At 40.5% G+C, this 57671-nt stretch carries 47 protein-coding genes (2 of these 47 cut by a window edge); 20 read left to right on the top strand and 27 right to left on the bottom strand.

The window, feature by feature from the left end; genetic code table 11:
- On the bottom strand, window positions 1–2991 hold the 5' portion of the coding sequence (locus I6J02_RS05410; protein WP_201680781.1) for a LamG-like jellyroll fold domain-containing protein. It extends 2145 nt beyond the left edge of the window; 2991 of the gene's 5136 nt are visible here — the first part of the coding sequence; the start codon lies at window positions 2989–2991; the stop codon falls past the left edge of the window.
- A gap of 339 nt (window positions 2992–3330) precedes the next feature.
- Here I6J02_RS05410 and I6J02_RS05405 point away from each other — a divergent pair, with 339 nt between their 5' ends.
- From I6J02_RS05405 to I6J02_RS05395, 3 genes are all read left to right on the top strand, one after another.
- The gene (locus I6J02_RS05405) at window positions 3331–4584 is read left to right on the top strand and encodes a YeiH family protein (RefSeq protein ID WP_201680780.1); all 1254 of its coding nucleotides are present in this window, start codon (window positions 3331–3333) and stop codon (window positions 4582–4584) included.
- Window positions 4585–4672: 88 nt separating this feature from the next.
- On the top strand, window positions 4673–5209 hold the full coding sequence (locus I6J02_RS05400; RefSeq protein WP_201680779.1) for an RNA polymerase sigma factor: 537 nt from the start codon (window positions 4673–4675) through the stop codon (window positions 5207–5209).
- Window positions 5169–5849 (top strand): hypothetical protein, encoded by a 681-nt coding sequence (locus I6J02_RS05395; RefSeq protein WP_236582305.1) that lies wholly within the window; start codon window positions 5169–5171, stop codon window positions 5847–5849. The genes I6J02_RS05400 and I6J02_RS05395 overlap by 41 nt, the downstream gene beginning before the upstream one ends.
- 249 nt (window positions 5850–6098) lie before the next feature.
- Here I6J02_RS05395 and I6J02_RS05390 read toward each other — a convergent pair whose 3' ends face one another.
- Both I6J02_RS05390 and pepT read right to left on the bottom strand, forming a co-directional pair.
- The gene (locus tag I6J02_RS05390; protein ID WP_201680778.1) at window positions 6099–6668 is read right to left on the bottom strand and encodes a nitroreductase; all 570 of its coding nucleotides are present in this window, start codon (window positions 6666–6668) and stop codon (window positions 6099–6101) included.
- A 32-nt stretch (window positions 6669–6700) separates the two neighbouring features.
- The gene (pepT, locus tag I6J02_RS05385; RefSeq protein WP_201680777.1) at window positions 6701–7963 is read right to left on the bottom strand and encodes a peptidase T; all 1263 of its coding nucleotides are present in this window, start codon (window positions 7961–7963) and stop codon (window positions 6701–6703) included.
- A gap of 137 nt (window positions 7964–8100) precedes the next feature.
- Between pepT and I6J02_RS05380 the strand changes: the two genes are divergently transcribed.
- On the top strand, window positions 8101–8502 hold the full coding sequence (locus tag I6J02_RS05380) for a hypothetical protein (protein ID WP_201680776.1): 402 nt from the start codon (window positions 8101–8103) through the stop codon (window positions 8500–8502).
- Between the two features lie 47 nt (window positions 8503–8549).
- Here the strand turns inward: I6J02_RS05380 and I6J02_RS05375 are convergent, their stop codons facing one another.
- The 6 genes from I6J02_RS05375 to I6J02_RS05350 form a co-directional block, all read right to left on the bottom strand.
- Window positions 8550–9320: a DUF4197 domain-containing protein gene (locus tag I6J02_RS05375; protein WP_201680775.1), complete on the bottom strand. Its 771-nt coding sequence runs from the start codon at window positions 9318–9320 to the stop codon at window positions 8550–8552.
- A 200-nt stretch (window positions 9321–9520) separates the two neighbouring features.
- The gene (locus tag I6J02_RS05370; RefSeq protein WP_201680774.1) at window positions 9521–10360 is read right to left on the bottom strand and encodes an endonuclease/exonuclease/phosphatase family protein; all 840 of its coding nucleotides are present in this window, start codon (window positions 10358–10360) and stop codon (window positions 9521–9523) included.
- The gene (locus tag I6J02_RS05365; RefSeq protein ID WP_201680773.1) at window positions 10357–11127 is read right to left on the bottom strand and encodes a glycerophosphodiester phosphodiesterase; all 771 of its coding nucleotides are present in this window, start codon (window positions 11125–11127) and stop codon (window positions 10357–10359) included. The genes I6J02_RS05370 and I6J02_RS05365 overlap by 4 nt, the downstream gene beginning before the upstream one ends.
- 26 nt (window positions 11128–11153) lie before the next feature.
- The gene (locus tag I6J02_RS05360; RefSeq protein WP_201680772.1) at window positions 11154–12020 is read right to left on the bottom strand and encodes a phosphodiester glycosidase family protein; all 867 of its coding nucleotides are present in this window, start codon (window positions 12018–12020) and stop codon (window positions 11154–11156) included.
- 61 nt (window positions 12021–12081) lie between these two features.
- A complete protein-coding gene (locus I6J02_RS05355) occupies window positions 12082–12729 on the bottom strand; it encodes an HD domain-containing protein (protein ID WP_201680771.1) in 648 nt (215 codons plus the stop codon).
- Window positions 12722–13900, bottom strand: a complete 1179-nt coding sequence (locus I6J02_RS05350) for a class I SAM-dependent RNA methyltransferase (protein WP_201681655.1) — start codon at window positions 13898–13900, stop codon at window positions 12722–12724. The genes I6J02_RS05355 and I6J02_RS05350 overlap by 8 nt, the downstream gene beginning before the upstream one ends.
- Before the next feature lie 71 nt (window positions 13901–13971).
- Between I6J02_RS05350 and I6J02_RS05345 the strand changes: the two genes are divergently transcribed.
- The gene (locus I6J02_RS05345; RefSeq protein ID WP_002999697.1) at window positions 13972–14349 is read left to right on the top strand and encodes a DUF3127 domain-containing protein; all 378 of its coding nucleotides are present in this window, start codon (window positions 13972–13974) and stop codon (window positions 14347–14349) included.
- A 59-nt stretch (window positions 14350–14408) separates the two neighbouring features.
- On the opposite strand, the gene I6J02_RS05340 is transcribed toward I6J02_RS05345, so the two are convergent.
- The 4 genes from I6J02_RS05340 to I6J02_RS05325 all read right to left on the bottom strand — a co-directional run bounded on the left by I6J02_RS05340 (window position 14409) and on the right by I6J02_RS05325 (window position 18103).
- The gene (locus I6J02_RS05340) at window positions 14409–15413 is read right to left on the bottom strand and encodes an acyltransferase (protein ID WP_201680770.1); all 1005 of its coding nucleotides are present in this window, start codon (window positions 15411–15413) and stop codon (window positions 14409–14411) included.
- A gap of 27 nt (window positions 15414–15440) precedes the next feature.
- Window positions 15441–15977, bottom strand: coding sequence for a fumarate hydratase (locus tag I6J02_RS05335; RefSeq protein WP_201680769.1), 537 nt, complete (start codon window positions 15975–15977; stop codon window positions 15441–15443).
- Window position 15978: 1 nt separating this feature from the next.
- Window positions 15979–17376: a class II fumarate hydratase gene (gene fumC, locus I6J02_RS05330; protein ID WP_201680768.1), complete on the bottom strand. Its 1398-nt coding sequence runs from the start codon at window positions 17374–17376 to the stop codon at window positions 15979–15981.
- 157 nt (window positions 17377–17533) lie between these two features.
- Entirely contained in the window at window positions 17534–18103 is a 570-nt protein-coding gene (locus I6J02_RS05325; RefSeq protein ID WP_201680767.1) for a hypothetical protein, read from the bottom strand.
- 159 nt (window positions 18104–18262) lie between these two features.
- Between I6J02_RS05325 and I6J02_RS05320 the strand changes: the two genes are divergently transcribed.
- The gene (locus tag I6J02_RS05320; RefSeq protein WP_201680766.1) at window positions 18263–19855 is read left to right on the top strand and encodes a S41 family peptidase; all 1593 of its coding nucleotides are present in this window, start codon (window positions 18263–18265) and stop codon (window positions 19853–19855) included.
- Here I6J02_RS05320 and I6J02_RS05315 read toward each other — a convergent pair.
- The 5 genes from I6J02_RS05315 to uvrA form a co-directional block, all read right to left on the bottom strand.
- On the bottom strand, window positions 19852–20928 hold the full coding sequence (locus I6J02_RS05315) for an endonuclease/exonuclease/phosphatase family protein (protein WP_236582304.1): 1077 nt from the start codon (window positions 20926–20928) through the stop codon (window positions 19852–19854). The genes I6J02_RS05320 and I6J02_RS05315 overlap by 4 nt on opposite strands.
- Before the next feature lie 44 nt (window positions 20929–20972).
- Window positions 20973–21848, bottom strand: coding sequence for a rhomboid family intramembrane serine protease (locus I6J02_RS05310; protein WP_201680764.1), 876 nt, complete (start codon window positions 21846–21848; stop codon window positions 20973–20975).
- Window positions 21849–21862: 14 nt separating this feature from the next.
- Window positions 21863–22540, bottom strand: a complete 678-nt coding sequence (locus tag I6J02_RS05305; protein WP_201680763.1) for a rhomboid family intramembrane serine protease — start codon at window positions 22538–22540, stop codon at window positions 21863–21865.
- 19 nt (window positions 22541–22559) lie between these two features.
- The gene (mutL, locus tag I6J02_RS05300) at window positions 22560–24446 is read right to left on the bottom strand and encodes a DNA mismatch repair endonuclease MutL (RefSeq protein ID WP_201680762.1); all 1887 of its coding nucleotides are present in this window, start codon (window positions 24444–24446) and stop codon (window positions 22560–22562) included.
- A 191-nt stretch (window positions 24447–24637) separates the two neighbouring features.
- Window positions 24638–27478, bottom strand: a complete 2841-nt coding sequence (gene uvrA, locus I6J02_RS05295) for an excinuclease ABC subunit UvrA (RefSeq protein WP_201680761.1) — start codon at window positions 27476–27478, stop codon at window positions 24638–24640.
- A 175-nt stretch (window positions 27479–27653) separates the two neighbouring features.
- On the opposite strand from uvrA, the gene I6J02_RS05290 reads away from it, so the two are divergent.
- Window positions 27654–28703 (top strand): DUF2157 domain-containing protein, encoded by a 1050-nt coding sequence (locus I6J02_RS05290; protein WP_201680760.1) that lies wholly within the window; start codon window positions 27654–27656, stop codon window positions 28701–28703.
- Between the two features lie 21 nt (window positions 28704–28724).
- Complete coding sequence (locus tag I6J02_RS05285; protein WP_201680759.1) at window positions 28725–29222, top strand: hypothetical protein; 498 nt, start codon at window positions 28725–28727, stop codon at window positions 29220–29222.
- A gap of 151 nt (window positions 29223–29373) precedes the next feature.
- On the opposite strand, the gene I6J02_RS05280 is transcribed toward I6J02_RS05285, so the two are convergent.
- The 3 genes from I6J02_RS05280 to I6J02_RS05270 all read right to left on the bottom strand — a co-directional run bounded on the left by I6J02_RS05280 (window position 29374) and on the right by I6J02_RS05270 (window position 32456).
- Entirely contained in the window at window positions 29374–29790 is a 417-nt protein-coding gene (locus tag I6J02_RS05280) for an OsmC family protein (protein ID WP_201680758.1), read from the bottom strand.
- Between the two features lie 97 nt (window positions 29791–29887).
- The gene (locus tag I6J02_RS05275; protein WP_201680757.1) at window positions 29888–31204 is read right to left on the bottom strand and encodes a G-D-S-L family lipolytic protein; all 1317 of its coding nucleotides are present in this window, start codon (window positions 31202–31204) and stop codon (window positions 29888–29890) included.
- A 28-nt stretch (window positions 31205–31232) separates the two neighbouring features.
- Window positions 31233–32456 (bottom strand): OmpP1/FadL family transporter, encoded by a 1224-nt coding sequence (locus I6J02_RS05270; RefSeq protein WP_201680756.1) that lies wholly within the window; start codon window positions 32454–32456, stop codon window positions 31233–31235.
- A gap of 163 nt (window positions 32457–32619) precedes the next feature.
- On the opposite strand from I6J02_RS05270, the gene tpx reads away from it, so the two are divergent.
- Window positions 32620–33120, top strand: a complete 501-nt coding sequence (gene tpx / locus I6J02_RS05265; RefSeq protein ID WP_201680755.1) for a thiol peroxidase — start codon at window positions 32620–32622, stop codon at window positions 33118–33120.
- 49 nt (window positions 33121–33169) lie between these two features.
- Here tpx and I6J02_RS05260 read toward each other — a convergent pair whose 3' ends face one another.
- Window positions 33170–34342, bottom strand: coding sequence for a trans-sulfuration enzyme family protein (locus I6J02_RS05260; RefSeq protein ID WP_201680754.1), 1173 nt, complete (start codon window positions 34340–34342; stop codon window positions 33170–33172).
- A gap of 213 nt (window positions 34343–34555) precedes the next feature.
- Between I6J02_RS05260 and I6J02_RS05255 the strand changes: the two genes are divergently transcribed.
- Window positions 34556–35389, top strand: a complete 834-nt coding sequence (locus I6J02_RS05255) for a siderophore-interacting protein (RefSeq protein WP_201680753.1) — start codon at window positions 34556–34558, stop codon at window positions 35387–35389.
- A 90-nt stretch (window positions 35390–35479) separates the two neighbouring features.
- On the opposite strand, the gene I6J02_RS05250 is transcribed toward I6J02_RS05255, so the two are convergent.
- On the bottom strand, window positions 35480–36976 hold the full coding sequence (locus I6J02_RS05250; RefSeq protein ID WP_201680752.1) for a catalase: 1497 nt from the start codon (window positions 36974–36976) through the stop codon (window positions 35480–35482).
- Between the two features lie 192 nt (window positions 36977–37168).
- On the opposite strand from I6J02_RS05250, the gene I6J02_RS05245 reads away from it, so the two are divergent.
- The 5 genes from I6J02_RS05245 to I6J02_RS05225 all read left to right on the top strand — a co-directional run bounded on the left by I6J02_RS05245 (window position 37169) and on the right by I6J02_RS05225 (window position 45592).
- A complete protein-coding gene (locus tag I6J02_RS05245; protein WP_201680751.1) occupies window positions 37169–39049 on the top strand; it encodes an alpha-L-fucosidase in 1881 nt (626 codons plus the stop codon).
- 93 nt (window positions 39050–39142) lie between these two features.
- A complete protein-coding gene (locus I6J02_RS05240; protein ID WP_236582303.1) occupies window positions 39143–41473 on the top strand; it encodes a glycosyl hydrolase family 95 catalytic domain-containing protein in 2331 nt (776 codons plus the stop codon).
- Window positions 41474–41648: 175 nt separating this feature from the next.
- Entirely contained in the window at window positions 41649–42899 is a 1251-nt protein-coding gene (locus tag I6J02_RS05235; protein WP_201680749.1) for a DUF4369 domain-containing protein, read from the top strand.
- A gap of 82 nt (window positions 42900–42981) precedes the next feature.
- Complete coding sequence (locus tag I6J02_RS05230) at window positions 42982–43860, top strand: helix-turn-helix domain-containing protein (RefSeq protein WP_201680748.1); 879 nt, start codon at window positions 42982–42984, stop codon at window positions 43858–43860.
- A gap of 13 nt (window positions 43861–43873) precedes the next feature.
- Window positions 43874–45592 carry a M64 family metallopeptidase gene (locus I6J02_RS05225; RefSeq protein ID WP_201680747.1) on the top strand — a complete coding sequence of 573 codons (1719 nt, stop codon included), beginning with the start codon at window positions 43874–43876 and terminating at the stop codon, window positions 45590–45592.
- A gap of 370 nt (window positions 45593–45962) precedes the next feature.
- On the opposite strand, the gene I6J02_RS05220 is transcribed toward I6J02_RS05225, so the two are convergent.
- The 4 genes from I6J02_RS05220 to I6J02_RS05205 form a co-directional block, all read right to left on the bottom strand.
- Window positions 45963–47432 carry a glycine--tRNA ligase gene (locus I6J02_RS05220; RefSeq protein WP_201680746.1) on the bottom strand — a complete coding sequence of 490 codons (1470 nt, stop codon included), beginning with the start codon at window positions 47430–47432 and terminating at the stop codon, window positions 45963–45965.
- Window positions 47433–47541: 109 nt separating this feature from the next.
- The gene (bcp, locus tag I6J02_RS05215; RefSeq protein ID WP_201680745.1) at window positions 47542–48003 is read right to left on the bottom strand and encodes a thioredoxin-dependent thiol peroxidase; all 462 of its coding nucleotides are present in this window, start codon (window positions 48001–48003) and stop codon (window positions 47542–47544) included.
- Between the two features lie 137 nt (window positions 48004–48140).
- On the bottom strand, window positions 48141–49862 hold the full coding sequence (locus I6J02_RS05210; RefSeq protein WP_201680744.1) for a M23 family metallopeptidase: 1722 nt from the start codon (window positions 49860–49862) through the stop codon (window positions 48141–48143).
- Between the two features lie 5 nt (window positions 49863–49867).
- Window positions 49868–50479, bottom strand: a complete 612-nt coding sequence (locus I6J02_RS05205) for a fumarylacetoacetate hydrolase family protein (RefSeq protein ID WP_201680743.1) — start codon at window positions 50477–50479, stop codon at window positions 49868–49870.
- A 175-nt stretch (window positions 50480–50654) separates the two neighbouring features.
- Between I6J02_RS05205 and I6J02_RS05200 the strand changes: the two genes are divergently transcribed.
- The 5 genes from I6J02_RS05200 to I6J02_RS05180 form a co-directional block, all read left to right on the top strand.
- Window positions 50655–51317, top strand: a complete 663-nt coding sequence (locus I6J02_RS05200; protein ID WP_201680742.1) for an HAD family hydrolase — start codon at window positions 50655–50657, stop codon at window positions 51315–51317.
- Between the two features lie 101 nt (window positions 51318–51418).
- A complete protein-coding gene (locus I6J02_RS05195) occupies window positions 51419–51910 on the top strand; it encodes a gluconate 2-dehydrogenase subunit 3 family protein (protein WP_201680741.1) in 492 nt (163 codons plus the stop codon).
- Between the two features lie 15 nt (window positions 51911–51925).
- Window positions 51926–53641: a GMC oxidoreductase gene (locus I6J02_RS05190; protein WP_201680740.1), complete on the top strand. Its 1716-nt coding sequence runs from the start codon at window positions 51926–51928 to the stop codon at window positions 53639–53641.
- A 488-nt stretch (window positions 53642–54129) separates the two neighbouring features.
- A complete protein-coding gene (locus I6J02_RS05185) occupies window positions 54130–57192 on the top strand; it encodes a SusC/RagA family TonB-linked outer membrane protein (protein WP_201680739.1) in 3063 nt (1020 codons plus the stop codon).
- A 12-nt stretch (window positions 57193–57204) separates the two neighbouring features.
- Window positions 57205–57671 carry the beginning of a RagB/SusD family nutrient uptake outer membrane protein gene (locus I6J02_RS05180; RefSeq protein ID WP_201680738.1) on the top strand. 1168 nt of this gene lie beyond the right edge of the window, so 467 of the gene's 1635 nt are visible here — the first part of the coding sequence; the start codon lies at window positions 57205–57207; the stop codon falls past the right edge of the window.

Raw genomic sequence — 57671 nt, 5'->3', positions numbered from 1 at the left:
AGGGCTTTCCTTGCTGACTCCATTGTTCTGAACAATGACTTTCCAGTAATAGACAGTGCCCGGATCAAGTAATCTGAAGGTAAAGTGCTTTTCTGTTGCTGGTAAGGATGCAGCTTTATGAAGCTGATCTGCAGATGTACCAAAGTAAATATCAAAAGAAGTTGTATTTTCCCCTCCTGACCAACTGACAGCTGTCTGATCTCCCCTTGAAGAAATACCTTTATCTGCCGGAAAAGGAGTATGTGCAGCTAACAGTCCGACATGCTCCAGATAGTCCCTTTGAATCGCTGAGTCTGCTAATGCATAATTGTAGATTTTCAACTCATCCAGTTTGCCGAAATAAGGTGCAGAATTGAGATTGTTCTGTTTTAAAAATTCCAGTTCACCTATATTTCCGATAATCAGATCTGATAATTCACCTATACCGTTAGTCGCTTTACTGATCGTGGCCTCCACACTCAGTTTTCCATTGCGGAACAGCTTGATTTTTTTGTTTTCTGTATCGCGGATTACGGTTACATGTGTCCATTGTCCGGTGTAGAAATCTGAAGTTTTTGCAGTGATTTCATCCTTTCCGAGGTTGTCATTATCAATGGCAAACCTAAAATTTTCGTCTTTTACTTCTATATTAAAACGATTTCCGGTAGCGCCAGTAGTCGTATTTTTGGTAATTGATCCTTTGCATAATATATAGGAGCTATTCGTACCAGTCGGACGATCCTCTTGAGCAGCTTTCATCCAGAAGGTAATGGTGAAGGAAGAGTTATTAAGGTATAAATGATCCTTGTGAGGTATACTGGCAGAATAGGTAGAGGGGTCGGCTTTCTTCAGATCAAGGGCTCCATTGTGTACGCCTTCTGTACGTAGTGAGATTCCTAAGTCTGAAGTGCGAGACAGCTCACCATGATTAGCAAATGATGACTGATCAAGTAAGGTTGTTTCCAGATCTTCTGTTGTCTCGTCAAAATTCCAGTGTCCGACAAGCATTTTTGGAAAGAGCTGTTCCGTCTTGAATGTCCAGACTTCGCCGGTTGTAATTCCTTTGTCATTAATGGCATCTATCCGCCAGTAATAGGAAGTGTTATTTTCCAAATCGGATATAACAATGACAGGTGTTGAGCTGTAAGCTATTTCCTGTTTTAAGACAAGATTACCGGCATCTTTTCCGAAATACACTGCGTAAGTTTTAGTATTGCTACTTCCTGCCCAGGAAAGAGTTATAGCACTTTCATTCAGAATAACATGGTTATATAAATGAGCCGGAGAAGGTTGCGCAGCAGGAACAGGAGCAGTAGGTATGGCTGTTGTACGGTGAGATAAAGCCGTGCTGAATACTGATTCTTCCTGATCGTGAATTGATTTTAACCGATAGTAGTAAAGGGTGTTAGGCTTGAGGTTATCCTCGGTAAAAGTTGTTTTATTGATGTCTGTGGTAGTCACCAGAGTCCATTGTGTCGCATCAGCAGATCTTTCAATCCGGGTTTTTACGTCAGTCGAATTATTCTCCCAGGATAGAGTAACGACACTTCGTGCGGGTGTTTCATCGTAAGAGAGACTTGTTGCTTTTATGTTTTTTGGAGGCTTTACGAAATCAGTGGGCTGCTCATCTGTGAGCATATTGATATATACCTCAATATTAAGATAGGGAGCATGAGCATTGCTTTCCTTTAAAGCATCTGAGGGATCATTCTTATTGAGCCCCAGCCTTTCTTCCCATTCGTCCGGAATCCCGTCATTATCCGTGTCTGCAGAAAGCTGGGAAGGGTAAAAGTCTCCCAAACCTCCGTTGCTTAATCCGTTATCTGTTTCACGGTACATGTATTGTCCTGATTTTCCGATACTCATCAGGTCTGCGATCATACCTGCATCTACCTGATCCCGATTGGGGAAGGTGGCACCCACGTTTGAGATGATCCATTGATAAGCTTCGGAGGCAGACATCCCGGGTGCTATGGTTGGGTAGCTGGAATAATCCGCTGCATTTTTAAAATTTTCAGGTTCAATTCCAGGATACCAGGTGCTGTTGGCTTGTATCTCCGTGCCATTCAGTACACCATCATAATTGCGGTCATAGTAGTTGCCACGTTGATACAGGTTGAAATTACCGTTTCCTCTGGAAAATGGGGTTGATTTAGATTGTGGAGTTGCCGGACCGGCAATAAAGTAATTGTTTAACAGGGTTACATTGGATTCTCCGGAAGATTCTCCCCCAAGGATATAAGCATCTGCCGAGATACTGTGATCGGCATAAGTTGTGTTCGCATTACCAAAATTGTAAACAACATTGTTGACAAACTCATTTATGCCTTTTACTTTAGGATTTCTGGTTTTGTTACTCATATAGAGCGATTTCAGAATACTGATTTTTCCACCTGTCTGAATCAGTCCGCCTGCAGAATGATTGTGCCGGTGCAGTCCCTGTCCGATAATAGAGTTTTGTATGGTAATGTTATCCGGTTCACTGCCTTTATTATCCCAGTTGATCGAAAACACTTCATCCAGCCCCCAGGAAAAGGACATATGATCAAGTATAATATTCGTTCCGTTTGCAATACCGGAGGCGTCATCATTTTTTCCGGCTCCTCCATTCACCCCCAATCGTATACGAAGATGACGGCTAATCGTATTGGATGCTCCGCTAAATGAAACGCCACGGCCGTACAATACTACTCCATCACCGGGAGCGGTCTGGCCTGCAATGGTGGTGTTGGCTGCAACCTGAATTTTGCTGCTGAGGGTGATGATGCCGCTAACTTTGAAGATGATAAATCTGCCGGGTTGACTTACGGCATCTCTGAAGGAGCCGGGACCACTGTCATTAAGATTGGTTACAAAATATACCGATCGGGAACTGTATCCCCGTGCTCCAGTAGCATATCGGCCGAAACCTTCTGCTCCGGGAAATGCTAATGTTTGTGCTAAACTGTTCTGTATGTTTTCGAGCGAAAATAGCAGACAGAACAACATGCAAAGAATATACTTTCTTTTCATATCAGATGTTTGAGTTTTACAATTGGTTAATTTTCAGAGATATCCCGGTAGAAAGGAGACTCTTTTACAAATCTTACCATTAATTGTGAGATGACTGACCTGAACTATCCTGCTTCGTTAAAGGCTGTTGAGTTTTGATTTGATTATCCTTCCAAAGGAATGGTAACATAAGTTTAAATGAATTGTAACTTCCTGTTTACATACTTTAATAAATGCGAAAGAGCATACAGGTAACTTTGCGTCTACTGTAAAAAAGATTACTTTTGTGATTCGTTATTTTTAGATTCGGCAGTATCTATTCATCAATCTGCCGGTCACAAATTAATCAACCTCAAAATTATGGACAATCAAAAAATTCAATTTTCAGAAGACTGGGTAGTGGTTATTTTAGGCCTGGGAATCATTGCTTTAGCATTATCAGGGATTATTATTCCAACTCCGAAATTTTCCTGGTCAGACCTGCCATCCCTTCAGCATAATGTCCTGAATTCTGAAAATATTATGGCCATAATATTTCAGTTTGCCGCTGTTTACGGAACTGCAATTGTTGGAGCAGTATTACTGTCTAAACCTTTAAAAGCATTGTTAACTGTATTTCCCGTTGTATTTGTATTGACTGTATTCGCGCTAATTGCTGCAGGTAATGCTGTTGTCAAGGATTATAATCTGGAAGCCGTCATCTTTAGTTTAGTGATAGGGCTGGTGATCAGTAATTTCTTTAAGTTACCGCAGTGGTTTAAAGAAGCATTAAGCACAGAGTTGTATGTGAAGATAGGCCTGGTATTGCTGGGAACTACTGTCATCTTTGGTGATATCCTCAAAGCAGGCTCTTTGGGATTAATACAGGCTCTTGTTGTTGTTCTTTCCGTGTGGTACTTTGCGTTTTGGTTGTGTAAAAAGTTAAAAATAGATAATGAAATGTCTCTGATGATCTCCAGTGCCGTTTCTATTTGTGGTGTTTCAGCAGCGATTGCCACATCCGGAGCGATTAAAGGAGACAGTAAGAAACTATCTTATGTCATCTCATTAGTATTGATCACGGCTATACCGATGATGATTTTTATGCCCTATATGGCCAGCTGGATGGGACTTTCACAGGAAGTAACCGGAGCATGGCTTGGCGGAAGTATCGATACGACGGGTGCTGTGGTTGCATCCGGATCACTGGTCGGAGAGGAAGCTTTGAAAATAAGTACCATCGTTAAGTTTTCACAGAATGTATTGCTGGGGATTGCTGCTTTTGCAATCAGTATTTACTGGAGCTATTCCAAATCAGTCAATGAAGAGACAAAACAGGAAAAGCCTACTTTAAAAGTTATTTGGGAGAGATTTCCCAAATTTGTAATCGGTTTTATTTTTGCATCCTTACTTTTCTCTTTTGTCATCTCACCGGAAAAAGTGGATGCTGTAAAAGGAAGTTTAAAAAGTCTTCAGGGATTATGGTTTGCTCTGGCTTTTACCTCTATAGGTTTAGAAACCAACTTTAAAGATCTTTTTAAACAGGATAATAAAAAACCACTTTACGCATTTCTGATTGCACAGACTTTCAATGTTATAGTTACACTCTTAATTGCTTTAGTGTTATTCCGGTAAATCAGGATTAGTAATCTGTTATTTTTCCATTTTTTATATGGAAAAATGTAACTTAAAGCATCAATATCAGTGAAGGAATAATTTATTTATGACAGAAAGGGAACTTTTACAACAATATCGTGCCAGCGGTGAACTGGATGTATTGGGCAAGTTATATGCTCCTTATATGTCGCTTTTATATGGTGTTTGCTTTAAATACCTGAATGATGCAGATCGTAGTCAGGATGCAGTGATGCAAATATTTGAAGAGCTGATTGATAAATTGAGAATTCATCAGGTGGATAACTTCAAAAGCTGGTTATACACGTTTTCACGGAACTATTGCCTGATGCAACTTCGTAAAGATAAACGTGTGCAGCAGGTGGACATTGAGGATCATCTCGCAGAGAGTGAACATTTGTTAGATAACAGTTCTGACCAGTTATGGGATGAAGCACATTTTGAAAAACTGGAAAGCTGTATGTTAACCCTTAATCCGGAGCAGGAGCGTTGTGTACGGTTATTTTATCTGGAACAAAAGTGTTATAAGGATATCGTAGAAGAAACCGGGTATGATATGAATAAGGTGAAAAGCTACATTCAGAATGGAAAACGCAACCTTAAAATATGTATGGAGAAGAAGTAAAATGGAAAATAATTATCAACTATCACGTATTCACAACTACATCAATGGTTTGATGAGCAAGGATGAGATGTTTCAACTGGAACGTGAAGCACTGGAAGATCCGTTCCTGCAGGATGCGATCGATGGATACCGTATGCAGAATAAGGTAGATATCGGAAAGCTGAGTCTGTTGCAACAACGACTGAATAAGCGGGTGGCGGAGCAACATCAGGAAAAAGGAGTTCGTTTTTTCGGTTGGCAGAGACTTTCTATTGCTTCTGCGGCAGCTGTATTGTTCGTGGTATCACTGGTCTTCTTGTGGATGAAGAATTATATGGTTCAAAAGCAATCACGTACAGTAGATGTAGAGTTAAGTGCAGGAGAATATAGTATTGAAGTCGAACCTATCATGAGTGGGGGAGAAGCTGTACCGGCAGGAGGCTGGAAAAAACTGGATAATTATATACAGAAAAATAACCCCAATTTAGAAGTGGGTGGAAGTGTAACTGTTTCTTTTGAGATAGATGGAAAGGGCAAACCCTTTAACATCCGAATAGAAAAGGCTGATAATGATCAGATCGCAAACAGCTCAAAGGCATTACTGGAAAATGGTCCTAAATGGGAAGGTAAATCTGCCACACTCCGGATAGTGTATCCATAAAGATAATGAATATTACCTGTTTTATTTCAATGCAGAACAAATTCCCTCTCATTTTTAAGGAGAACCTGTTCCGACTCGTCGGAAGGGTTAGGGAGGGGTTCTTTTTTCTGTGTTGCCGGTGAGGACACCAGCAAACGCACTGCTAAACAATTTAAAGACATTATTGGAAAGGCCCCTAAATGGGAAAGCAATATACCCTTCAAGATAAAACAAGAAAGGATGAATCTCAGATTCATCCTTTCTTGTTTATTATTCTTCCCAACGGATCTTTTCTGATATTGGTGTACGGATCGGCTCTCTGCTTTCTGTTTGGTGATGACCCAGGTAAAAGATACCGATACATTTCTGATTCTCTTCCAGATTTAAAAATCCTCCCAGGTGATTGATTAATCCCGGGCTGGCCCAGTAACCGCCTAATCCAAGAGAATGTGCCGCCAGCCAAAGATTTTCTATAGCACATGATGTTGCTGCCAACTCTTCCCATTCAGGCAGTTCGCCTGTATAATTGACAATAAGCGCTATAGCAACATTGGAAGTCGTTGCTTTTTCGCCCATGGTGATCTCTGTTTTTTCCTGATATTTTTCTGCAGGTGTAACCGTCTTATAAATACGGGAAAGTTCTGTACCCAGACGTTGTAATCCTTCCTTGCGGAAGATCACAAAACGCCATGGTTGTGTTCTCTTATGTGTAGGTGCAGCGTTCGCAGCTTCCAATATCGTCAGAATATCTTCACGGCTTACTTCCTGATCTGTGAAATTGGCTTGAAAAACTGCTCTGCGTGTTTGTATTGCCTCGATTACTTCGTTCTTATTGCTCATATTGTATATAGTCAAAAATTATATTTTAGAATTTATGCCTTCTCTTCCCACAGTGCTGCAATATGCAGAATAGTGATAACCGCTTTCTGCATATCCTGTACAGATACCCATTCCTGTTTGCCATGAAAAGCATGTCCTCCGGCAAATACATTTGGGCAGGGAAGTCCCATAAACGATAAGCGTGATCCGTCAGTACCACCGCGGATACTTCTTCTTTCAGGTGTCATGCCACCTCGTTTGATAGCCTCCATGCCGATTTCCATAATCTGCGGATACTGGTCGAGCACCTCTTTCATATTACGGTACTGTTCTTTTACTTCCATTGTGAAAGTAGTACCCGGATATCGGGCAATGACAGATTCTGCAATTGCCTCCAGTTCGTCTTCGTGTTTTTTGAGGTTGGAGGTGATATGGTCGCGAACGATAAAATGAATAACCGCTTTTTCTACTGTTCCGGATACACCTGCTGGATGTATAAAACCTTCTTTTTTACTTGTGCTTTCAGGAGAAAGTCTGTCCTTCGGAAGCGCATCGATAATTGCTCCGGCAATTTTGACAGCATTCTGCATTTTACCTTTGGCAAATCCCGGATGCACGGATACACCCTGAATTGTTATTGTAGCACCATCTGCGGAGAATGTTTCATCTTCAATTGTTCCGGCACGCTCACCATCCATAGTATAGGCATAGTCAGCTCCCAGTCTTTTGAGATCTGCTTTATCTACCCCGCGGCCAATCTCTTCGTCAGGTGTAAATAAGATCTTGATATCTCCGTGTTTGATTTCAGGATGATTCATGAAGAGACGTACAGCATCCATGATCTCAGCGATCCCTGCTTTATCGTCTGCTCCCAATAAAGTTGTTCCGCTTGCTGTAATCACATCATTGCCGATTTGATTGGCAAGATCCGGATGCTGATCAAATTTGATAACAATGTTGGGATCATCCGGTAATACCAGATCCTGACCCTGATAATTGCTGTGCACCAGGGGCTTTACATCTTTACCGGATGAATCAGGAGAAGTATCCATATGTGAACAAAAACAGATCTTAGGAACATCCTTATCTGTGTTTGAAGGAATTGTAGCATATACATAGCCATTTTCATCTATTGCCGCATCTGTGATACCAAGGCTCAGCAACTCATTTACAAGGAGATTACCAAGGTTTTTTTGTTTTTCAGTGGAAGGGCAGCTCGGTGATTCGGCGTCTGATTGGGTGTCGATCTGTACATAGCGCTGAAATCTTTCGGAGACCGAAAAATCTGTTATGCTATTGATATCAAATGTACTCATGGTGAAAATTTACGCTTAAAAAAATGATAAGCACAAAATTACGAAACTATAAAGGTATTGACGAATTTTAAAGGGTATTCCTATTTATATTTGGTAATTGCCTTATTTTAAGTTACTTTTATGTAAAATCTTAAATTTTGAAAAACAAAGCTCTTCCGTTTTATAAGACCACATTTGTTATATTATTACTTGTGCAGGCCTTCCTGATTTTTAGTGATAATGATATTTGCTTTAGAACAGGCTTAGGAATATTGCTGAGTTATCTGCTGATTCCAATATGGAGTCTTTTGCTCAAAAGAGGCCGTAAAAATATGCAGATTCTTTTTAAACTGTATATCATTATCTGTGGATTATTTTTCATCATGAGTGGCGCTTATCTGTTGGCTACCCATATTATGATCACAGATTATTTTATGCTGAGCCTGACTGTAAAGGGTTTGCTGATGGGAATAGGTGTGGTAATCATCTTCAAATATCAGGAACTGACAGAGATGTATGAAGCTTATCTGGGAAAGGGTATTAAGTCTATACAATTATAAATACATACTGCTTTGACTTTATACAAAGCAGTATGTGTTGTGTGTTTTTATTTTTTGTCATCAGCCCACCCGAAAACCTTCTGCAGCAGAGGAGTAGTACGTGTACCACCCAAATTATTTCTGATTTTTAATTCCTGATCTGCTACTTTAATAAAAAGACCATCAATAGCTTTCTGCGTGACATAAGCATTCAGATCTGTATTCACTTTTGACAGAGATAAAGGAAGAGAGTTATAGGCTGAGGTTAATTGCGTCCAGTAAGTACTTACATTGTTTTTTCCTAATGCTCCTTCTACTATAGGGCTGAATTTGGAGGTTAACTCCGGGGTTGTCGTTGTTTTGAAAAATGTAGTAGCTGCATCCTGTTTTCCACTCAGAAGAATATTGTAGGCATCTGTAATAGTCATTTTGGATAAAGAATTGGCAAATACCGGAGCAGCTTCTTTGACTGCTGTTTCGGCAGCACCATTAAGACTGGAAATAAATTGATCACATAATTTCCCCATACCTACACTTCGCAGTGTTTTTTCGATTTTCTGTGCTTCTGGAGGCATTAAAATTTTCACAGCTGCATCACCTAGAAAACCATCTTTTGCTGACAGTGAATTTATACTGGATGTCAGACCATTGCTCAACGCCTGCTTAAGGCCGGAATTCATTTCCGTACTGCTCAATGTTGCCTTGCTCGCAGAAGTATCCTTTTGTTGTTGCTGATTTGTTTTTTTTGTTACTTTTTTTAGAATCTGAGCATGAGCCTCTTGTGTCAGTGACCCGGCTAATAATGATATAGCGAGAGTAAGGTAAATGTGTTTTTTCATGTCGTAAAAATCTGTTACAAAGATAACAGTATGATTGCGAAAATCGTGTAGCGTTTAATCTACCATTGAAAAAGTAGGAAAAATAAAGTAGAGAATGGTATCAGGTTGAAGGAACAACCTGTATTTAGGAAGTAAAAATTACTGACTCCTGTTGCAGGAGTCAGTAATCCGTATATTGGGTCTGTGTAAAAGAATAGACCTTAATTCTGTATCAGATCTACCATGACAGGGAAGTGATCTGAAGGGTATTTTCCAACATAAGTATCCGTCAGAATTCCATATTTTTTAACAGAAAACTGAGGGGTGATAAATATATGGTCTATGCGTTCTGCCGGTTTAATGCTCTTGCCAAAACCATTGAAAGTTGAGTTTGGAGCATATCTGTTATCAATTTTGGTGTAGCTGTCGGCAACAACCCCACTGTTTGCTAATGTGAAATATGCTTCATCTGTTTCCGAAACATTAAAATCACCGGTAATAATGAGCGGTAAGTTTCCTGCAAATTCTTTGGCTTTGGCCATCATCAGTTTTGCACTTTCTTTACGGGCAGTGACACCGACATGATCAAAGTGAGTATTCATGAGGATAAATTGTTTTTTGGTTTTTTTATCCTTGAATATTCCCCAGGTACAGATCCGTGGCAAAGCAGCATCCCATCCTTTATTTGGTTTGCTGATATCTGTGGCTGAGAGCCAGAATGTTCCACTCTTGGAGACTTCAAATCGCTTGGTGTCGTAGAAAATTGCGGAATATTCCCCTTGTTCAGCACCATCATCTCGTCCAACACCAATGTACTTAAACCCTGGTAATAAACGCTCCATGTCAGCCAGCTGATCATTAAATCCTTCTTGTGTCCCGAATATTTCAAACTGATGAAATTTGATCAGATTGGTTAATGCTTCTTTTCGTTCATCCCACATGTTACCTATATCATGTGTGTTTTTCTGGCGGATGTTGTAAGTCGCAATCCGAAACTGCTGTGCGTACGTAAGTGTACTGACAAGCGCAACAAGAACAGTAGTTATAATCGTTTTTCTCATTTTTTACTTTTTAGAAGTTCAGCTAACAATTCCGGATTATCCGTAGTCAGATAGTCTACCTTTTGATCCAGCAAAATCTGCATTTCTTCTTCTGTATTTACAGTCCATGCATTTACTTTAAGACCCAGATCCTGCAATTCTTTTATCCAGGTTGGATTTTTCTTATACACAGAGAAATGATAATCGGCACCTGCCATTTTATCGTTCTTTAATTCCTGCGGACTTTTATCTCCCATCAGATAATGAACTTTTGCTTTAGGGTTGAGCTCTACAATTTTTTTGCAGGCATTGTAATCAAAAGCGATATATTCTACCATCTTTTCTCCTTTTAGCTTTTTGACAAGTTCTACAGATTTCTGAGCAGCTAACAATGTACGATCCAGACCCAGTTTATTTGTTTTTAGTTCATAGATCAATTTTGTTTTTTTCTGTTTCAAACCTTCTTTCAGATACTCTTCTGCCGTAGGGATAGATTCGCCATTCGGATGTTTCTTCTTTAACAATTCATCGTAGGTAGAAGTGGCGATATCCAAACCATAAAAATCATTATCATGGTTTACGACCAGTACATCGTCCTTTGTAAGGTGGACATCAAACTCAGAACCAAATACGCCTTCTGTAATTGCAGCATCAAGAGATGCGAGAGAATTCTGAGGTAAGTTTGTGTTCTTCCATGCACCACGATGGGCGATAATAGGATTCTTTTGGGCAGATACAGCAGAAATACTTGCTCCTAAAATGAGCAGACTTAAAACCAGGTTTTTCATATATGTTTAATTTGTTGTTTGAGCGTTTATAAAACTAAAATGGCATTTGCTACAGCTCTTTCTCCTTCATGATCAAAGAGTTTGTTGTCTGTCGGATAATTGACAATCCCATTTTTACCTTCACCTTTTATGTATAATGTTGTAGATCCGCCACCATCCAGATTAAGCGCATCCTTTCCTTTTAGCCATTTCAGTACATCCGAAAGCTCAATAAGGGACATACCATATGCTTTCGCATTGCGGCCATCAACAGTGATCAGAATCAGTTTTCGGTCTGTTGTCAATGCTATTGCCGTGCGTGGGTGACGATTATTGTTAAAGGCGTTACTGTCAAGGTCTGCACGGTGTGATTGATGTAATAACAGCGGACCACAGGTCATCACATTAGGCATTTTTATTTTTTTATCCCATGTACTGTCACTGTCATCACCTTTTAGAATAACAATTTTTTTAGCGTTAAATGCCAATGCTCCATTACTTCGAAAACTTCTTTTATCAGATTTGCCTTCTTTCAGTACAGTTTCATTGATAAGTTGTTTGTTTATTCTGACAAGTGTGGTTCCGCCGCCAGTTTTCGTGTTGAAAAAAGCTCCGTTGATGGCTGCGGTTGCATTGACTTCAGATGCGAATGTAGTTGTATTTTTAAATCCGGTATGCAGACCCGCAAGCCGGATAGGCTTTTTTATTTTCTGAAGATCAATTTCAATAAAGTTGATCTCCTGCTCACCTTTGAAGAGATTGTCAAAGTGACCCTGTTTCCATACGATACCGGGTTTCAGCTGTTTTTCTTGCCATTGCTTGTTGGACACAAGTAAGGAATCGCTTTCCTGCGCAAAAGAAAACTGAAATATAAATGTGGATAAAAGAACTATTGCATAAGCAAAACGATCCATAGGAAATTAGTTTGTGACTACTAATCTACCTATTTAGAATAAAATAACAGTTAAGTAACTGTTATTTTACTCCTTCCCATTCTGCATAAAATTGTTCCAGATATTGCTCCATGTACTGATGTCTTCCTTCTGCCATCTTTTTAGCAGTAGGCGTATTCATCTTATCCTTCAGTAGTAACAGTTTTTCGTAAAAATGATTGATGGTAGGGGCAGTGGTTTTCTTATACGCTTCTTTATCCATATTTTCCATAACAGGAATATTCGGATTATAGATTTCTCTGTTTTTAAACCCACCATAAGTAAAGGCTCTTGCAATACCTATTGCTCCTATTGCATCCAGCCGGTCGGCATCCTGAACTATTTCCAATTCTTTTGAATGAAAATTGCGCTCTCCGAGGCTCGCCTTGAATGACATGTTTAGGATAATAGCCTGTACCTGTTCTACGACATGAGGATCTACACCTTCGCTGCTTAGAAATTCTCCGGCTACACGCGGACCTATCGTTTCATCACCATTATGAAATTTACTGTCTGCAATGTCATGCAAAAGTGCTGTCAATTCACAGATAAGCTCATCAGCCTCCTCATGTTGGAGGATCATACGGGTATTATTCCATACCCGCTGTATATGCCACCAGTCATGGCCGGATTCGGCCTGCTCAAGACTTTTTTTAACAAATGCTACCGTTTTCTCAATGATATTATTCATAGATTACTTTTGTCTTATCGCGTGTACCTTCATACAGATCATATTCCAGTAACCTACAGTCTAGCTTACCATTATAAAATTCTGTTCTTCTGGAAGCCCTAAGTCCTATTTTTTTAGCCAGATCAGGATTCCCTGTAAAAATATAACCTTTGTATCCTTTACAGTTCTGCTTCATAAAATCACCTATACGCTTGTAGGTAATTTCCAGTTTGGTATGTGTACCCAATCGCTCTCCATATTCCGGGTTGAATACAACAACTCCTTTCTCGTCAGGGACAGATGTTTCTGCAAAATCACACACTTCAAAATGGATCAACTGATCCACGCCGGCAGTGCGTGCATTCATTTTTGCAATTTCAATAGCTTCTTCTGAAATGTCAGAGGCAATTATAGTAGGTGTATTTTTTTTGTTAACCTGTTCTTTCAGGTTTCTTCTTTCCTGAAAAAAGACCTCTTCATTATACCCGATAAAATGCATAAATGAGTAATTCATGCGGTATAATCCCGGTCTGCGGTTTGTTGCTATAAGTGCTGCCTCTATCGCTAAAGTTCCCGATCCACACATCGGATTGACAAAAGGCGATTTATCATCCCATTTCGTCGCAAATATTGTACTTGCAGCCAGTGCTTCCAACATCGGAGCTTTACCCGGATGCTTACGATAACCATGTTTTGCAAGAGTTTCTCCCGAGGTATCCAGAAAGATTTCTGCACGGTCATCCTTCCAGTAAAGATGAATGACAGCCTTATTAAGCTCAGGGCCGGTATTCGGACGAACGCCTTTTTTCTCTTTGATCCGGTCTACTATAGCATCTTTCACTTTTACATTCGCAAAAAGTGGAGTCGTGATTGTCTCGTTACTCACATTGGATGTTACAGAAAAATAACTGTCAAACGGGATTAGATTTTCCCATTCAATTTTGACCAGTTCGTTGTATAATTCTTCCGGATTCGAGGCTTTGAATTCCTTTAAAGAATACAAGATCTGGGAGGCTGTACGCAGATTGAGATTTAGTTTAATAGATTCGTTTACAGAGTTGTATAGCTCTACTCCTGTATTGAATGTACGTTTGATCTCAAAACCTAAGGCCTGGACTTCTTCTTGCAGATAAGGAGAAAGTCTCTTATTGCAAGTTATAATGATTTTATTGGGGGTGTTGAAAACTTCCATAGTAATTTTGACAAAGTTAGTTAATCTTGTACTCAAAAATTGCTTATTTTTACGGTTTAATATTTAACATTATGGAAATTAGAGGAAAAGTACATGAAGTTGGGGCAACTCAGCAGGTAACAGAATCATTCAAAAAACGTGATATCATTGTTGCTTATGCAGAAAACCCGCAATTTGTAGAATATATTCGTTTTGAAGCTACACAAGATAGAACGTCCATTTTTGATAACCTTACAATCGGTGAAGAAATTGAAATTTCATTTAACCTGAGAGGTCGTCCCTGGACAAATAAAGAAGGTATCACTACATACTTCAATTCTTTAGTGGCATGGAGAGTAACAAAATTAGCGGGGTCTTCAGCTGCGGCTCCGGCTCCTGGATATGCAGATATGCCTGCACCGGTTGATATTTCTTCTTCAGGTTCAGATGATGACGATTTGCCTTTCTAATCTGATCAAGTAAAATATATAGTAAGGGCAACAATGATCATTGTTGCCCTTCTTGTTTTTTATCCGGAAACATACTTTCCGTAAGGTATTTTGCGTATCAGATAAATCAAGAGCATACTTCCCAACAGGGTAGCAATAGTAGCCAGAGGAACCTTGATCCAGATTTCATCCGGTAACAGGGGATGTACATAGTTCAATATCAGAATGTGAGCTAAGTAAATACCAAAACTGTATTTGTCTATAGCATCCATCCATCCGGGGATATTCCGGGCAGAAGAAACCGCTTTCAAAAAGGAGAAAATTCCTGCTGCAGCAAGGGCAGTGTTAGGAAGGACATAACCGTAGAAAGAGGGATCATACTTTTGTTGTGCGATACTAAGGTGGTGCGTTATACCAATCGTAAAAGCACAAGCTGTACTAAAGATGAGTAGCGAAAGAATCTTTTGACGGCTGAAGTCTTTGACAGAAAGATAATAGCCTAGTACAAAATAACCAATATATCCGGAGAAGAACGAGAGATCTATCTTCAGGAAATACTCCTCCCATCTTTTATTTGTAACGTATAAAGAGATAAACCAGATCAGAAGAAAAATTTCTATCTCCCGCAATGAAGCTGATCTGATCATCTTTCTTAAAAATGGAACTGCAAGGTAAAGCCCTAATATCATATACAGATACCAAAGATGTGCATTTGCACCTGTTCTCATTTTTTGCCATGATATACTGACAATCTGTTGAAAAGACAACTGATCAAAGGAAGTGTATCGGGAAAAATAATAAATAATGTAAACAATAGTCCAGAACAAAAACGGCGGGACAATTTTTAAGAGCCTGTTCTTGTAAAAATCTGTCGTGCTTTCATCCTTCTGCAAAAGCAATGCTCCGGAGATCATCACAAACAGAGGGACTGCACAACGTGTCAGCCCGTTTGTCCAGTTTGCATAATCCCAATTGAACGATCCCACTGCTGCACTTTGTAAATATCCGGTGGTTGCATGGATAAGGATGACACCTATGGTAGCCAGGATGCGGATATTGCTGATGTAAATAGCGCGGGTTGCCATGGCATCTGATAAAAAGTTTTGGATGATTTACAACTCCCAGCGTTTTTTAGGAACACAGGTGATGTCTTGTTTTTTATGAAGTACTATTGGACGCTGATCAAAACGATTTTCCAGAATCAGAGAATCTTTGCTGTATTTTGCAATTTTGAATCTCGGCAGGTACTGCCCCTGTTTATAACAACCGGATAATTTCTGTTTTCCGTTCTCCTTCGTATAAACTCCTTCTACGATCATACTGTCTCCTCTGACAACGTATACAGCTTTGGCATATTCTTTCCAGTTTCCGTTTTGATAGCAGCTATCTGACATGCGTTGTACTGTTGAATGCACATCCATGGTCGTATAAATGGAGTCGCAGGTGATTTTGAAGGAATGCAAAGTATAGGACAGCATCTGATCCTGATGTGGTATACTATCCTGTTGCCAGACACCTTGCAGATATTCCGCACCTTTTCCCTGAATATCGGAGCGTCGCTGGCAACTTCCAAAAATCAAAAGCATACCTGCTAAAGGCAGCAGGTATGCTTTTAAAAGTGAAAAAATGGATTTTTTAATCTTCACCATATTATTTCAGGCTTCCCACCATGTCTTCCGGTTTTACCCAAGCATCAAAATCTTCAGCAGAGACATAGCCCAAACGAACAGCTTCTTCTTTCAAAGTAGTGCCATTTTTATGTGCTGTCTGTGCAATTTCTGCAGATTTGTAATACCCGATTTTAGTGTTTAAAGCTGTTACCAACATCAATGAGTTATCTACAAGTTCTTTGATACGTTTGTAATTTGGCTCAATTCCGCTTGCACAATGTTCGTCAAAGGATACGCAGGCATCACCCAGTAAACGTGCCGACTGAAGGAAGTTCGCCGCCATCAGAGGTTTGAATACATTAAGCTCATAGTGACCTTGTGTACCACCGATAGTGATAGCTACGTCATTCCCCATTACCTGAGCTGCAACCATAGTCAAAGCCTCGCATTGTGTAGGATTTACTTTTCCCGGCATGATAGAAGAGCCTGGTTCGTTCTCCGGAATAAGGATTTCTCCGATTCCTGAGCGAGGACCTGAAGCCAGCATACGGATGTCGTTTGCAATTTTATTTAAGGAAACAGCAAGTTGTTTTAGTGCACCGTGAGTTTCTACGATGGCATCATGAGCGGCTAAAGCTTCAAATTTGTTTTCTGCCGTAACAAATGGAAGACCTGTAAATTCGGCAATATATTTAGCGACAACTACGTCGTATCCGTCAGGAGTATTTAATCCTGTACCTACTGCAGTACCACCTAAAGCTAATTCGGATAAATGAGATAATGTGTTTCTCAACGCTTTTAAACCGTGGTTTAACTGAGCTACATATCCGGATAATTCCTGACCTAATGTCAACGGAGTAGCATCCATTAAGTGCGTACGGCCGATTTTTACTACATTCTTAAATGCTTCCGCTTTTTTCGCCAATGTATCACGAAGTTTCTCCACACCGGGGATGGTTACTTCTGCTACGGCTTTATAAGCTGCAATGTGCATTCCGGTAGGGAAGGTGTCATTAGAAGATTGAGACTTGTTGACATCGTCATTTGCTTTCAGGACGGGTTCGCCTTCGCCAATCTTAAAACCGGCAAGTACCTGAGCACGGTTAGCTACGACTTCATTCACATTCATATTAGACTGTGTGCCTGAACCCGTTTGCCAGATTACTAACGGAAACTGGTCATCCAGTTTACCCGCAAGGATTTCATCACATACAGCACCGATAGCATCACGCTTTTCAACAGGTAATACACCTAATTCATGATTAGCATAAGCTGCAGCTTTTTTTAGATAAGCAAAGCCTGCTACAATCTCATGAGGCATAGATGCAGAAGGTCCGATTTTGAAATTATTGCGTGAGCGCTCCGTTTGTGCCCCCCAGTATTTATCCGCAGGGACCTGTACTTCGCCCATAGTATCTTTTTCGATTCTAAATGACATAGTATTTATATTTTATAGTTATCTCACAAAGTTAATGAACTAAACCTTAAACCGAAAATGATATCTGTCAGATTGTAAGGCTGGCTCATCAATAAACAGATTATTTTTGTGTATACTGTTTTTCCTATCGATGATCCGATACCTGCTGGCAAGACTGTCAATAGCCCAGTCTTCTTGTCAGTTGTTCATTCACATGATGAAACAGCTGTTTTGGTTTCAGGGTACGCCATGGCATCTGATCGAATATTCCTCCGAAATTGATGTAATAGTCTATGTTATGAGATTTAAATTCCTCGATGACGTGTGATCTGAAATTAAGGCCAGCTATCCATCCGTCCTCAATATTTTGAAACCACTCTTCATAATAAAGATCATCTGAAGCGTGGAAATTAAGGACATTTTCGCCGATTAAAATGAATTTGGTAATGCCTTCATTGATCATCAGATCTATCAATTCTCTTTTCAGCAGCATAATGTCATTATAGATAGCATCATTCCACTCTCCTATAAATTCAATAATAGTATAGCCTTTGTCGTAATCTACATACAAAACCTTTAAATACAGGGTCGAAGAGCCAAAGTGATCCCACTGAGGATGGAGTAAAAAATTGTAGATCTGTTTGTCGTATTCAAACTCATTATAGATCGTTCCGTAAAAAGGGGACAGTTCATCTTCGGAGGCAATATAATAGTCTCTCCAATTATAAAAAGGCTCGATTTCGTGCATGATATTCTGTTTGTTGAATTCGATTATCGTTTTGGTGTCAAAATTGGTAAAAAATCCTGATTAAAAACTAAATAAAGATAGATTTGTTACTATAATATCTCTTACATATTAACTCAAAAGTTTAAAAAACTCGTTAATTTTGTGTCGGAAAATCTAGACATGCAAAAAAATACAAGGCGGAATATTTTTGTGGCGGCGACTTATGGTGGTGTGCTGATGCTGGGTCTCATTTTAGGTCAATATTATTCGAATGAACAGCGAACTGCTGCCGGTGGAGTATTGGATCCGCTGGGGGTGGACAACTCGTACAAAATTCAGGGAATGATGGATCTGATATCGAGCAGCTATGTAGACAGCATCAATATGGACGCTATACAGGATGATGCTATTTCGCATATTTTGTCACGTCTGGATCCTTATTCAGCGTATCTGCAGGCTGCTGAAGCCCAGAATCTGAATGAAACACTGGAGGGTACATTTGAGGGAATAGGACTTGAATATTTTAATTTGAATGATACACTTCTCGTTGTAAGTATTATTCCGAATGGCCCTGCGGACAAGGCAGGCTTTAGGGTTGGGGATCAGCTCTTGCAGATTGATACAAAGACGATCGCCGGAGTCAGTATGCCGCTAAGTGAGGTGGACAAAATGATTCGCGGAAAACGGGGAAGTGCGCTTCAGGTGCTGGTGAAACGAGAAGGATACATGTTGGGTAAGCCTATAAAAGTAATCCGGGATCAGGTTAATGTAAGTTCGCTGGATGCGGCTTATCTGATTCAGCCTACAGTTGCCTATGTCAAGATCAGGAGATTCGGACTGAAGACTGCAGAGGAATTTAAAAAGGCTCTCAAAGAACTGGAAAAACGAGGGGCCAGAAGTATCATAGTAGATCTTCGTGAAAATGGCGGGGGATATCTGCATGCAGCTATACAGCTGGCAAGTGAGTTTTTTAAAGATAAAAAGCTTATTGTTTATACTAAAGGATATAATGAGCTCAGAAAAGATTACTTCTCTTCTGCCGATGGCGTATTTCCGGATGGTAAGGTTGCCGTACTGATTAATGAGAATTCAGCTTCCGCAAGTGAGATTTTTGCCGGAGCGATACAAGATCTGGACCGGGGTACCATCGTCGGAAGACGTTCGTATGGAAAGGGATTGGTACAGGAACGGTTTGAATTACCGGACGGATCTACAATCAATCTGAGTGTAGCCCGCTACTTTACTCCTTTGGGCAGAGATATCCAAAAAAAATATACACTTAATGCATTTGTAAGTCCGACGAGCCCTGAACCTTTATGGCTTATGGATACCACATATGTGCATGAGCAGGCTTTTGTCACCAAAGGAGGAAATCAGGTTTATAACGGCGGAGGGATCTATCCGGATGTAGTCTTACCTATCGATTCAAATGCACTGAGTCTGAAATATCAGGAAATCAACTCTTCCAGTCTGACAGAGCAGTTTGTGTATGAGCGGTTCACCAAAAAATCGCCGGCGTATTCTATTGAAAACTTTATTCAGGGCTATCACTTGCCGGATAAGGAATATGCAGATTTTATGACTTTTCTGAAAAATAAGGGAATTGTCTTGAGCAAAAAGCAGGAAAATGACCTGCATCAACTGATACAGACTGATATTGAATCTCTGGTGGGACGTTTTTATTTTGGAAGAGATGCTTATTTCAAAGTGCGCAACAGGCACGATGTATTTGTGGAAAGAGCAGTCAATGTCTTGGCTCCTGTATTAAATTAATCCTTCAGTTGTACATCGGCCCATATGGGATAGTGATCCGAAAGTTTTCTTTTGACAATCTGATAATTGAGGATGTTGAAATCATTGCTTGTAAAGATATAATCAATCTGAAATATAGGAAGCATTTCATAGTGGGTAACACCCCAGCCTGAACCTTTCTTCTGGAAAGCATTCTGCATGCCTTTGCCAATCAGGTTGACACTGTATGACATCGGTGTATCGTTAAAATCACCCATTACCATATAGGGAATTTTAGCAGTCTCTATATGTTCTTTCAACGCTTCAGCCTGTTCACTACGCGAAGCAAAAGCCTGCTTTAATTTACGGCCTACCCTGCGGGTAGCAGTTTTGTTGCTTTCTCCGGATGGATTTTGAATAAAATCCTTGTCTTCGTTCTGCAAGGCAAAGGAGCGAAGATGAACATTATAAATCCGCATACTTTTTTTGCCCTTTTCTATATCTGCATATATAATCCGATTGATGCCATATTCATTCTTAACAATAGTGCCGGAATGGATCACAGGGTATTTGGAAAAAATAGCTTGTCCATATGCTTCGTAATCATTGACAGATGCGGGTTCGAAATACCAGTATTTATAACCAAAATTTTCACGGAGTTCCTTAGCGTAAACATGTTTGCCTTTTATCTTACTGTAGTATTCCTGAAAGCAAATAACATCCGGTTTGATACTGTCGATAATACCTAATACTTCTCGTTTAAAGTCTTTTTCTTCACCTTTTTTTGCTGTTTTAAAGAGATGGACATTGAAACTTAGTACACGTATGCTACTATCTGCAGCAGTGATCTCCTGTGTATGGTCTCCGCTAAAATTCCAGTGTTTGGTCAGAAGATTCCAGCCGATTACAATAGTTATAAATGAGATCAGTGCATGCTTAGGTTTACGCATAAGCCAGTAACCTACAAAGCCGATGTTGATAAGTAGAATGGGAAGATAACCCAATCCGAAAAAAGCAAGTGGCCAAAAGGTCTTGGGGTTAATAAAGGAGGCAGAATAACTCAAAAGCAAAGCTGCTACAGCCAGTAAATTGGCTATAAAAATAGTCTTGCTCAAGAAACCCAGCTTTTTTTTTAACAAGTGAACTTTTGCCATTCCCTCTAATCTTGCTTACTCGCTTTGAATAATACTTCCTTTTCCCGTGAAGTTAAACTTTCATAGCCAGACAAAGAAATTTTATCTAAGATCTGATCAATTTCTTCCTGATTGGGGAGGTCATTGATCGTGGAATGAGAATATTTAGCGTATTCTACCTTCTGATGCACAACCTGTAGTCTGCTGATCCGTTTCCTTTTTGCTGCGAATATCTTACTCCAGTCCTTTCCGTTCTGCAGTGAGCGGATAAACATAAAGCTCCAAAGTATAATGCACAGATACGCTGCGGCAGCAGTTTTATTAATTAGTGCATAAAATATAACCTCCAGCCCGAGGTATACATAAGCAACAATTTTTAGTTTGATGTTCCCCAGAAATAAGAGTCGCATTTCTGTATAAGGCACCAGAGATGCTGTTGCTGTAATGACGCCTGCTATGGGAAGAGATGCTGTATTGAGTAATGTCTGCGGGCTATTGGCCAGATAAGGAATCTGACCCAAAGCTAAATAGAATGCCCCTCCTAAAAACAAAGATGACAGATAAATATACCAAAGCTGTCTGCTGTTGAGGAAATTCAGAAACAGATTACCCATCCAGTATAGCCACAAGCTGTCAAACAGAATACGAAATAAACCTGTGTAAACCAGTGAATAGGAAAAAATAGACCAGGGTTGTTGCAGAAAATGTTCAAAACTAACCGGCAGACTAAGATTCTGAAGTGTCTTATCGTAAAGAGGATAATGGATAACTTTTAATTCTGCAAGCAGATCAAAAAGGTGAATAATCACAAAAAGAGCTACTTGTCCCACAATAACAATGGGAACCGGAGATCCTGATTTAAAAGTTTCTCTCCAGAAGGATTTAAACTCTTTTTGTGCCATTTTCACAAATTTAACTAATATATACCTTTTCTAATACCCCACATTTTCAACAGTATAAATGCAAACAGAGCCCCTCCTACGTGTGCCAAATGTGCAACAGAATCTCCCGGACGGGAAAGACTCAGGTAAATTTCTATAACGATCAACCCGCCGATAAAGTACTTCGCTTTGATCGGTATAGGTATAAATATCAATTGTAGCGGAATGTTTGGAAATAAATAGGCAAAAGCAAGCAGAATACCATATATAGCTCCGGAGGCCCCCACTAAAGGAGTATAGTTGATTTCTTTAATAAAGGCAATCTGCTCAAAAGACAATGCATTCATATCTATACCTTGTCTTACCGGAAAACTCGTGCCGACTAACTGATAAAGTTCAATCGCCTGTATACCGTATTGTAATACCAAAGCTCCTAAACCGGTGAAAAGGTAAAAATTAAGAAAACGTTTTGATCCCAATACCTGTTCGATCATCGGCCCAAACATCAGCAAGGAAAACATATTAAAGAAAATATGTGTAAATCCTCCATGCATAAACATATAGGTTATGATCTGCCAGACTTTAAAATATGGTGAGTCCGGATAGAAAGCTGCTAAATACTGATAAGATTGTGAGACCAGGCTTGATCCAATAAAAAAGATGATATTGAGGATCAGTAGATTCTTTACAACCGGTGATAAATTTGGAAACATATGTATTCTCGTTTACTAATTAATTTTTGCCAAACTTTTCAAGAAGCTCAGACAATGTAAATGTAATAATTATCGGTTTGCCGTACAGTGAAATATTCGGTGATTCGCAGGCAAACAATCTGTCAATCAGTTCTGCCATGGCTTGATTATCCAGAAGAGTTCCCGGTTTTATCGCTGCACTTTTAGCAAGACTACGGGCCAGATTTTCCCGTTTGTTTAGTTTTAATTCGGATTTGTTATGTTTAAAGTCTTCCAATAGCCGTTCAATAATAGCCAGTTCGTTGACATTACTCCCCAGATCGGCCGGAATTCCATCTACAATATACGTTGTTTTTCCAAAAGGGCGTAACTGAAAACCCAGACTTTGAATTTCCGGTAATATTTCTTCCATTAATGCATGGTCGGCACTATTCAGATCTATTGTTTGCGGAAACAGGCTCTGTTGGCTTATTCCCTGATTCTGTTCCAGGTGAGCCAGGAACTGTTCGAATAATATACGTTCATGTGCAGCCTGCTGATCGATTATCATAAAGCCAGAATGAATCTGTGATACGATAAACCTGTTGTGTAACTGAAAGAATTGCTTGATTTGCTGTACGCTGACTTCCGGCATATTGATGTCAATCTCCTCATCATCCTTTTCTGAAGGAAGTAATGGAAGCTGAGCAGATGAGGTGGTCTCGTTTTCTGTGATCTGATAAAGAGTATCCCAGTTTTGTGGTATTCCTGCTTTTTTCTCAAAACCGGAAGTGTAATTGTCTGATCTCGATTTGGAAGCAGATTCCTTATAGCCTGGTTCAAAAGGATTGAAGTCCGGATTAAAATTAATCGTAGGTGCCTGAATTTCATCAAGAGGTTTCTGGCTGATCATATTTGAAAAACCTGTCTCCTGATTAAAATCAAGCGTAGGAGCAATGTTATAACGTCCCAATGATCGTTTTATGGCAGATCTTAGAATGGCATAAATCGCTTTGTCATCTTCATATTTGATTTCCGTTTTCGTAGGATGAACATTGATATCAATCTTCGCCGGGTCTATATCAATAAAAAGCACATATAGTGGGTAGCTATCTGCTGTCAGTATCTCTTCGTATGCATTGAGAACGGCATGATTGAGATAAGGATCCTTTATAAATCTTTTGTTAACAAAGAAGAACTGTTCTCCTCGGGTCTTTTTGGCAAACTCAGGTTTACCGATAAAACCATTAATAGTAATTATAGATGTTTCTTCCTCTACAGGTACAAGACGCTGGTTATAATTATTGCCCAGTAAGTGAACAATGCGTTGCTTCAATGTTTCCGCGGGAAGATGGTATACCTCATTGCCATCACTGTGCAGGCTGAAGAAAATTTCAGGGTGAGCTAAAGCCACACGTTGGAATTCATCAATAATATGACGCATCTCTACCGAGTTACTCTTCAGGAAATTCCGCCTTGCAGGAATGTTGAAAAAAAGATTCTTGACAGATATACTTGTCCCCGGAGACAGCGCTTCAGGATGTTGATCTGTTATTTTGGAACCTTCGATTTCGATAACTGTTCCGAGCTCATCTTCTACGCGTCTGGTCTTTAATTCTATGTGTGCGATTGCGGCGATGGAAGCCATGGCTTCACCACGGAATCCCATGGTGCGGATGGAGAAAAGATCCTCCGCTTTACGTATTTTAGAGGTAGCATGCCTTTCAAAACATAATCTGGCATCCGTCACACTCATACCACATCCATTATCAATGACCTGTATCATTGATTTACCAGCATCTTTTACGATAAGTTTTATTTTGTCTGCTCCGGCATCAATCGCATTTTCAATCAATTCCTTTACCGCAGAAGCAGGTCGTTGCACGACTTCTCCTGCCGCAATTTGATTCGCAACAGCATCTGGCAACAATTGAATAATATCTGACATAATCTATGCGAAGTTACGAAAAATTGATCCGAAATTTTAGTATAGATTAAAGTGAAGAAAGAATGACAATACATCTTTGTTAAATATTTTACAAGATGTTTGTTATTTAGGTATTTAGCTTTTGAAAATGGATAGGCTGATGGATGGTATAAGGAGCAGTATTTTCTCTAAAATACGGCTCCTTAAGTTTTTTATTTCATTTCCAGTTTTAGGAATCGTGCCGTGTCGCTTTTCTTATTCTTAATCAGTTCTTCCGGTGTTCCGGCAAACAAAAGCTGTCCGCCACTGCGTCCGCCTTCAGGTCCCATATCGATCACCCAGTCAGCAGTTTTTACTACATCCAGATTGTGTTCTATAATCAATACAGAATTGCCACGGTCTACCAAACGGTTGATCACCCCTAGCAATACATTCACATCTTCAAAGTGAAGTCCTGTTGTTGGTTCATCTAAGATGTAAAATGTTTTTCCGGTATCTTTTTTAGAAAGTTCAGTAGCCAGTTTGATACGCTGCGCTTCACCACCCGAAAGTGTAGTTGAAGATTGTCCCAAAGTAATATAGCCTAACCCTACATCCTGCAACGTTTTAATTTTTCTGTAGATTGAAGGAATATTTTCAAAAAATGCAACACCTTCATCCACACTCATGTCCAGTACGTCAGATATAGATTTTCCGCGATATCGTACTTCCAAAGTTTCTCTGTTGTAGCGTTTTCCGTGGCATGTTTCACAAGGAACCTGCACATCCGGCAGGAAGTTCATTTCGATGATCTTCATACCTGCACCCTGACAGGTTTCACATCTTCCGCCTTTCACATTAAAGGAGAATCTGCCAGGCTTATACCCGCGTATTTTGGCTTCCGGAAGTTGCACAAACAATGTTCTGATATCCGAGAATACTCCTGTGTAGGTAGATGGGTTGGAACGTGGAGTCCGGCCAATCGGACTTTGATCGATTTCGATGATTTTGTCAATATGTTCCAGCCCCTCGATACTCTTATACGGAAGAGGTACAGCCTTTGCTCTGAAGAAATGCTTATTGAGTATAGGGTATAATGTTCCTGTGATTAAACTGGACTTGCCCGAACCTGATACACCGGTAACGAGGATAAGTTTTCCCAGCGGGAACTCTGCCGTTACATTTTTCAGGTTGTTACCTGTTGCTCCTTTGAGGATTAGAGATTGACCGTTGCCTGCTCTGCGGGTTTCAGGAATAGCCACTTCTTTTCGGCCATTCAGATAAGCTGCAGTGAGCGAATCTGCTTTCAGAATTTCTTTTGGTGAACCTTCAGCAACCACCTGTCCGCCATGAAGACCTGCTGCAGGTCCCATATCAATGACATGATCTGCATTTAGAATCATATCTTTATCGTGCTCCACCACCAATACTGAATTGCCGATATCCCGCAGATTTTTTAGAGATTTGATCAGTCTTTCATTATCCCGCTGGTGTAGTCCTATACTGGGCTCATCCAGAATATACAAGACATTGACCAATTGGGAGCCGATCTGCGTAGCCAGTCTGATTCGCTGTGCTTCTCCTCCGGATAGTGTTTTCGATGTGCGGTCCAATGTAAGATAGGTGAGTCCTACATCCAGCAAAAATCCAAGTCTGGCACGGATCTCTTTGAGGATCTCCGTTGCAATTACCTGTTGACGTTCATCCAGTCTGGATTCCAGATCTGTAAACCACTCCATAAGTGAAGTGATATCCATCGCCGCAAGTTCACTGATATTTTTTTTGTCTATTTTGAAATGTAGAGACTCTTTTTTTAGTCTGGAGCCGTGACATACAGGGCAAGTTACTTTCGTTCGGAAATCTTCCAGTGAGGTGATATCATCCTGCTGACGTCCCATCTGTTCTTCCAGCATTGCAAAAATACCCTGGAAGGTGACTTTGTGTTCACGTACACTGTAACTGCTATATTCTACTGTAATAGGAATAGGTTCTTCTGCGCCAAACAGCAGGGTATCGATCTGTTCTTCAGTAAGTTTTTCTACAGGAGTCGTTAGCGAAAATTCAAGCTTTTTCGCGACAGCTTTCAATACCTGAAAATTCCAGGATTCGCGGGCGGGGCCTAACGGCACAATAGCGCCTTTCTGAATACTCAGTTTACGATCCGGAATAACAGCCTGTTTATCTATTTCGAAAATATATCCCAGTCCATCGCACTTTGGACAAGCGCCATAAGGAGAGTTGAACGAAAATGTATTCGGTTGTGGCTCATCATAAGAGATACCCGATTCGGCATCCATCAGATAACGGCTGAAAAACTGTTCCTTATTCTCTTTGTTTGTAATCTTGATAATTCCTTTTGCCGCTTTCATCGCCTGCATGACAGAGGTGTAGAGCCTTTTTCTGTCTTCAGGTTTTACGGTAAGCCTGTCAATGACAGTCTCAATATCGTGGATTTTATATCTATCCACCTGCATTTTAGGCGTCAGATCTGTAATTTCTCCATCTACACGAACTTTTGTATATCCCTGTTTGCGGATTTGTTCAAAAAGTTCACGGTAATGGCCTTTACGTCCTTTGACAATCGGGGCGAGAATGTTTACCGCCTCTCCGTTGAACTCCTCCAGGATACGGTCTACGATCTGATCTTCAGACATACGCTCCATACGTTTGCCGGTCACATAAGAGAAAGCTTCGCCTGCACGGGCATAGAGAAGACGCAAAAAATCGTATACTTCAGTGATCGTACCCACAGTAGAGCGGGGATTTTTACTGGTCGTCTTTTGTTCAATGGAAATAACGGGACTTAAACCAGAAATTTTATCTACATCCGGACGTTCCATGCCTCCGAGAAACTGGCGGCTGTATGCACTGAATGTTTCCATATAACGGCGTTGTCCCTCTGCATAAATCGTGTCAAATGCAAGCGAAGATTTTCCGCTTCCACTTAGACCTGTGATGACAACAAGTTCATTTCTTGGAAATGTAACATCAATATTTTTAAGATTATGAACACGTGCCCCAAAGACCTCTACTTCGTGTTGCTCGCCCAAATCCGGAGTTGTTTTTTTTGTCATGAACCTGCAAGAGTTAGCTTTAAGCCGTTCAGAAAACAGCAAAGTGCAAAGGTACAGAATTTTAAAAGATTATGATTGGCCTGATCGTAAAGAAGTCGTGAATTTTGATTTTAAAATGATGCTTTTGATAAGTTGGATTAATCTTTGTATTTTGTTTCTTTAAAAAACTACTCTATTGGAAAAAATTGACGTAAGTAAGCAGGAAAAGGAGACGTTGGATTCTGCCATTACCCATTGGCAGAAGCATGGATACGTGAATGATCAGGTAGCGGAAGAGCTTAGGAATTCAATGGAGGTTAAGAATTTTGAGTGGGGAATGCTGGCCAAATATGCTTTCTGGATCGCATTGGCTTCTTTGGTTTTTTCAGTCCTTTCTTTATTTGTCGATGATACCTTTCTTGATTTTGTAAAAAGGTTTTACGAAGCACCTAATATTGTATTTTTTATATTCTTTGCCGCACTAGCAGCCTTATTTTATTTTCTCGGATTCCGAAATAAGGAAAAGTTTCCTGAAAAAACATTTTCCAATGAGACATTAATGCTGGCGGGAGCCTTTTCAACGGCTACCAGTATAGGATTTCTGGGACAGGTACTGGATAGAAACGAAATGCATTTCTCTTTGCTTTTTTTATTATCGGTAGCTATATATGGTATTCTGGCCGTAAAGCTGGATTCCAAACTGATCTGGACATTTACACTGATCAGTCTGGGTGTATGGTTTGCTACAGAAACAGCCTATCATAGCGACTGGGGATTTAGGTTCTGGGGGATGAATTATCCATTACGCTTCACTATTTTTGGAGTGCTGGTAACGGGATTTGCAATTTTTGTTCAACCTCGTTTCAAGCCACTGGTCGAATTTCAATCGACCTCCTATGTAGTCGGACTTCTTTATACTATGATTGCGCTGTGGTGTCTCTCCATATTTGGAAACTACAGTGACTTTGAAGCCTGGACACGTGTGAGGCAGTTTCATATTTTTTATTGGGGACTATTATCTACATTAGTGTCAGCGGGTCTGGTGGTTTACGGACTGAAGTCCAAAGATAATGTGACCAGAGAGATTGGTTTTGTATTCTTTATCCTCAATCTGTATACCCGGTTTGTGGAATATTTGTGGGATAATATTAATCGTACTATTTTCTTTTTAATTTTGGCTGTTTCCTTTTGGTTTGTTGGTCGATGGGCCGAACGTATCTGGAAAAAACGAGAGAATGGAAAATAGTATTAGCACAATAATTACATCATGAAGAGATTCTTACTCATCCTAAGTCTGTTCGCTGTCTTTTTATTAAGCTGTAGTAAAAAGGACGATTCGGAAATCCGAAAAACGATAACGGATTTCTTTAGCAACAAGGTTCATTACGGATCTGTTGACCGTCAATTGATTAGTTCTGATCTGGCCTCTTTGATCGACAAAGCAATAGCCCGAGAAGATGAAGATGCGGAGAAAGTTGCCAAAAGTGATCATCCCAGTGATAAGCCATTGATGATAGAAGGGGATATTTTTACAAGTTTATATGAAGGACAGGATACGTTTCAGATTGATACAATAAAGATCAAAGGAGACAGTGCTTTTGTTGCAGTGCAGTTCGCGAATAGCGGCTATAAAGAAAGCTGGAAAGATGAGGTCGTACTGATTAAGAAGGAGTCCTGGAAAATTGATAATGTTTATTTTGGAACCGATAAAACCTTAAAAAGTACAAAAGATGTATTGAGAGAATTAATCAATATGCCTGATTAACCTAATCCCCAACAGATTTTGTGAGAGGTATTTGGCAATGCTATTTTCTATCCTTTTTAAGGAGAGATCCCGATTGTATCGGGAGAGAGGTTAAAGAACTATCGTTTCTTCACTGTCTCCCAATAGCTTTCTTGAAAACTGTAGATCGGCCTTAATTGATCTTAATGCTATAGGTGATATTAACACCTCCGGCGGCCAGCATATCATGTACTGAACAGTATTTTTTGACAGCCAGTTCAGCTGCTTTTTGCGCTTTTACTTCATCAATATTACCTTTCACCGTAAAGCTGATATGAATATCTGTAAAAATGTTAGGGATCTGCTCACGACGTTTTCCTTCCACATCAACATGTATGTCTTCGATTTCCTGACGTTGTTTATTCAGAATGCTTACCAGATCAAATACACTGCAGGATCCTAAGGCCATTAATACCAATTCCATTGGCCTTACGCCCTTGCCTTCACCACCGATTTCTTTAGATCCGTCAATGTGAACTTTTACATCTGAGAGTTCACTGTTTGCTTCAAAGTGAACAGCTTTATTTACCCGATTTAATGATACTTTCATCTTTCTTTTCCTTAGACACAAATTTAGCTAAACTTTATGGATATAAAAAAGGCCGTCCCGAATTTCGGGACGGCCTTGTGAAGATTCGTTTTAAGATCTATTGTACCGGAAGTTTCACTCCTCTGTATTGTGATACATCTACTTTTGAGACAGATGATCCATATTTGCTGTTGATAGCATCGATAAATACATTGGCTACGATTGCATTTCCGATAGGAGTCAGGTGTATCCCATCCAGTGAAAATGCATTTCCTGTGATAAACTTATTGCTTACAGCCAGTCCGTTGATGCGGATGCCATTTTTTACAGAAGTTAAAAAGGCATTTACATCTGCCACAGCCAGACCTTTTGCTGTTGCGATAGACTTGATAGCTGCATTAAACTCATTGATACGGGTTACCACCTGAGCTGCTTCTGCTTCATCAAGTACAAAATTGTCTGCTACAGGATTTGCCGGATGCAGACCATATGGAATATTAGCGCCATTTGGCTTGCCTAATAATCCCGCAGAAGAGAAAGGAAGAACAAAGTAATCCTTATCTGTAGCTGCTCTCGGAGTTGTTTTGGTTGCGATATAGATATCCTTAATTTCAGGTGCATTGGGATTTGCCGCTTTAGCTGCTGCATTCGCTGCCGCTAAAAGAGCCGTTCTGGTAACTGTTGTAAAGAAAGGTACAGCCGTTACATCCGGGATAGTAGCTACGACACCCTGAGAGCCTTTAGCCGTTAATCCATTTATAAAATTCTGGTATGCACCAGTGAACGTCGCCAGATCTGTCAGTTTTGTTGTTGGGTCAAGCGGATTATATACTGCACCGTTTGTTGCATATCCAAGCGCATCGTTATTTCCCAGCCAGAAGCTGAAGAATGTATGATCATGCTCTGTCGCATAGGTAAAGTATGTTTTTTTGCCAACCTGATCATCTGGTAACAAGCGCTCGAAATACATGTTCAGAGAACTAAATTGGGGTACGAAAGCAAGATCCAGACGCATACCCGGTACACCAAGATTCTGAATAGGATCTGTATACTTGGTTAGCAACTTAGGGCTTGCAGAACGATAAGCCAGATTTTCTGTGATCTGTTTCATCACAGGCTGACCGTTTACAAGCGATTCTAATTGAATATAACCGGATCCGTTGGCTTGTGCTTCACTGAATAATGGTGTGGTAAATTCCCCTCCGCCAACTTGTTTAAATTGTTGAGCCATCAGATTGGTAAATGCCACTTGCTGGCCTTCCCGGTATAATCCGCCATCCGCAAAACCTGATGTCAGTGAATTACCAACGGCAATATATTTACTAAAGTTTGCTGTGCCACCTGCGGCAGGTGTAAAGTCTTTGATTTCCGGTTTACAGGAAGCTACTCCCAGAACCAATAATGCTAACCCTACATATAGTTTATTTCTTTTCATGACGTATTCTTTTTAGCGTTTGAAAAAATTACCATTTATAGCTTACGGAAACTCCGGGAGCGAAAATGTTGGTTTTATAGGTTCCGGATAAATGACTCTCCACATTATTTGCTTCTCTAGGCATAATACGTTGATAAGCAAAAGAACCTGTTACATCAAATTTCCTGGAGGGATGGAATGTGAATCCTCCTGAGATCAGGTAACGGGTGTTGTCTGGTGTTTCCGGATATACATAATTTGCCTGTACAGGGGTTGCCATATAACCACCACCTACACGTAACTGCAATTTTTCAGATGCCAGGTACTCCAGTCCTGCTTTGACAGAACCTGCATTCACATAATTTTTGGCTGAACGGGTGTCCTGCAGAGCTGCAGTATTCTCTTTATAATCGAAATTAAGCTCTTTGTATATAGAATAACCAATTAAAGTACCATCTACAGCCACTTTTACTTTTTCAGACAACGGGAATGCTATGCCCAGTGCAAAAGTAGAAGGAAGAGGTAGTTCAGAGGTAAAAGTATTGCCTTCAGGGAATGAACTTCTTACAGATTCAGGTACATCAAACAGGGCATCTCCGTCTTTTAACTTGGTAACGACTTTAGAACGGTAACTCAGAGAGATCGCAAAATCATCTTCAAGATTGTAATGCACACCCACGTTATACCCGGTACCCGAGCCCGTTCCTTTCAGTGTGGCTAACCCCGCTCTTCCGTCTGGAAAAAATACAGGAACAGAGTTTTCTAAATCCACACTTCCGATGTTGTATACAAATCCACCACCAATACTGAAATTATCTGTCAGTTTAAAACTTAAAGTAGGCTGTATGTAGATGGCTCTTAACGAAAGGCTGACCAGACTGAATCTTCCTGCCCACTCTGTACCCCAATCTACTCCACCTCCGTAAGGTGTATAGACGCCAATACCGGCTTTCCACCATGAGTTTTTAGGGCCGAATGCTGCAAAAAGCGAAAAAGGAGGTGATATCTGAGACTTGGTGTGATTGACAACCGAACTCCCTGACTCGCGGAAAGCAGACTTATACATGACCGCATTTCCAGCCACCATTACTGCATTATGATCCATTTTAGCCAATGCTCCAGGACTGTAAAAGATGGAGGCTTCATCAATAAAATAAGCCGAACCAGCTCCACCCATACCGACAGATTTTGGACTTTGTAGGTTTACCTGAGATCCCTGTGCCCATAGTAAGGAAGGGGAAGCACAGAGCAAAGCGAATAATAATTTCTTCATACCTGTATAATTTGGTTAGTACTTTTCCTTGCATAGTAAAAATACAATGCTAACATAATAAATTTTTGGCGAAAAATAATAAATCTTGTGTAATATTTTTATTGGTCGTATCTTTAGTAATCTAAACTAAAGCGTATCAAATAATATACTAAGACAATAATTTATGGCTACAATTACATTCAAAGGAAGTGATGTGCATACACAAGGTGACCTTCCTAAAGTGGGTTCGCAAGCTCCTGATTTTAAATTGACTGCAGGAGATCTTTCTGATAAGTCACTTGCTGATTTTAAAGGAAAAAGAGTCGTGTTAAATATCTTTCCAAGCATTGACACCGGTACCTGTGCTGCTTCAGTCCGTGCTTTTAATAAAGCGGCAGCAGATCTGGATAATACGACCGTACTGTGTATCTCCAAAGATTTACCTTTTGCACAGGGACGTTTCTGCGCTGCAGAAGGAATCAGTAATGTCCTGACTCTTTCTGAATACAAAGATTCTTCGTTTTCTGATGCTTACCAGTTGAGACTGACAGACGGACCTTTAGCAGGATTATTGAGTCGCGTGGTCATTGTACTGGATGAACAAGGAAAGGTTGTTTATGAAGAGCAGGTTTCCGAAATTGTAAATGAACCTGATTATGATGCTGCTTTAGCAACATTAAAATAAGCAGATCCGATAATATTAAGAAAGGCCGCATTTGCGGCCTTTCTTAATATTATTTGGTTTTATCCAATGCTTGCAGGATATCTCCGATGATGTCCTCTTTATCTTCAAGACCTACTGAGAGGCGTATGCTTCCCGGCCGGATTCCCAGATTCAATCTTTCTTCTTCCGTTAGTTTGGAATGCGTCGTTGATGCCGGATGTGTAGCTATAGAGCGTGAATCTCCAAGATTGGAAGTGTACAAAATCATTTCCAGTTGATCTACGAAAGCTTTTGCTCTTTCGAAACCACCTTTAACGACAAATGTCACAATACCACCCCCGGCTTTCATCTGCTTCTTCGCCAGTTCATATTGAGGATGAGAAGGAAGAAAAGGGTATTTTACATCCTCTATTTCTGCATGATGCTCCAGTGCTTCTGCCAATGCCAGCGCATTGCTGCTATGTCTGTCCATGCGCAAGCCAAGGGTGTCGAGGCTCTTGGAAATGACCCATGCATTAAACGGAGATAGTGCAGGACCGGTATGGCGGATAAAGAACATCAGTTTATCAATCAGTTCCTGCTTTCCTACCACAATTCCTCCAAGAACACGCCCCTGGCCGTCCATATATTTGGTTGCAGAGTGGATGACCAGATCAAAACCATATAAAATAGGTTTTTGAAGATAAGGCGTTGCAAAACAGTTATCTATAGACAGGATGATATTCGGATATTTTTCTTTGAATTTACCCAGCCATTCCAGATCGACTAGTTCCAGTCCGGGATTAGAAGGAGATTCCAGAAAGATGATTTTTGTATTAGGTTGTATTGCTTTTTCCCATTCTTCCGGATTAGCGGCATCGACATAGGTCGTTGTTACTCCCCATTTTGGAAATAACTGGGTAAATAATTGATGTGTAGAACCGAATATCGCACGGGACGAAACAATATGATCTCCGCTTTCTATAATGCCTGCAAAGGAAGCAAAAACAGCAGCCATTCCGGAAGAAAAAGCCAGACCTGCTTCAGCCTGCTCCATAATGCACACTTTATTGATCAGTTCGGTCGTATTAGGGTTAGCATATCTGGAATACACCATTCCTTGCTCTTCTTCTGCAAAGATAGCCCTGCCCTGCTCTGCACTATCAAAAATGAAACTTGAGGTTAAGTATAAAGGAACCGAATGTTCACGTTGCGCTGAACGGTCGGCTTGTTCGCGTATGATTTTAGATTGATCTTTATTCATGATGGATCAAATGTACATAATTGTTTTTTTTATATTCTACTTGAATGGTAGATTTATTATTTTTTTAGCATCCTAAGACATTACTCCTGATGCTGAGGAGATTGGTTCACATAACACTCGTTTGTAAAAAGATAATAACTGATCTAAAATAAAAATAACCTTATTTAGAATAATTATAAATAATGTGTTAATTTTGATTAAAACAATACATTTATGGCAGCTAAGACAAAAAGTAGATCAGGTCAGTTTGAAGCCAGAGTAGTTGAAAAAATCTATTTGACTCCACACCTGATCCGCATTATTTTGACATCAGAAGACGTTCCTTTATATGCAGATGCGACGATAGGCGTTAATAACAAGATCTTAATTCCTCCGGCCGGAGTAGATGAAATCCATTTTCCGACATTTGATTTTGAGGCTGGAAAGTGGCTATACCCTGCTCCTGAAGTAGCCCCGGTTGTACGGACGTATACCCACCGGGCAATTGATGTGGAAAAGAAACAACTTATGATTGATTTTGTAGCACACGGAGAGGCGGGGCCTGCATCCAGATGGGCCATTCATGCTAAGGAAGGGGATTTGCTGGGTATTATGATGCATATGGATCCCTCTGTTCTTTATGCAGAGGCAGACTGGTATTTTCTGATCGGAGACGCAACAGCTATTCCGGTTATATCTGCTATTCTGGAAGACCTTCCAGCCAGTGCACATGCGGAAGTACTTCTGGAAGTCCATGGCAAAGAAGATGAAATCGAACCGGAAATTAATGCTTCATACCATATCCACTGGCTACACAATATAAATCCGGAAAATAGCAGTGAGCTGGCTTCCTTTGCCAAGGATATTGAAATACCGGAGCATGTCCGCAAATTCGCTTATGTTGCGACGGAATACCGTACTGTAAAAGAGTTGCGCAATTATTTCAGAAAAGAATTGGAATGGACCAAAGATGAACTGTATGCGTATTCCTATTGGAAAGCCGGACAGACAGAAGACGGGTCTGCTGCAGACAGACATGAAGAAAGTTATGGTAAGCCATCCGGTTAATATAAAACAGGAAATCTGATTTAAAGATAAGGCCCGGATTTCAAAGAAACCGGGCCTTATCCATTGTCTTAAATGCAGATTTGATGTCTGCTATTTTTGTGGCATATGCTTACTTAATTCGGCCATATCCAAACCCAATCCTTGTGCGACTCCTATACCCAGGTTGATATCTGCTCTGAACCAATGACACAATTGGCGGTTGATGATTTCCATCTTTTTAGGTCCGTCAATACCTGACATTGCGCCAACAATATTATTGATCAGATGCTGTTTCTGCTCGGCATCTAATAGTCTGTAGAGATCTCCAGGTTGCGTGTAATGATCGTCTTCTCCGGGAGCATTACGATCATAATAATCACCTATAGTGCTGTCCAACTGTATGGCAGGCTCTTTGTAGCTCTGATCTTCATAGTGACCATCAAAACTATTCGGGTAATAGTTCGGATCGGAACCGCTGTTTCCATTGACTGTCATCAGGCCATCTCTTTGATAGTTTGTGACCATAAAAGGACATCTGTTTACCGGAATTTGTTCATAATTTCCACCCAGACGATAGCGTTGAGCATCCGGGTATGACAGGATTCGTCCCTGCAGCATTTTATCCGGTGAAAAGCTGATGCCATCGACAACATGTGCCGGTGCAAAAGCAGCTTGTTCCACATGTGCAAAATAGTTGTCAGGATTTTCGTTTAATTCCATTACACCGACTTCTATAAGCGGATATTCTTTCTGTGACCATACTTTTGTCAGGTCAAAAGGATTCCATCGGAATGTTTTGGTTTGCTCTACAGTCATGACCTGTATGTATAATTTCCATTTCGGGAAATTACCGTTGTCTATAGCTTCCACAAGATCACGCTGTGCGTAGTCAGGATCTTCACGTTTCATGTCAGCAGCCTCAGCATCGGTCAGGTTCTTAATGCCTTGCTCGGTACGGAAATGATATTTTACATAAACCAATTCATTATTGGCATTGATCATCGAGAAAGTGTGGCTTCCAAAACCGTGCATATGACGGTATCCGTAAGGTGTTCCTCTGTCTGACATCAGAATAGTAACCTGATGCAAGGACTCCGGATTTAAGGACCAGAAATCCCACATCATTGTCGGCGATTTGCAGTTCGTATATGGGTCACGTTTCTGTGTGTGGATAAAGTCAGGGAATTTTTTTGCATCCTTTACAAAGAATACCGGAGTGTTGTTACCAACTAAGTCATAGTTTCCGTCTTCTGTATAGAATTTAACAGCAAATCCCCGCGGATCACGTTCAGAATCAGCAGATCCTTTTTCGCCTCCCACTGTAGAGAAGCGGATGAACAATCTGGTCTGTTTACCAATCTCATTCAAAAATTTTGCGCGTGTATATTGAGTAATATCATTGGTCACGGTAAATGTGCCATAAGCACCCGAACCTTTGGCGTGCACAATTCTTTCCGGTATGCGCTCTCTGTTAAAATGCGCCAATTTCTCATGCAGAAAGTAATCCTGCAATAAAACAGGGCCTCTTGGGCCAGCTGTCATTGTGTCTTCATAATTTACTACAGGGGCACCGGATGCAGTTGTAATTTTCTTTTTATTTTCTTCCATAACCTTTATTATTATACATTTCTCTCTTTAGTTTACCCTTCAAAAGTAGGGACATCTATTAGATATAACACATTCTAAAAAATAATGTGTTATAAATAAATTCTATATAATCAATTGAAATCCATATGTTATATTTATATATTTTTTCTCTAAAAAAACTGTATTTTACGGTTTTGTTTTACTTACTACCAGATGAAGTTTACCAACCTAATAGGGGCATTGTTGTTGCCCGCTTGTTTAATTGCACAGCAAGAACCAAAGCCATATGGCGCAGTCCCTTCGGAGAGACAATTGAAATGGCATGAAATGGAGATGTACAGTTTGATACATTTTACTCCTACTACTTTCCAGAATAAGGAATGGGGATATGGAGATGCACCGACTTCTCTGTTTAATCCCTCAGATTTCAATGCCGATCAGATTGCTCAGGCGGCAGCCAGTGCCGGATTTAAAGGGCTGATCAGCGTGGCCAAACACCATGATGGCTTCTGTCTGTGGCCCACTGCTACGACTACATATAGTATTGCGTCTACACCCTGGAAGAATGGAAAAGGAGATATGGTCAAAGAATTTATGACTGCGACACATCGTGCAGGAATGAAATTTGGCGTGTATCTGTCTGCCTGGGATCGTAATGATACCCGTTATGGTACTCCGGCTTATGCTGATGCTTATCGGGAACAACTCCGTGAACTGATGTCTAATTATGGTGAGCTGTTTACATCCTGGCATGACGGTGCCAACGGCGGGGATGGTTACTATGGTGGGAGGAATGAGAAAAGAGTAGTAGATCGTACTACCTATTATGCCTGGGAAGAAAAAACATGGCCTATTGTACGCAAACTGCAGCCAATGGCCATGATATTTAGTGATGTAGGCCCGGATATGAGATGGGTCGGCAATGAACATGGATTTGCAGCAGAAACTAGCTGGGCGACTATCACGCCTAAAAGTCTGGATGGGAAAAAACCTGTACCCGGAGTAGTAGATGACAGCAATCTGCCTACCGGAGATCGGGATGGTAAATACTGGATTCCGGCGGAATGCGATGTCCCTCAGAGACCGGGATGGTTTTATCATGCAGATCAGAATGATAAAGTCAAGACACCTAATCAGCTTTTTGAGATTTATCTGAAAAGTGTAGGACGTGGCGCAAATATGAATTTGGGTCTCGCTCCGATGCCATCCGGACAGCTTCATGAAAATGATGTACGTTCGCTGGCAGCTTTTGGTAAAAAGATAACAGAAACGTTTCGTCATAATCTGACTCAGGGAGCAAAGCTAAAGGCATCTAACGTGCGGGGAAAAGCCAAGTTGTTTAATCCAGAGAATGTACTGGACAATGACCGTTATTCTTATTGGGCAACAGAAGACAATGTGCATAATCCTACACTGGAAATCGAATTGAAAGGTGAGAAAGAGTTTAACCTGATCCGTCTGCGTGAAAATATTAAATTGGGACAGCGACTGGATAGTGTATTTATCGAAGTGTGGGCGCAGAACAAATGGACACCGCTTGCCAGAGCAACCAGTATTGGTTCGACGCGTTTAATCAAATTGGACAAGCCGGTCAAAGCGGGTAAACTCAGATTACATCTTTATGCTCCTGTTGCACCGGCGTTGAGTGATTTTGGATTGTTCAAAGAATTTGATGAACCGTTTACTTTATCAGCAACGGCTGTCAAAACTCTTTCCTCTAAGCAATATACTGTTCACCCGATTGCAGGGCTGGAAAAAGCTTTTGATGGTAATCCGCACACATTTGGCGTAACCAAAAATGCTGACAAAGGGATTGTATTTGAAGTAAATGCTGCTTTATCCGGATTGGGGTATCTTCCGAGACAGGATGCCAGTACAGAAGGGTTGCCGACTAAATATGAGATTTATGCAAGTGACGATAACAAAGACTGGAAACTGATCCAAAACGGAGAGTTTGCGAATATCAAAGCGAATCCGATTCTGCAAAAAATCTTTTTTGATAAACCTGTCAACACGAAATATCTTAAATTTATACCTAAAGAAACGTTAGGTAATACATTTTCAGCAGCAGGTTTTGAATTATATATCCCATAAGCTGTACCTATAGTACACTTACTAAAAAATATACCCTTGCCAATTGCTTTCCTTTAGCAGTTCGCAAGGGTATTTGATAACTATTATATGCTCATGAGAAAAAAAATCCTTATTCTGACCTGTACATTTTTAACTGGTCTTTCAACTGTTGTTGCACAATCAAATTCCTTAAAACTATGGTATGATAAGCCTGCAAATAGATGGGAAGAGACATTACCTTTGGGAAACGGATTGATTGGTATGATGCCTGATGGTGGAGTTCAGAAGGAAAAGATCGTACTCAATGAGATATCCATGTGGTCCGGAAGTGAAGAAGATCCCAACAATTACGCCGCGTATAAAAGTGTAGGCGAAATTCAAAAGTTGCTGTTCGAGGGTAAAAATGATGAAGCTGAACAGCTGGTTAATAAGAATTTTGTAACCAGTGGTAAAGGAAGCGGACATGGAAATGGTGCAAATGTGCCTTTTGGATGCTATCAGAATCTTGGATTTTTAAATCTGCAGTTTACGGGCGCTAACCAGCCTGCAGACTATGAAAGATCCCTTGACCTTAAAGATGCTGTAGCGCGGACTCACTTTACCATCAACGGAGTAAAATATACCCGTGAATATTTTACATCTTATGATCAGAATGTGGGTGTAGTACGGCTTACGTCAAGTAAAAAAGGAGCCTTGAATTTTTCTGCATCGCTAAGCAGAGAGGAACGGGCACAATATACTTCAAAAGGTAATGAATTTTCCATGTCAGGAGTATTGCCTGATGGAAAGGGAGGTAACGGAATTTCTTTTTCATCCAAAATCAGGATATTCCACAGAGGAGGAAAAGTGGCCGCTTCGGATACAGCACTGACTGTTTCTAAAGCCTCAGAAGTATTAATCTTCTTTGCGGCAGCAACGAGTTACTTTCATGCTGACCCTCAGCAATACGTAAATGAGCAGTTGAAACTGGCGTATGATACACCTTACCCGCAGCTCTTCAAGCAGCATCTCTCCCGATATGAATCTGTTTTTAACCGGGTAGATTTGCAACTCGAAGATGAGACGGATAAGTCTGGTATAACAACAGATAAACGTCTCCGGGCTTTTTACGATAATCCTGCACAGGATAACGGACTGGCAGCCCTGTATTATCAGTTTGGAAGATATCTTAATATTTCAAGTACTGCTCCAGAAGTAAAAGGAGCACTACCGCCTAATCTGCAGGGACTCTGGGCACACCAGATTCAGACGCCCTGGAACGGGGATTATCATCTCAATATTAATGCGCAGATGAATCACTGGGGAGTCGAAGTCAATAATCTTTCAGAGTATCATGTTCCTTTTATAGAGCTGATCAAAAAAATTGCAAAAACAGGAGAGAAAACAGCCAAAGCTTATTATAATGCTCCTGGGTGGGTGGTGTATATGATGACAAATGTATGGGGATATTCTGCTCCCGGAGAACAGGCTTCCTGGGGGGCAAGTACAGCTTCCGGGTGGTTGTGCAACCATCTGTGGGAACATTATCAGTTTACCAGAGATACCGCATATCTCAAGGAAGTATATCCCGTTATGCAGGGAGCAGCCCGTTTTTATGCGCATACAATGGTGAAAGATCCGAAGACCGGATGGCTCGTGACTTCTCCTTCTGTATCTCCCGAAAATGCTTTCCGGCTGAAAAACGGGAAAACTGCTGCAGTAGTAATGGGACCGGCTATAGATAATCAGATCGTCAGAGAATTATACAGGAATCTGATAGACGCAGATAGTATTCTTGGGCAGTATAATACTTTTACAGATACGCTGCGGACACAGATCCAGCAACTTGCACCACCTGTATTGATTAGTAAAAGTGGCAGCGTACAGGAATGGCTGGAAGATTATGAAGAAGTAGAGCCGCAACATAGACATGTTTCTCATTTGTATGGGCTGTATCCGGCCAACTTTATATCACCTCAGATCACTCCTGAGTATGTAGATGCAGCTAAGAAGACACTTACTGTAAGAGGAGATGAGGGCACAGGGTGGTCCAGAGCATGGAAGATTTTGTTCTGGGCAAGATTGCAGGATGGAAACCATTCTCTCGAGATCCTCAGACAGTTGTTGAAACCAGCTTATCGTGATGACACTGATTACCGTGCCGGTGGTGGTACATATCCCAATCTTTTCTGTGCACATCCGCCTTTTCAGATCGATGGTAATTTTGGAGGGTCGGCAGGAATTGCAGAGATGCTGATTCAGAGTCATTCCGGATTTATTCATTTATTACCGGCTTTGCCTTCTGCGTGGAAAAGCGGACAGGTGAAAGGACTCAAAGCCAGAGGGGGACATACTATAGATATGATCTGGAAAGATGGTCGGGTGCTGGAATATAAAATCACGGGAGGAACAGGATATGCACTTGTATTGGTCAATGATGTGGTGGTGCAGCATAAACTGGATTAATAAGGACGAGTAAGACTCATTTCCGCTTTGTCTGTGTCGCTTTCCGTGAAACAGAAAGGCACGACTGATGGCAGAATTCTTCATACGAATTTTGTATATTCAGTTGTCAATTTTGTTTGTCTGTTACACAAGCGGCTTTACAGCGGATTTGAGATAGTATAAATTATAGCCAAATATGAAAAAATATCTTTTCTGTATTCTTCTTTTAACGGGATTGTTATCCTGTACTTCCAATCCTAAAGATACGCCTAAAAAGGGTGGTATTATCAAATATAAAATTACAGGAAAGGTTGATTTTAATGACGGACAGCAGGTATATCTGCAGAATCATGACAATCAGTTGCAACAATTTCAGAAGACCACCATTCAAAACGGAATATTCGAGCTGGAAGGAGAATTGGCCAGTGATGGTATTTATGAGCTGATAGTCCGTGCAGATAAGGGGGAAGGAATCAAGCCCTTCAAATATGTTTTGCCTGTATTTTTAGAGAATGATTGCACGTATGATTTTGAAGTGATCCGCTATAAGGACAAAAATATCATTCAGGAAGCAACCATAAAGACAAACTCCCAGGCGTCAAATGATCTTTTAGCATTTAATAAGGCTGTGGAAGCTAAACAGGCTGAATTGAAACAGAAAATTAACAGCCTTTCAAATGAAAAAAACCAGCTAAACGAATTGTTGCTGACGCTGGGACGGGGACAAGATGAGGCGTATGGTCGTGCTGTAGATCGTATGCATGCTACGCAGGCCGAAAGCAGGGCATTAGCGGCGCTGGATCCTAAGATTGAGGCCAGTGCTTCGTTTGTAGTCAATCCGGCACATCGTGCTTCTTTAATGACACCTTATCTTTTTCGGTTTATAACAATCAGAGAGGATAATTATGCAAAATATGCCGCAGTCCTGGACAGCCTGGAACCCGTTATTGTGCAGCATCCTCTGACGCTTGCGGCCCGGGAAAAAGTAGACCGTGTAAAAGATTTCTATGAAAATATGCCGGCGTTTCCGAATATTACACCCCGTAATGTACAAGGTGATTCTTTACACCTATCCGGGTTTAATAAAGATAAAATGCTGATTGTCGCATTATGGTCCAGTAAAGACCGGTTTTCCAAAATGGATATTCCGGAATTATTGCGGAAAGAACCACAATTGAAAACACTTGGTGTACCGGTTATTTATCTTTCTGTAGAAAAACAATTTGAAGAATGGCAAAAGGGGAGTAAGACGCTGGGAATGGGACTTAATAATTATCTGCTGAATGTAACGGATAAAGATTTTATTATCAATAATTATAATGTAACCCAATTTCCCGCATATCTATGGGTGAATCCCGCGACTTTGAAAGTCGTGAATTTAAAAGGAGCTGATCCGGCTAACCCTGATTTTATGACGACACTGAAAAAGGAACTTCAAAAAATGTAAACATCTTAGCTTTACATTTTTTGCTATAAAAAATCTTATATTTGGACATAATGAACAATATTAGTTTTATTGCAGGTGAAAAATGAGAATTGTCCAGTTTACAGTTCCGGTTCCGGATCAGGGTTCTGTTTGTGTTCAGGAAGATATCCTGCCTGAATTTTATGGAAACTACCACAGGCACAAAGAAATCCAGCTGACCTATATTCTGAAAGGGAAGGGCACTTTCCTGATCGGAAATTTCTCCCATCATTTTCAGGAAGATGAAATCTTTATTGTAGATGCAGATGAGCCGCATATGTTCAAGAAAGCTGATATGGTTTCAGAGCAGGCAAATGAGAAAGGTATTCATGCGATTCATATCTTTTTTGATTACCATAATTTCACAAGCTTTCTGAATCTTTCCGAATTTGATAGTGTCAAGTCATTTCTGGAACATATACAGGGGAGTAAAAAACTAACTGCAGATTATGCTGTCCATCTGAAATCCCGATTTCTGGATATCAATGCCGCAGAAGGCACTTCCAGGCTTCTGCAATTTCTGGATCTTGTCGATTATCTGAGTAAAAAAATAGAACTGTGGACCTCACTCTATACCGGAATTCCGCAGAAAAAATATTCTGATGCAGAAGGAATACGTATCAATGATATCTTCCAATATACTTTTAAACATTTTGCAGAGAAGATCTCCCTGGAACAGATCTCGTCTATTGCACATATGACACCCCATGCTTTTTGTAAGTATTTCAAAAAGCATACACGTAAGACCTATGTAACTTTTCTAAATGAAATCCGTGTCGAGCAAGCCTGTAAGTTACTGATCAACGGACTGTCTGAGAATGTGGCCGATATCGCTTTCCGTACCGGATTTAACAATGTTGTGAATTTCAACAGAGTATTTAAGAAAGTAACCAAATTATCTCCAAGTGACTATCTGACGACTTATAAAGCCAAAGGATTATAAACAAATACGTAACATGTATATATTAAGAGCTTTCTTATTATTGGCTATCTTGTCAATTGTTAACCTCTCCTCTGCTCAGCAATACCGGATCGATACATTACAGTATCAGGGGACTGATAAACATATTGTGAATATGGTTATACTGGCCGATGGTTATACTGCAACAGAACTGGATTTTTTTGTGGAGGATGCAAAGAGGTTTAACAGCTATTTTTTCAGCACAGAACCCTTTCGTCAATATAGCAGTTACTTTAATGTATTTGCAATCCGTACGCCTTCAGAAGAATCCGGCGCTATTCACAAAGGTGTGAGCAATGATTGTCCGAAAGATGACCATGGACATGGAAATATGCCCGCTCGTTTCAATCAGTATACGCGAAATACAAATGTTCCGACTACCAATCCTAAAACGATCTTTGGAAGTAGTTTTGATAATATGGGATTGCATCGTTTGGTCATACCACATCATGAGGAAGCTATTCAAAAAGTACTGAAAGACCATATGCCAAACTACTCTCAGGTTGTGATTTTAGTGAATTCACCTTACTATGGAGGTTCCGGAGGGAAATATGCAACAGCTACAGTCAATGCTGCCAGTAATGATATTGCTGTACATGAGATAGGGCATTCTTTTGCCGTGCTGGCAGATGAATACTGGGCCGGAAATCAATATGCTATCGAAGGACCAAACCGTTCTCAGGAAGCGGATCCTACTAAGGTGAGGTGGAAAAACTGGATCGGTACAAATGGTATTGGTGTATATGCATACGGTTCTAAAGCTTCACCTTCTACCTGGTTCAGACCCCATGAATTTTGTAAAATGCAATACCTTGTAGCACCATTTTGTAATGTCTGCCAGGAGACATTTGTCGAAACGATTCATAAACTTACTAATCCTATTAAAAATACTTCTCCCAAATCTACGCACGTCCTGTCTGCAGATTCTGTCAATAAATTTTCACTCAATCTGATCAAGCCTTCTCCTAATACACTTGATGTAAAATGGATATTAAACGGAGAGCAGATAGATGTTGATAAAGAGGCAATCTACATCAATAAGGGAATGTTTCATTCCGGTATGAATGAACTCAAAGCCATTGTATATGACAATACGAAATTGGTGCGGTCAGAAGAACATGGCAAACATACTTATACTGCTGTGTGGAATATACAGGCCGAAAAGGAAACCCTACTGACAAAACCTGTGTCTACCTGGGGAGATACCCTGGAAACCTGCTTCAATGGTTATCAGGCCATCTCTGTCAAAAATCCTCAATCCGGAATTACCTATCAGTGGTATGAATTACCATCCGGTGGTGAAATTTTACGATCTACTCCGAATTTTGTTGTTCCGCGTTCAAAAGAAAGTAAAACGTATTATGTGGAGAGTGTTTGGAAGGATCAGGTATCTGCCCGTACTGCGGTGACTGTACGTATATTACCTGCAATAGATCCGCCAAAGAAAGTGGAAATTAAGAAAATAAAGGGATCTGGTAAAGTGCTGCTCCTCGTGGATGAAAAAGAGGATGAACGATATAACTATATCTGGAGTTATGAAGATGGGAAACCCTTATATGAATTTGATGAGTTAGGTGGTGAATTTGTGAGACCTACAGGTAAGAATAATACACTGACCATTAAACAGTCCCATAAACCCTTGCGGATATTTGTGCAGAAGGTAGATAAAGAAACAACCTGCGTAAGTGAACGATTACAAGTTTTGGTCAGATAACAAAAAATGGATTGTCCAAAAGGTACAGCATCATTTCAGATCTGCAATTCTCAAAGGGTTTGACTTGACTTTTTAGATACCCTCTTTTTATTATTTGACAAACGGATTCCCTCTCATTTTTAAAGAGAGGGTTAGGGAGAGATTTTGCAGTTTTGTAATTAACCTCTCTGCCCTTCAGGTATCTCTCCTTTAGAAGTAGAGAAAAGTTATAACAAGGTTACTACAATAGAAATGGGGCTGTCCAAAAAGCTTGGATAGCCCCATTTTTATGCGATTTTATATGTACCTCCCTTACAGCATCATTTTAGATATGCAATTGTCAAAGGGTTAGACTTTACTTTTTAGATACCTTGTTTTTATATCTTAAAAGCTATATTAGCTTTTTCAATAACGTATTCCAGCCTACCAGGTCACTTACGATTCTTTCCAGATCCGCAATTGCTACACGCTCCTGCTTCATGGTGTCGCGGTCACGGATAGTAACGGTATTATCTTCCAGAGACTGATGATCTACTGTGATACAGAAAGGTGTACCGATAGCATCCTGACGACGGTAACGTTTACCGATAGCATCTTTTTCATCATACTGGACATTGTAATCCAGTTTTAAAGTAGCCATGATCTCACGTGCTTTTTCCGGAAGACCATCTTTTTTGGTCAACGGTAAAATAGCTGCTTTAACCGGAGCAAGAGCAGGAGGGAATTTCAGCACTACACGAGAATCCTGTTTTTCGTCTGTAGAAAGATCTTCCTGTACCAGTGAGTTACATAATACAGTAAGGAATAAGCGGTCAAGTCCTATAGAGGTCTCGACTACATAAGGAATGTAGTTTTGATTGATCTCCGTATCAAAATATTGCATTTTCTTTTTAGAAAATTCCTGATGTTGTTTCAGGTCAAAATCTGTACGGGAATGGATACCCTCTACCTCTTTAAATCCAAACGGGAAATTAAACTCAATATCTACAGCAGCATTTGCATAATGTGCTAATTTATCGTGATCATGGTAGCGGTAGTTATCCGGATTAAAACCAAGTGCCAAATGCCACTTCAGACGTGTTTCTTTCCATTTGTTGTACCATTCCATTTCAGTTCCCGGTCTGCAGAAAAACTGCATCTCCATTTGTTCAAATTCACGCATACGCATAATAAACTGACGTGCGATCACTTCATTACGGAAGGCTTTACCAATCTGAGCGATACCGAAAGGAATCTTCATACGACCTGTTTTTTGCACATTCAGGAAGTTTACAAAGATACCCTGAGCAGTCTCAGGACGCAGATATACCTGCTCGGCACCATCGGCCATAGCTCCCATTTGAGTTGCAAACATCAGATTAAACTGACGTACTTCTGTCCAGTTTTTGGTTCCGGATACCGGACATACAATATTATGTTCTTCGATGATCGTTTTCAGTCCTGCCAGATCATCTGCATTTAATGCTTTGTTCAGATCTGCTAATAAAGCAGCTGCTTTATCTGTCTTTCCGTCAGCTTCGTAACGCGCTATTTTATCCTCGATCAACTGATCCGCGCGGTAACGCTTTTTCGAATCCTTATTGTCGATCATAGGATCATTAAATCCATCTACGTGACCGGAAGCTTTCCATGTGGTCGGGTGCATGAAAATGGCGGCATCAATACCGACAATATTTTCATTCAACTGTACCATAGATTTCCACCAGTACGTCTTAAGGTTATTCTTTAATTCAGACCCTAACTGGCCATAATCGTATACAGCGCTAAGGCCATCATATATTTCGCTTGATTGGAATACAAAACCGTATTCCTTTGCGTGTGATACTACACTTTTAAAAAAATCGTCAGTCTGTTTGCTCATAAGAGGCGAATATAAGAAATATTTGATATTTAGATAATAAGAGTTAGACTTAAGATGTGTTCTTTATGTCTGATATTAACATCCCTGCTACTCTGTTTTCTTCATTTATTTAAAGGTAAAGATCCCGAATCTGTTGGGAAGCATTTTTGTTATCTACCTTTTTGATGATGTGTTCGATATTTCCTTTTTCATCGATAACAAAGGTTGTGCGTGCTGTACCCATATATTTTTTACCATACATGTTTTTTTCTACCCATACACCATATTTCTCTACCAAACTTTTATCCTCATCTACCAACAACTGAAAGGGAAGGTCATGTTTAGCTGTAAATTTCTGGTGTGAAGATGCCGTATCAATACTGACTCCCAAAATCTCAAACCCCTCTTTTTTCAGCGATTGATAATTATCTCTGAAATTGCATGCTTCTGTTGTACAACCCGGAGTATTGTCTTTAGGGTAGAAGTATAAAATAACTTTCTTGCCCTTGAAATCTGAAAGATGAATGGTTTCCCCGTTCTGGTTTTTGGCACTGAAATCCGGTGCTTTGTTTCCTGCTTCAAGTGTTGACATATGTGAAAAATTTAAGACTTAAAAGTAAAAAATATAATGCTGATCTACGAACAAAGGAAGAAGATTATGCTCATTAATTAAAAAGAGTGAGATTCCATCTGTCTAATCTGTATCTGTTGGCATTCCTGCCGGCTGTCTTATTTCGTGAAAGTCGCTTCGTATATTTTCGTGTTATCTTTCATGTCTTTTACCTCCAGTCTGAATGTGTGCCTGCCTTTAGACAGCGAAGGTTCAAACTGATGCCATACATGACGGTTTTTAGGGTCATATTCCATCAGTACCCATTTGTCGTCAATATATGCGTTGAAGGTTTGTATACCGGACAGGTTATCCGATATGGTAAAATCGATCTTAGACTGATTTGCAAGATTTTTACCGTTTGTCAGATTTCGGGCTGTGATGACCGGAGCTACTGTGTCTACAGCAATATAATAACTGCCCATGTCCCGAAGGGAGGTAACAACCCATCCATTTTCATAACGTCCTCCTTTTGACCGGCCTCTTTCATCAACAATAATAGCCTTGCTCTGTAGTGAAGCCGGTAGAGTTGCATCCGGTTTGATACTCAATTTGTAATTGTCCAGCAGCGGCACCATATCGTTGTGGACACGCTGTAATGTAGAGTATCCCCCTCTTGGTTTTCCTCCCTGAGAGTAGTTCAGATAAAGATCATTATAGAGCACTCCCTTAGGAACAGCTATCCGAACATTATCTGCAGCATAATTGTTTTCATGACCATATTTGAATACGGCTGTCCCGGTCTGCGGTTTTCGGCTGATATTGAACGTCGGATTTTGCTGTACATTAAAACTGATCCTGCTGGTATTACCATGCACGTCCTTGACGATATAATCAACTTTATGCACATTGTTATCCTTTAGTTCGATAAAGCCCAGATTATTCAACTGCTTGTAGATCGGAGCGGTATTATTCGGGTCCTTAAAGCTTTTTTGAATTTTTGCCTGCGTCTTCATAAAATAGGGATAATCTATATATGAATTGAGCGCCCGGGAAGTTGCAAATGATAACTCCTCAAAGACCACCGTACTTACCGGAGCATCATCCAGCAAGAGCTCAATGGAATAGACGCCAAAGCTAAAGTTTGTTCCCGAATGCCTGTCAATGGTATTGATCCCCAATCCGAATTTTCCATTAACCGGTATGGGAGCACCTCCGGCTAATCCGTATGTGCCGCTTCCAATAGTTTTGATACCCTGATGTCTGCGTGGGGTGTTTTCATCAAATACATCATTTCCGATATCGTACACCGTGATTCCTCGGATCACAGGTGCTACATTATCTTCAAAGTACAATCCGAAAAGCTGCGAATTAAGCGGGTTTTGGGTTTTGGTATCTCTTATTTCAAAATGAAGATGAGGTCCGCCGGATCCGCCGGTATTTCCGGATTTGCCCAGAAGCTGTCCCTTTTTCATGACAACCTTATTACGTGGCAGCTCTATATCCACATCAAAGCTTTTCTTTTTATACTGTTCGGCTTTGACAATTTCGCTGAGCTGATCATTGAAGCTATCCATATGCAGATATACAGAAGTATACCCGTTCGGATGATCCACATATACCGAGTTACCTCCACCGCCGATCTGTACACGAACTCTCGATACATAGCCTTCAGCGGCACTATAGATCGGGATTCCGATTCGCTGTTGTGTTCTGTAATCGTTTCCGGCATGAAAATGTGTGCCTCTCAGTTCTCCGAATCCTCCGGAAGCCTGTGGCGTAATATCCATTGGTTGTCTGAAATAATTTTGCGGATATGTTCGGGATTTAATGATATTTTGGGCTGATACAGACGCTGTTGTCAATGCCAATATCCCCATATATATACTTAGTTTCTTCATTTAAATTATTTAATCAGGCAGGTAAACACGTTTTTTTCTTCTATAAATCCTTCGAGCCGATCTCCTATAGCGACTGGGCCGACTCCTGCGGGTGTTCCTGTGTAGATAAAATCTCCTTTACGTAAAGTAATGTACTGTGAAATAAAGACAATCAGCTGATCGTATGAAAAGATCATATCTTTTGTATTTCCGGATTGCATTGTTTCTTTGTTCTTCTGAAGACTAAAGCTGAGTTGGGCAGGATCCGCAAATGTCTCTTTAGGTATAAAAGAACTGATCACTGCCGAACCGTCAAATGATTTGGCCAGTTCCCAGGGCAATCCTTTCTCTTTATGTTGCTGTTGAATATCCCGTGCGGTAAAGTCAATACCAAGACCAATCGCATCATAATACGTATGTGCAAATTTTTGTGATACATGTTTGCCTTCTTTACAGACACGAAGTACAACCTCTACTTCATAATGGATATCTTTAGAAAACTCGGGATAATAAAAATCTTTGTTGTCTTTTAACAGGGCTGTATCCGGTTTCATAAAGATAACAGGAGTCTTCGGTACAGGATTATTAAGTTCTTTGGCATGGTCAATATAATTACGACCTACGGCTATTATCTTCATATTAATTGAGGTATACTGCTAAAGTGTTAATGTGCGTATACTCAACAAACTTACCCAAACTTGCTTTTTTTCACAAGTATTAGTTTTGTTATGTAGCCAGAGACCTTACCATACAGATAGTGTACTTCGGGATCAAATCCTTAGTTTACCAGTTCAAAAGCCTTAGCTTTGTATCATGAATAAATTTAAAGCTGTATTTTTTGACCTGGACGGTACCCTTATTGATTCGGAATATTTTTACTTCCAAAACTGGCAACCTATTCTGGCGGAAGAATTTGCTGTCCATATTACTTTTGAAGACTGGATCCGTCATTTCGCAGGACACACATTGGCCTTCAATGTGGAGACAATGAGAAAAATCTGGAATATAGATACTACCAATGAGTACATGTGGAAGCGCACCAGAGCAGCTTATGCACAGTCGGATATGCGAACCATAGCATTGATGCCTTATGCAAAAGAAATTCTGGAGCATCTGAAAGAGCAGCAAGTCAAAATCGGATTGGTTACTTCCAGTTTCATGACCACTGTTGATACCGTATTGGGGCATCATGATCTGCTCTCTTATTTTTCGCTGATTGTGACCAGAGACGATGTACAGTCTCCTAAACCAGATCCGGAGCCTTATCTTCTGGCCGCTGAGCAGGCCGGCTTAGATCCGAAAGATTGTGTCGCAATTGAAGATACCATTACAGGTACGAAAGCGGCTAAGGCTGCTGGTTTGTATTGTGTGGGAGTCTCCAAACAACCCCTGGAGCGTGAAAAATTAGCCGTTGCAGATCAGTTGTTCACAGATCTTCGTGAAGTCTGGAACTACCTTAAAAATAATATCTCTTAAAATATTAGGGAATGTCTTGAAATTATTACTGGCTTTAATCGATTTAGCTTTTTGATTTTTGTTAGAATATTTCTAATATTACAAATTATAAACATCATGTTATGAACCGAAGGACTGCGGTAAAACAACTTTTTATTATTGCTGGAGGGCTGGCGTTGTTGCCTTCCTGTCTGCGGGAGCAGGGTGGAACGTCTATAGATCTGCATACAATCAAGTTATCTGCTAAGGATGAAGAATTCCTGGCTAAGCTGGTGGATGTACTTATTCCTGAGACAGATTCTCCGGGTGGTAAAAAGTTAAATCTTCATCTCTTTATCATGAAGATGGTAGATGATTGTCATTCACCGGAAGATCAAAAAGCTTTCCTGGAAGGACTGGAGAAGAACAGGTCTGATCTGGATGGTGCTGTGGCAGATAAGATCGGAGCCTATTTCAAATCCGAAGAAGAAGCAAAGGAAAAGAGTGCTTTTTATAAGATATTCAAAAAAAGAGCCACTCAGGGATACCTTAATTCTGAATATGTCATGAAGAATAAACTAATTTATGAATTAGTTCCGGGCAGGTATAATGGTGCAATGAAAATCAACGCATAAAAAGAATCAAAGAAAATGGCAAATATAAATACGGACAGCGTAAAGAACAGAACATACGATGCTATCGTCATTGGTTCGGGAATAAGTGGTGGTTGGGCTGCAAAGGAACTATGTGAAAAAGGATTAAAGACATTGGTATTGGAAAGAGGACGTGATGTAAAGCATGTCAAAGATTATCCTACTACCAATCTTTACCCCTGGGAATTTGAGCACCGCGGAGAGATGCCGTATCAGGTGCAGCAGGAAAATCCTATTGTAAACCGTTGTTATGCATTTCATGAAGATGCTGCACATTTTTTTGTCAAAGATCAGGAGCATCCTTATGTACAGGAGAAACCATTCGATTGGATCCGTGGCTATCAGGTTGGTGGAAAATCTCTGCTATGGGCCAGACAGACACAGCGTTGGTCAGACTTTGATTTTGAAGGACCTGCCCGCGATGGATTTGCCGTTGACTGGCCTATCCGTTACGCCGATCTGAAACCCTGGTACGATTATGTAGAACGTTTTGCCGGTATTGCAGGAGATAAAGATGGTCTTCCGGAACTTCCGGATGGAGAATTTCTTCCGGGCTATCCGCTGAATATAGTAGAAAAGTATTTTCAGCAAACCATGAAGAACAAGTATCCGGAGCGGAAAGTGATCTCTGCGCGGTGTGCACATTTATCCAAACCTAATAAAATTCACCTCGATCAGGGACGTGTACAATGTCAGAATCGTACACTTTGTCAGCGAGGCTGTCCCTTCGGAGGTTATTTTAGTTCTAATGCGTCCACTATTCCGTGGGCAGCGAAGACTGGAAATATAACGCTGAGACCTTTCTCTGTAGTACATTCTATTCTGTATGACGATACAAAGGGAAAAGCGATAGGCGTAAAAGTAATTGATACAGAGACTAAGGAAGAGATGGATTTCTTTGCAAAGGTAATTTTCGTTAATGCAGCAGCATTGAATACGAATCTGATCTTGCTTAATTCCAAATCCAAACGCTTTGAAAACGGTCTGGGTAACGACAGTGGTGTATTAGGCAAGTATGTTGCTTTTCACAATTACAGTGCACGTATATACGCAGAGTACGAAGGTTTTATGGACTATACTACCGACGGCCGTAATCCTGCCGGAGGAGGATATATTCCACGGTTCCGCAATCTACATAAACAGGAAACAGATTTTCTGAGAGGATATGCAGCAGGATTTGGGGCGTATCGTTCAAAGAGTGCTGATCAGTCCGGATATGGCGAATCTTTCAAAAATAATCTCCTGAATCCTAAATATGGATTATGGGGTGTAGGATCCCACATGATGGGCGAGACTATTCCGAAAGAATCGGGTCAGGTTACATTAGACAGTTCTCAAAAAGATGCATGGGGAGTTCCGTTGTTGAAAATAGCGGTTGAATACGACGACAATGACGCAAAAATGAAAAAAGACTACCTGGAGCAGATGACAGCAATGTTTGAAGAAGCCGGATTTACCAATATCAAGCAAGATGACCATGGTCAGGCACCGGGACTGGATATCCATGAAATGGGAGGAGCACGCATGGGTAATGATCCTAAAACTTCTGTCCTCAACAAATGGAATCAGATACACACCGTTCCCAATGTATTTGTGACAGATGGTGCAGCGATGACTTCTACTTCTACTCAAAATCCATCCCTTACCTATATGGCCTTCTCTGCCAGAGCTGTTGATTATGCTCTGCAGGAAATGAAGAAAGGAAATATTTAGAATAAAGTGAAGTCTCTTGTGACAGAAGCGGATCAGGTTACTTTCTGAAAATGCTTCCTGTTTCCCAAGTCTGATACAAATACTTTTAAATCTATATAAACCCCGTTTTAATATATATTAAGACGGGGTTTTTTGTTGTTTTTACTTCTGAAATTTGAATAAGTACTTGTAGCATAGGTTATATGTTATATTAAAAACTGAAAAAGAATAATGGTTTGTAAGATTTAAATCTTAACTTTAGAATAGCCATATGAAAATAAACCGATTTTAATTTTTTTCTGTATACGTGAATACTGGTTCTTTTTGCACCATGAAGTAAAACGTTTTAGTATAAAAGAGAAATCACCATTATAAATTGTAAAACTACCTGTTGAAAAATAGAATGCATAAGGAGGTGCTGCTGTATCCCTTTATTGTGCCTATTTGATAAAACGTTTTAGTAAATTTTAACTATTTGTCAATTTTTTTCAAACATATACTAACTAAACATGAATCATTACAGTAAACCTTTACGGCCTGCGGGTCGTCGGGCAAAATGGTGGGTAGTCCCGCTATCCCTGCTCGCATTAAATTATGCTTATGCAACAGACGGTACAGCAGAAAACCGTGTTGTTCATTACAAACAAACCTATTTAAACAAATCCGAACAGGAAACGGTAACCGGAAAAGTAACCGATGCCGAGACAGGTACTCCGCTGGCAGGGGTAACCGTCAAACTGAAAGGTTCGGCTATCGGGACACAAACGGATCAGGATGGTAATTTCAGCCTGGAAGCCAAAGTCGGGGGAACGCTAATTGTTTCCTATATAGGCTTTTCGCCTGTAGAAGTACCCATTACAACCTCCTCTGGTATCGCGGTCAAACTGAAGCCAGAAAGTGAATCCCTACAGGAAGTCGTAGTGGTAGGGTATGGTACACAGAAAAAGAGTGAAGTGACTTCAGCTGTACAGACCGTACAGGAAAAGGATTTTAATCAGGGAGGAATGCGTAATCCGATGGAACTGGTACAGGGAAAGGTCGCCGGCCTTAACATTACAAGAGCACAGGGCAGTAATCCAAACTCCGGAACTTCTATACAATTGCGCGGTATGGCGTCTTTGAAGGGTTCCAATTCGCCTTTGATTGTTATTGACGGTATTCCAGGAGGTAGTCTGGATCTGGTCAAACAGGGTGACATAGAATCTATAAGTGTGTTAAAAGACGGTTCGGCAGCGGCGATCTACGGTACCCGTGGTAATGGCGGGGTCGTATTGGTTACCACCAAAAAGGGTAAATCCGGAACGCCCCAGTTTGAATATTTTACGTACGGACAAAAAGAGTTTGTAGACAGTAAACCTACGATGCTGTCTGCGGATCAGTTCAGAGAGTATGTGGTCAAAGGTCTCAACCGTCCGCAATCTGACCTTGGAGCCAGTACAGATCTGTTTGACGAACTGATTGACAAGAATAATTTTTCTCATTTCCATAATTTCATAGCGAGTGGTGGTGGAGATAAATCTAACTACAGAGCTTCGATCAACTATGAAGATGCAAATGGTATCGCTAAACAGAATGGCAGAAAGCAGTTTGGAGGAAGAATCAATTTTTCTCAGACAGGTCTGAAAGACCGCCTTACCTTTTCCGGAAATATAGCTGCCAATTTTAATAAGGCTAATATGTTAGGAGGAAAGAAGGCTGATGACAGTGAAAATGTACCGGACTTCGAACAGGCGATTCAACGTAATCCTACCGCACCGATATATAATTCGGATGGAACATTCTATCAGACGCAGGAATACAACAACTACAATCCGATGAGCCGCCTGGCACATCGTATAGACGAACGCAATCAACAAACTTTTTCAGGAGATGCAAAATTGAAGCTGAAGATTATCGATCCCTTAAGCGTTTCGGTATTCGGATCCTATGTGAGGGACAACTGGAATGACAGGCGTTACCGTTCTACACTGGATTGGGATCAACGTCTCAATACGGACTACAGAGGTACAGCATACGCCTATAAAAAGAATGAGCTGAACTGGACCAGAACCATTGAATCGACTATTGACTACAACCAGACTTTTAATGAAAAACACACCATTACCGGATTATTGGGCTATAGTTATCAATATACAGGTTATGAACGTTTTGAAATGTCTAATAACGGATTTACGACCGACGGTTTTCTGGATTGGGATATGAATTCCGGAACGGCTCTAACCAATGCGCAGCTTCCGAGACCAACAATGGGCTCCTTTAAGGAAGATAATACCCTGGTGGCTTTCTTTGGTCGCGTCAATTACAACTATGCGGACCGCTATTTTGTAAGTGCTATTTTACGCAGAGAAGGTTCGTCCAGATTCGGCGCTAATCATAAGTGGGGTAATTTTCCTGCGATATCAGGAGGGTGGACAATCTCAAATGAAAGTTTCTTTGGTAGTAAAGAAGTGCTCAATGATCTGAAATTAAGGGTTGGATATGGTGTGACGGGAAATCAGGGTATTCCAAATTATCAGTCTATTCTGAGATTGGGTACGGGAGGAGTATATCCACAGGATGGTATCTATTATCAAACTTACGGCCCTGCCGCTAATCCAAATCCGGACCTGAAATGGGAACAAAAAGCAGAAACAAATATCGGGGTAGACTTCGGATTTCTGAATAACCGGATCACAGGTTCCATTGATGTATACAATAGAAAAACAAAAGACCTTATTGATGAATACCGGGCACAGCAGCCGGCATATGTACAGTCTAAAATATGGTATAATGTCGGACAGGTAGACAACAAAGGGATTGAGCTGCAACTGTCAGCAACCGCTGTCAAGAAAGAAAACTTCTCCTGGAATGTGGATTTTACCGGAAATTACCAAAAGAATAAACTGGCGAAGTTGTCGAGTGAGATCTTTCAAAGTAACTGGCTGGAATTCGGAGGATTGCCTTCCCCTGGAAATCTGGGTAATGCCATTCGTCTGGAAGAAGGAGGTGAAGTCGGCTCTTTTTATGGAAAACGGTATGCCGGTCTGACTGATGACGGGAAATGGTTGTTTTATAAAGCTGACGGAAGCACAGGTACAGCAGGAGAGATTACCAATGATGACCTGACGTATATCGGAAATGGCGTGCCTAAGTTCAATGCATCTTTAAGTAACCGTTTTTCCTATAAAGGATTTGATCTCACGGTGTTTTTCAGAGGTAAGTTCAAATATGATATTCTGAATACAGCAGATATGTTTTTCGGAAATCAGAAATGGCTGCCGAATAACGTACTGGAAAGTGCTTTTACAAAACACGCCAATATCAAAGACGATCCGCAATATTCCGATTACTATTTAGAGAACGGAAGTTTTGTGAAGCTGGATAATATCACATTGGGGTATAATTTTAAATTGAAGACCGATTATATCCGCAACCTGTATGTATATGTGACAGGTCGTAATATTGCTACGATTACCAGTTATAGTGGTCTTGATCCGGAATTACAGGATACAGGATTTGCTTCAGGAATAGATTCAAGAGGATTCTATCCGCGTACTAAATCATGGTCAGTAGGACTTAATGTTGGATTTTAATAGGGAATAATCATGAAATTACTAAAAAATAAATATCTGGCGTCTGCTTTTGGGGTAGGAGTCGCATTATTCGGATTACAAGGCTGTACCAATCTGGACGAAAATCTGTACAGTACGTTGAAAGAAGAGAGTTTCTATAAGAATAAACTGGAAGTGATGCAGGCTGCTTTACGTCCGTTTACACATATGCAGGCCTGGCTGGCTCCAACCGGAGGAAGTGGTTATTATTATCACTCCGAACTGAGTTCTGATCAACTGGCCTGGCCACAGAAGGGACGGCACGGCTACGATGGCGGAGATCATTTTCGTCAGCATTATCACACCTGGACCATTACGGAAAACAGAGTGTTAAGTGCGTGGGAGCTATTGTGGGGAGGCGTCGGTTATGTAAACAATGCTCTTAGTGATATCTCTGCTCTGGATATACAGAAAGTAGGGATGACACAGGAGGAGATGAACTTTGTACTGGCTCAGTTAAA

Source organism: Sphingobacterium spiritivorum (genome assembly GCF_016725325.1).
Lineage (GTDB): Bacteria > Bacteroidota > Bacteroidia > Sphingobacteriales > Sphingobacteriaceae > Sphingobacterium.
The sequence above is the reverse complement of the archived record's forward strand: the minus strand, read 5'-3'. Positions and strand labels throughout refer to the sequence as shown.

Coding starts and splice junctions, on each gene's coding strand:
- tpx (WP_201680755.1), top strand. CDS start 32,620: ATGGCTACAATTACATTCAAAGGAAGTGATGTGCATACACAAGGTGAC.
- I6J02_RS05210 (WP_201680744.1), bottom strand. CDS start 49,862: ATGAAGAAACTAAGTATATATATGGGGATATTGGCATTGACAACAGCG.
- pepT (WP_201680777.1), bottom strand. CDS start 7,963: ATGAGTACATTTGATATCAATAGCATAACAGATTTTTCGGTCTCCGAA.
- I6J02_RS05285 (WP_201680759.1), top strand. CDS start 28,725: ATGAAGAGATTCTTACTCATCCTAAGTCTGTTCGCTGTCTTTTTATTA.
- I6J02_RS05400 (WP_201680779.1), top strand. CDS start 4,673: ATGACAGAAAGGGAACTTTTACAACAATATCGTGCCAGCGGTGAACTG.
- I6J02_RS05350 (WP_201681655.1), bottom strand. CDS start 13,900: ATGGAAGTTTTCAACACCCCCAATAAAATCATTATAACTTGCAATAAG.
- mutL (WP_201680762.1), bottom strand. CDS start 24,446: ATGTCAGATATTATTCAATTGTTGCCAGATGCTGTTGCGAATCAAATT.
- I6J02_RS05225 (WP_201680747.1), top strand. CDS start 43,874: ATGTATATATTAAGAGCTTTCTTATTATTGGCTATCTTGTCAATTGTT.
- I6J02_RS05240 (WP_236582303.1), top strand. CDS start 39,143: ATGAGAAAAAAAATCCTTATTCTGACCTGTACATTTTTAACTGGTCTT.
- bcp (WP_201680745.1), bottom strand. CDS start 48,003: ATGTCAACACTTGAAGCAGGAAACAAAGCACCGGATTTCAGTGCCAAA.
- I6J02_RS05190 (WP_201680740.1), top strand. CDS start 51,926: ATGGCAAATATAAATACGGACAGCGTAAAGAACAGAACATACGATGCT.
- I6J02_RS05250 (WP_201680752.1), bottom strand. CDS start 36,976: ATGGAAGAAAATAAAAAGAAAATTACAACTGCATCCGGTGCCCCTGTA.
- fumC (WP_201680768.1), bottom strand. CDS start 17,376: ATGTCATTTAGAATCGAAAAAGATACTATGGGCGAAGTACAGGTCCCT.
- I6J02_RS05260 (WP_201680754.1), bottom strand. CDS start 34,342: ATGAATAAAGATCAATCTAAAATCATACGCGAACAAGCCGACCGTTCA.
- I6J02_RS05395 (WP_236582305.1), top strand. CDS start 5,169: ATGGAAAACGCAACCTTAAAATATGTATGGAGAAGAAGTAAAATGGAA.
- I6J02_RS05275 (WP_201680757.1), bottom strand. CDS start 31,204: ATGAAAAGAAATAAACTATATGTAGGGTTAGCATTATTGGTTCTGGGA.
- I6J02_RS05200 (WP_201680742.1), top strand. CDS start 50,655: ATGAATAAATTTAAAGCTGTATTTTTTGACCTGGACGGTACCCTTATT.
- I6J02_RS05365 (WP_201680773.1), bottom strand. CDS start 11,127: ATGAAAAACCTGGTTTTAAGTCTGCTCATTTTAGGAGCAAGTATTTCT.
- I6J02_RS05405 (WP_201680780.1), top strand. CDS start 3,331: ATGGACAATCAAAAAATTCAATTTTCAGAAGACTGGGTAGTGGTTATT.
- I6J02_RS05305 (WP_201680763.1), bottom strand. CDS start 22,540: ATGTTTCCAAATTTATCACCGGTTGTAAAGAATCTACTGATCCTCAAT.
- I6J02_RS05280 (WP_201680758.1), bottom strand. CDS start 29,790: ATGAAAGTATCATTAAATCGGGTAAATAAAGCTGTTCACTTTGAAGCA.
- I6J02_RS05340 (WP_201680770.1), bottom strand. CDS start 15,413: ATGGCAACCCGCGCTATTTACATCAGCAATATCCGCATCCTGGCTACC.
- I6J02_RS05370 (WP_201680774.1), bottom strand. CDS start 10,360: ATGAGAAAAACGATTATAACTACTGTTCTTGTTGCGCTTGTCAGTACA.
- I6J02_RS05325 (WP_201680767.1), bottom strand. CDS start 18,103: ATGCACGAAATCGAGCCTTTTTATAATTGGAGAGACTATTATATTGCC.
- I6J02_RS05205 (WP_201680743.1), bottom strand. CDS start 50,479: ATGAAGATAATAGCCGTAGGTCGTAATTATATTGACCATGCCAAAGAA.
- I6J02_RS05360 (WP_201680772.1), bottom strand. CDS start 12,020: ATGGATCGTTTTGCTTATGCAATAGTTCTTTTATCCACATTTATATTT.
- I6J02_RS05345 (WP_002999697.1), top strand. CDS start 13,972: ATGGAAATTAGAGGAAAAGTACATGAAGTTGGGGCAACTCAGCAGGTA.
- I6J02_RS05310 (WP_201680764.1), bottom strand. CDS start 21,848: ATGGCACAAAAAGAGTTTAAATCCTTCTGGAGAGAAACTTTTAAATCA.
- I6J02_RS05220 (WP_201680746.1), bottom strand. CDS start 47,432: ATGAGCAAACAGACTGACGATTTTTTTAAAAGTGTAGTATCACACGCA.
- I6J02_RS05270 (WP_201680756.1), bottom strand. CDS start 32,456: ATGAAGAAATTATTATTCGCTTTGCTCTGTGCTTCCCCTTCCTTACTA.
- I6J02_RS05185 (WP_201680739.1), top strand. CDS start 54,130: ATGAATCATTACAGTAAACCTTTACGGCCTGCGGGTCGTCGGGCAAAA.
- I6J02_RS05320 (WP_201680766.1), top strand. CDS start 18,263: ATGCAAAAAAATACAAGGCGGAATATTTTTGTGGCGGCGACTTATGGT.
- I6J02_RS05235 (WP_201680749.1), top strand. CDS start 41,649: ATGAAAAAATATCTTTTCTGTATTCTTCTTTTAACGGGATTGTTATCC.
- I6J02_RS05335 (WP_201680769.1), bottom strand. CDS start 15,977: ATGGTGAAGATTAAAAAATCCATTTTTTCACTTTTAAAAGCATACCTG.
- I6J02_RS05255 (WP_201680753.1), top strand. CDS start 34,556: ATGGCAGCTAAGACAAAAAGTAGATCAGGTCAGTTTGAAGCCAGAGTA.
- I6J02_RS05230 (WP_201680748.1), top strand. CDS start 42,982: ATGAGAATTGTCCAGTTTACAGTTCCGGTTCCGGATCAGGGTTCTGTT.
- I6J02_RS05375 (WP_201680775.1), bottom strand. CDS start 9,320: ATGAAAAAACACATTTACCTTACTCTCGCTATATCATTATTAGCCGGG.
- uvrA (WP_201680761.1), bottom strand. CDS start 27,478: ATGACAAAAAAAACAACTCCGGATTTGGGCGAGCAACACGAAGTAGAG.
- I6J02_RS05355 (WP_201680771.1), bottom strand. CDS start 12,729: ATGAATAATATCATTGAGAAAACGGTAGCATTTGTTAAAAAAAGTCTT.
- I6J02_RS05390 (WP_201680778.1), bottom strand. CDS start 6,668: ATGAGCAATAAGAACGAAGTAATCGAGGCAATACAAACACGCAGAGCA.
- I6J02_RS05195 (WP_201680741.1), top strand. CDS start 51,419: ATGAACCGAAGGACTGCGGTAAAACAACTTTTTATTATTGCTGGAGGG.
- I6J02_RS05245 (WP_201680751.1), top strand. CDS start 37,169: ATGAAGTTTACCAACCTAATAGGGGCATTGTTGTTGCCCGCTTGTTTA.